The organism is Streptomyces sp. NPDC050422 (genome assembly GCF_044458665.1).
Taxonomy (GTDB): domain Bacteria; phylum Actinomycetota; class Actinomycetes; order Streptomycetales; family Streptomycetaceae; genus Streptomyces.
Map to the genome: position 1 here is coordinate 227,637 of NZ_JBITIE010000006.1, position 54,865 is coordinate 282,501.

Below are 54,865 nucleotides of genomic sequence, written 5' to 3' on the forward strand. Positions count from 1 at the left end.
CTGGTACGAGGCGCTGCGCGCCGAGCGGATCGCGGCCGCGACACAGCCCGCCTGATGAGGCGTAATTCGCTCAGCTGAGCGGAGTCCAGCAGGCGGACGCCCGGTTCGGTCCCGCCACCCTGCGCCGGTAGGGTGGCGGGGATCCAACCGGACGACGTGGTCCGGTCGTCGGCCCACGTTGCAAAGGTTCCCCGGGCAATGCGAATTGGTGTGCTCACCTCCGGCGGCGACTGCCCCGGCCTCAATGCCGTCATCCGTTCCGTCGTCCACCGCGCTGTGGTCGACCACGGCGACGAGGTCATCGGCTTCCACGACGGGTGGCGGGGCCTCCTCGAGTGCGACTACCGCAAGCTCGACCTCGACGCGGTCGGCGGCATCCTCGCCCGCGGCGGCACGATCCTCGGCTCCTCCCGGGTCCAGCCCGCGCATCTGCGCGGCGGCGTCGAGCAGGCCAGGGGCCACGTCGCGGACCTCGGCCTCGACGCGATCATCCCGATCGGCGGCGAGGGCACGCTGAAGGCGGCCAACCTGCTGTCCGAGGCGGGGCTGCCGATCGTCGGCGTACCGAAGACGATCGACAACGACATCGCGTCCACCGACGTGACCTTCGGTTTCGACACCGCTGTGGGTGTGGCCACCGAGGCCCTCGACCGGCTGAAGACCACCGCCGAGTCGCACCAGCGCGTCATGATCGTCGAGGTCATGGGACGCCACACCGGGTGGATCGCCCTGCACTCCGGCATGGCGGCCGGCGCGCACGCCATCGTCGTTCCGGAGCGCCCCTTCGACATCGACGAGCTGACCGAACTGGTCGGCCGGCGCTTCTCGGCCGGCAAGAAGTTCGCGATCGTCGTGGTCGCCGAGGGCGCGAAGCCGCGCGAGGGCTCCATGGAGTTCGCGTCGGGCGTCAAGGACGTCTACGGGCACGAGCGCTTCACCGGTGTGGCGACACAGCTGTCCATCGAGCTGGAGCAGCGCCTGGGCAAGGAGGCGCGCCCGGTGATCCTCGGCCACGTACAGCGCGGCGGCACGCCGACCGCGTACGACCGTGTCCTCGCGACCCGCTTCGGCTGGCATGCGGTGGAGGCGGCGCACCGCGGCGAGTTCGGCATGATGACGGCCCTGCGCGGCACGGACATCACGATGGTGCCCCTCGCGGACGCGGTGGAGACCCTGAAGACGGTCCCGGCCGAGCGGTACTCCGAAGCCGAGTGCGTGCTCTGAGACACACCACGACCCGAGACCGCCCCCGGCCGCAGCTGCGGCCGGGGGCGGTTCTACTCTGGTCGGGACAACCGGCACGAAACGGGGACGTCCCGGCGTTCCCATCGGGAGTGAACAGATGGATCACAGCGGGCACGGCATGAACATGGATCTGCCGCCGTTCACGCTGGGACGCGGGCTCCAGTTCTCCGCGGACCCGTTCTTCCTGATCGGCTGCGTCCTCGCAGTGGTCCTGTACGGATACGCGGTGCTGCGGCTGCGCAGACGCGGGGACAGCTGGCCGGTCGGCCGGATCGTCTTCTTCGTCGTCGGAGTGCTGACCATCGCGCTGGTCATGTGCACCGGGCTCAACGACTACGGCATGGTCATGTTCAGCGTGCACATGGTGCAGCACATGGTGATCAGCATGCTGTCGCCGATCCTGCTGCTGCTCGGTGCGCCGGTGACCCTCGCGCTGCGTGCCCTGCCGGTCGCGGCACGTGGCACCAAGGGGCCGCGCGAGCTGCTCCTGATGCTGCTGCACAGCCGCTACATGAAGATCGTCACGCATCCCGTGTTCACCATCCCGCTCTTCATCGCCAGCCTGTACGCCCTGTACTTCACTCCTCTCTTCGACTTCCTGATGGGTTCGACGGCCGGGCACCTCGCGATGATGGTGCACTTCCTGGCGGTGGGCCTGGTCTTCTTCTGGCCGATCATGGGCGTGGATCCAGGGCCGCACCGCCCTGGCTATGTGATGCGGATGCTGGAGCTGTTCGCCGGAATGCCGTTCCACGCCTTCTTCGGCATCGCGCTGATGATGGCGAGCCAGCCGATGGTGAAGGTCTACGAGAACCCTCCGGCCTCGCTCGGCATCGACGCCCTGTCCGACCAGAACGCGGCGGGCGGCATCGCCTGGGCGTTCAGTGAGATCCCGTCGGTGCTGGTCCTGGTGGCCCTGGTGTTCCAGTGGTACCGCTCGGAACAGCGGATCGCGAAGCGCTCGGACCGGGCCGCGGACCGGGACGGCGACCAGGAGCTCCTGGCGTACAACGCCTATCTCGCGTCCTTGCAGGCGCGCGGACAGTAGCGGTGGAGGGGCCTTCGGAGAGACGATGGCATCCACGGCCGCGCGGCCGATGAGGTCCTGTCCGGGGTTCCCCGTCGTCCGCGCGGAGCGCAGACGGGGAACCCCGGACAGGACCTCAAGGAGGGTGCGCGCATGTCCGGATCCACGAAGGCAATGGGAGTGCTCACCGTAGGTGCCCTGGTGGCAGTCACCGCGTACACGGTGGCGCTGGGGAGCAACGGCTGGCTCTGGTTCGGCTGGGTGGTGCTGGGGCTGGTCACGATGGGAATGGTCGCCACCCGCGAGACCTGAGCCGGACGGAGCAGGCCCGCACCGTCCCGTACGCCCGGACGGTGCGGGCCTGCGGCTCCCCCCGAGCGCCTACCCGGGGCCGGGCCGGTCCGCCTCTACTGTTCGGGCCACGGTGCCGCCGACACGGTGGCCGGACCCGAGGAGTTCGTGATGGGGAACCGCGCAGGAGCGGCCGCGGCCGCGACGGTGTGCCTGCTGGCCGCCGTACTCGGCGGATGTTCGGACGGCGGCGGGAGCAGCGGCTCGGCCTCGGCCACGCCGTCCGCGACCGGCACGTCGGCGTCCGGGACCGTTGCGTCCGCGTCGAGCCCCCTGGGCACGATCCTGGTCGACGGTGAGGGCCGGACCCTCTATCTCTGGGAGGCGGACACCACCTCCCGGCCGACCTGCGACGGTGACTGCGCGAAGTCCTGGCCACCCGTGACGATCACCGGCAAGCCGGTCGCGGGCACGGGCGCGAAGGCCGGCCTGCTGGGCACCACGACGCGCGACGACGGCCGCAAGGAGATCACCTACAACGGTCACCCGCTGTACCGCTATGCGGGCGACACGAACGCCGGCGACACCAACGGCCAGGGGGCGAACGCTTTCGGTGCGGCCTGGTACGTGCTCGACACCGCCGGGAACAAGATCACGAAGGCCGCACCCTCCCCCTCGGCCTCGGCCTCGAACAACGGGGGGTACTGACCCGTGCTCGCACTGCTCCCCGCCCGGGCACGCATCGCCGTGGTGGTCTCGATGGCCTGTGCCGCAGCCCTGACAGGCTGTTCCGGCGGCGGTGGCGGCTCCTCGTCCTCTGCCTCCCCCACCCCTTCCAAAGCCTCGCCGTCGGCGGGCGGCGCCCTGATCACGATCAAGGACTTCGCCTTCCATCCGGCCGACCCTGACCGTCGCCCCGGGTACGAAGGTCACCGTGACCAACAAGGACGCCGCAACCCACACGGTGACGGCCACCGGCAAGAATGCCTTCGACACCGGCGAGGTGAAGTCGGGGCAAACGGTCACCTTCGACGCTCCGGCGGGGCCGGGCTCGTATCCGTACATCTGCACCATCCATCCGACGATGAACGGCACGCTCATGGTGCGCTGAGGCGGGTCGGCGCGGCGTTCCGCAGACCGGTTCGCCCGGCCGGAACACCGCCCGGCCTACACCATCGCGTATGCCGGGCAGGGCGCCCCGGTGCCCCGTCCGCTCCGCGCGCGGCGGAGCTCGTTCGTCACTCTCCGCCCAAGATCTGTACACGGTTCCACTACCCGCGCCGCCGACCGGCGGCCGGCGGGAGCCCTTCCCGTCGGGCCGGGGCCTTCGACCCTCGCGTGAATGTGCAGCGGCTTTCCCGTCGACGCGCAGGCGGCGTCCGGCGTTGGCGACGCCCTGCGGGGAGGCGTCGCACTAGAACGCAGCCCTCCCGGCCCATCACGCACCGTGCCCGCCCACACGAGCACCCGCCGCGTCCTCCACAGCCGCTCGCACGCAATCGCGAACACGCCTCACCCGCCGCGCCCGCGCCGTCACCCCTGCGCCGGACGCAGTGTTCACGCACCGGCGGGAACACGTCCGCCGACGGGTGCGCGCGGCAGCCGGCGGGGCGGTCAACTCCTACGCCCCCGGCGCCCGTTCGACGTGTGGACGAGTTAACGCGCTCGTAAGGCAGTTGTGATTTAAGTCTTGACAGGTGCCTATCACCACGCCACCTTGGGAGCGCTCCCACAATCAAGACTTGCACACTCCACTCCCCTCCCTTCTCCCCCAACACCGGGCGTCGAAAAGGGCGTTGCGGGGCGCAGCCGCGCTCCCCGTAACGCTCCACGCTGCCCGGCCGAGGAAGGCGTTTGTCATGAGCTTGGTGAAGCGCTGTAGACACAGCCGCGCCGGAGGGCTCCCGACCCTCCTGGTCGGAGCCCTGGCCCTCGCCACCACCCTGACGGGTGGGCCGGCGACCGCGGCCCAGCAGGGCACATTGCATGAACTCGCCGCCGCCCAGGGCAAGTACTTCGGCTCCGCCACCGACAACCCCGAACTGCCCGATGCCGCCTACGCGGCCACCCTGGGCTCCGAGTTCGGGCAGATCACCCCCGGCAACTCCATGAAGTGGGACACCACCGAGCCGGTGCAGGGCCGGTTCGACTTCGCCAAGGGCGATGTGATCACCGACTTCGCGCAGCGGCACGACCAGACCGTACGCGGCCACACCCTCGTCTGGCACAGCCAACTGCCCGCCTGGGTCGGCGCACTCCCCTCGGACCGGGTCGAGGCAGCGATGACGAACCACGTCACCGAGGAAGCGACGCACTACCGCGGCACGGTCGCCGCCTGGGACGTGGTGAACGAGCCGTTCAACGAGGACGGGACCTTCCGCACCAGTCCCTTCTACACCGCCATGGGCAGCGACTACATCGCCACCGCCCTGCGCGCCGCGCATGCCGCGGACCCGGACGCCAAGCTGTACGTCAACGACTACAACATCGAGGGGCTCGGCGCGAAGAGCGACGCCATGTACGCCTTGGCGCGCGAGCTGCTGGACGAGGGCGTGCCGCTCGACGGCGTCGGCATGCAGGCGCACCTGGCCGTCCAGTACGGCTTCCCGTACGAGATGCGGGCGAACATGCAGCGGTTCGCCGACCTCGGTCTCGACGTGGCCGTCACCGAACTCGACGTACGGATGCAGCTGCCGGCCGACGCCGCCAAGACCGCCACGCAGGGCTCGTACTACCGGCAGGTGACCGAAGCCTGTCTGGCGGTCGAGCGCTGCGTCGGCATCACCGCCTGGGACTACACGGACAAGTACTCCTGGGTCCCGAGCACGTTCCCGGGCGAGGGCGCGGCCAATCTGTACGACGAGAACCTGCTGCCGAAGCCCGCGTACTCCGCCGTACGCACCGCACTGGGCGGCGACCCCGGAGGCGGCGAGGGCGGCGACCCCGGCGCGCTCAAGGCGCAGTACCGCAGCAGCGACTCCTCCACGGGCGACAACCAGATCAAGCCCGGTCTCCAACTCGTGAACACCGGTGGCACGTCGGTCAGCCTCTCGGACGTGACGGTCCGCTACTGGTTCACTTCCGACAACGGGGCCTCCACGTACAGCACTTGGTGCGACTGGTCCCCGATCGACTGCTCCACCGTGACCCACCGGGTCGCCGCGGTGAGCTCCCCGGAGGCAGACGCCGACCACTACCTGGAAGTGGGCTTCGGCAGCGGCAGTCTGGCGCCGGGCGCCACCACCGGAGAGATCCAGCTGCGCCTGAACAAGACGGACTGGTCGAACTTCGACGAGTCCGACGACTACAGCCACGGCGCCGGTGCCTCGTACGCGGACGCCGAGAGGATCGCCGTGTATGTCGACGGCGAGCTCGTCTGGGGAATCGAGCCCTGACCGCCGGCCACACCGGCCCGCACCGCCTTCCGCTCCCCCGCCGCACCTCCCCGCTCACTCCCCGCGCTTCCCCGCCGCACCTCCCCGCTTACTCCCCGCGCGTTCCCGTTCCCTCTCCGCTCCTTCTCCGCCGCATCTCCCGTCCCTCTTTTCGTCCCCTCCCTCCCCAACGACACCCGCCAATGGAGGATTTGTGTCGATATCACGGAGAACATTCAGCAGTGCCCTGGGCGGCAGCCTGCTGGCCATGGGCCTGGTACAGGGCACCGCCGTCGCCGAGCCCGCGTCCCCGGAGGCCGGCACGGGCTCCCGTGCGTCCGCAGCCGACGACCCGTACACCCAGGCCTTCCTCACCCAGTACGGCAAGATCAAGGCGGCCGCCAACGGCTACTTCAGCCCGGACGGCCTGCCGTACCACTCAGTCGAGACCCTGATGGTCGAGGCGCCCGACCACGGCCACCAGACCACGTCGGAGGCCGTCAGCTTCTGGATGTGGCTGGAGGCCGCGTACGGACGGGTGACCGGTGACTGGGCGCCCTTCAACGAGGCCTGGGCGGTGGCCGAGAAAACGATCATCCCCCAGCACGCCGACCAGTCGACCGCGGACTCCTACAACCCGTCGGCCCCCGCGACCTACGCCCCGGAGCACCCGCTGCCCAGCGGCTACCCCTCGGCCCTGGACGCCACGGTCAAGGTGGGCACGGACCCGCTCGCCACCGAACTCGCCTCGTCCTACGGGACGATGGACGTCTACGGCATGCACTGGCTGATGGACCTGGACAACGTCTACGGGTACGGCAACAAGCCGGGCACCGGCGGCGAGTCCGGTCCGGGCGCCGGGGCCTCCTACATCAACACCTACCAGCGCGGTGCGCAGGAGTCGGTGTGGGAGACCGTTCCGCAGCCCACCACCGACCTCTTCGAGTACGGCGGTCCCAACGGATATCTGGACCTCTTCGTCGGTGACGCGAGCTACGCCAAGCAGTGGAAGTACACCAACGCGCCGGACGCCGACGCCCGCGCGGTGCAGGCCGCCTACTGGGCGTTCCGCTGGGCCTCGGCCCAGGGCAAGGCGAGCGAGGTCACCGCCTCGGTCGCGAAGGCCGCAAAAATGGGCGACTACCTCCGCTACGCCATGTTCGACAAGTACTTCAAGCGAGTCGGCGACTGCACCGACCCCGCCTCCTGCCCGGCCGCGACGGGCCGGGACTCCCAGCACTACCTGCTGTCCTGGTACTACGCCTGGGGCGGTGCGGCGGCCGGCAGTGGCGGCGGCTGGGCCTGGCGCATCGGTGACGGCGCCTCCCACCAGGGCTACCAGAATCCGCTGGCGGCCTGGGCACTGTCCAACGTGCCGTCGCTGACCCCCAAGTCGGCGACAGCCAGGGGCGACTGGTCCAAGAGCCTGACCCGCCAGCTGGAGTTCCTGACCTGGCTGCAGTCGAGCGAGGGCGCCTTCGCGGGTGGCTGCACGAACAGCTGGGAGGGCAGTTACAGCGAGCCGCCGGCCGGCACACCCACCTTCTACGGCATGGCCTACGACTGGCAGCCGGTCTACCACGACCCGCCGAGCAACAACTGGTTCGGCTTCCAGGCCTGGGGCATGGAGCGTCTCGCCGCGTACTACCACGAGACGGGCAACGCGACCGCCGAGGCGGTGCTGTCCAAGTGGGTCGCCTGGGCCTCGTCCGAGACGACGGTGGGCGCCGACGGCAGCTTCCGTTTCCCCTCCACGCTCAACTGGACGGGGCAGCCCGACACCTGGAACGCGGCGTCCCCCGGGACCAACGCGGGTCTGCACGTGACGGTCGTGGACTATGCCAACGACGTCGGTGTGGGTGCTGCGTACGTCAAGACGCTCACGTACTACGCCGCCAAGTCGGGTGACGAGGAAGCCGCGGCACTGGCCAAGGCGCTGCTGGACGCGATGGCGCTGAACGCCACGGACAAGGGCATCTCGGTCCCGGAGACGAGGAAGGACTACAACCGCTTCAACGACGAGGTGTACATCCCGGCCGGGTGGTCGGGCACGATGCCCAACGGCGACACTATCGAGCCGGGTTCGACGTTCATCGACATCCGCAGCTGGTACAAGGACGACCCGGACTGGCCGAAGGTGCAGGCCTACCTCGACGGCGGCGCGGCCCCCACGTTCACGTACCACCGCTTCTGGGCGCAGGCGGCCCTCGCACTGGCCTTCGCGATCTACGCGGAGCTGCTGGTGGACGGTGGCGGCGAGCCCGGCGGGGACACCGAGCCGCCGACGGCTCCGGCCGGCCTCACCGTGACGGCGACGACCAGCAACAGCGTGTCGCTCTCCTGGTCGGCCTCCACCGACAACGTCGCCGTGACCGGCTACGACGTGTACCGCAACGGGGTGCTGGCGGGGACCGCCACCACCCGGACGTTCACCGACCCGGATCTCGCCGCGGCGACCGAGTACAGCTACGCGGTCGCGGCACGGGACGCGGGCGGCAACACCTCGGCGCTGTCGGCCGCGGTCACCGCCACCACGAAGACCGGGGGCTCGACCGGCACCGGCGCGGTGAGGGTCCAGTACAAGAACAGTGACTCGAACACCGGCGACAACCAGATCAGGCTGGGCCTGCAGGTGCTGAACACGGGCAGCGCCCCGATCGATCTGTCGACGGTGAAGCTGCGCTACTGGTTCACCGCAGACGGCGGCCCGAGCACCTTCGGCACGTACTGCGACTACGCCGCGCTCGGCTCGTCCACCATCACCCACTCGGTGGTCGCCGTCTCCAGCCCGAAGACGGGCGCCGACCGCTATCTGGAGGTCGGCTTCACCGGCGGTGCCGGCACGCTGGCCGCAGGTGCGTCGACGGGTGAGCTCCAGCTGCGGCTCAACAAGAGCGACTGGTCCAACTTCAACGAGAGCAACGACTACAGCAGGGCCACCAACACCGCGTACGCCGACTCCTCCAAGGTCGGCGCCTACGTCGCCGGCGCCCTCGCCTGGGGGGTCGAGCCGTGACCCGCCCGAAGTTCCCGGCACTGGCCGGGGTCGCTGCGGCGCTGGTGCTCGCCGCCGCGTCGATGCTCACCGGAGCTCCGGCCGCCTCGGCCGCGCCGGTCACCGACTGCACCCCGTGGGGCACCACCGAACTACAGGGCGGGGAGTACCTCTACCAGCAGAACGAGTGGAACTCCGAGACCGAACAGTGCGTCAGCGTCGACCCCGACACGGGCGCGTGGAGCGTCACCAGGTCCTCGTTCTCCCTCCCGACGAACGGTGCTCCGGCGACGTACCCCTCCAGTTACAAGGGATGTCACTGGGGGGCGTGCACGACGGACAGCGGGTTGCCACTGCGCGTCGACGAGCTGGGCAGCGTACGTACCGACTGGTCGACCACCCAGGTCGACTCCGGGGCGTACAACGTGTCGATGGACATCTGGTTCAACTCGGCGCCGGTCACCGACGACCAGCCGGACGGCACCGAGGTCATGATCTGGATGAACCACCGCGGCGGGGTCCAGCCGATCGGGTCCCGCACCGCGACGGTGCAGCTCGACGGCCGGAACTGGGACGTCTGGACCGGTTCCGGCGCCTCCGGCTGGAAGGTGATCTCGTACGTCCTGCAGGGCGGCGCCACCGAACTCGCCGACTTCGATGTACTGGAGCTGATCGACGACGGCGTCGGACGCGGATCGATCAACCCGGCGCACTACCTGATCGACGCCGAGGCGGGGTTCGAGATCTGGCAGGGCGGTCAGGGCCTCGGGATGAACGAGTTCGCTTTCGAGGCGAGAACGGAGTCCGGTGGCGGCGGGGACACCCAGGCGCCGACGGTGCCGGCCGGTGTGGCCGTGACCGGCACGACCGCCGGCTCGGTCTCCCTGTCCTGGACCCCGGCGACGGACGACACCGGTGTCAGCGGGTACGACGTCTACCGCGACGGGGTCAAGGCGGGTTCCAGCACGTCCCCCTCGTTCACCGACACCGGACTCGCCGCTTCGTCCTCGCACAGCTACACCGTGCGGGCCAGGGACGCGGCCGGGAACACCTCCGCGGCCTCCACTGCGGTCAGCGCGACCACCGCGGCAGGAGGTGGCGGGAGCACCGGTGCGCTCAAGGTGCAGTACAAGAACAACGACGCATCGCCCGGCGACAACCAGATCAGGCCCGGCCTCCAGCTGGTCAACACCGGCACCGCGGCGGTGGACCTGAGCAAGGTCACCCTGCGCTACTGGTTCAGCGGTGAGTCGGGCTCCGCCTCGTACGGCACCTCGTGCGACTACGCGGTGACCGGCTGCGGCGCGGTCACCCACCGCGTGGTGCCGGCCGGTTCCGCGGGCCCGGGCGCGGACCACTACCTGGAGGTCGGCTTCACCGGCGGCAGCCTGGCCCCCGGCGCCTCCACCGGGGAGATGCAGCTCCGGTTCAACAAGGCCGACTGGTCCGCCTTCAACGAGACCGACGACTACAGCAGGGCCGCCAACACGGCCTTCGCCGACGCCTCGAAGGTCGGGGTGTACGTCAACGGCGCCCTGGCCGCGGGCACCGCCCCGTGACCGGCCGCTGAACGGCCGGCCGCCCCACCGCTCCCGATGGCGGGCTGTCGAATCGCCCCGCTGTGCCCGCCATCGGGGAACCACCACCGTCCTCACCGACGCACCACGGGTCACCGTCTCCGCCGACGGTGTCCCGGAGCAACACCCCCACAACCCGTCTGCGGGGAGCTTCCGCAGGCGTACGAGAGGAGCACGGAGCCGCAATGAGTAGCAGAGGCACGATCATGCACGGGCTGCGCCGGAGGCTGGCCGCAGTCTCCGCCCTGGCCATGGGCACAGCGCTGATGGTGGCGATCCCCACCCCCGCGTCGGCAGCCGCGCGGGTCGACAACCCCTATGTGGGCGCCACGGCATACGTGAACCCGGACTGGTCCGCCAAGGCGGCGGCCGAACCGGGTGGCGCCGCCATCGCCGACACGCCGGCCTTCGTCTGGATGGACCGCATCGCGGCCATCGAGGGCTCGGCTTCCGCGAAGAGTCTGCGCGAGCACCTGGACACCGCGCTGGACCAGGGGGCGAACCTGTTCCAGGTCGTCATCTACGACCTGCCGGGGCGCGACTGCGCGGCGCTGGCATCGAACGGTGAGCTCGGCCCCACGGAGCTGGACCGGTACAAGAACGAGTACATCGACCCGATCTCCGACATCCTCGCCGACCCTGCTTACGCGAGCCTGCGGATCGTCACCATCATCGAGCCCGACTCGCTGCCCAACATCGTCACCAACGCGGGCGGCACCGCCGGTTCCACCGATGCCTGCGCGACGATGAAGGCGAACGGCAACTACGAGAAGGGTGTCGGCTACGCCCTGCACACCCTCGGCGCCATTCCCAACGTCTACAACTACATCGACGCCGCCCACCACGGCTGGCTGGGCTGGGACAGCAACATGGGCCCGGCCGCCACGGAGTTCAAGAAGGCCGCCACGTCCGAAGGCGCCACGGTCGACGACGTGGCCGGGTTCATCGTGAACACGGCCAACTACTCGGCCCTCAAGGAGCCGAACTTCAAGATCACCGACTCGGTGAACGGCACCACGGTGCGCCAGTCGAAGTGGGTCGACTGGAACTACTACACCGATGAACTGACGTTCGCCCAGGCACTGCGCACGCTGCTGGTGTCCGAGGGCTTCAACTCCAACATCGGCATGCTGATCGACACCGCCCGCAACGGCTGGGGCGGCTCCGCGCGCCCGACCTCCGCGGGCCCGACGACCAGTGTGGACGCTTACGTCAACGGCGGCCGGGTCGACCGGCGCATCCACGCCGGCAACTGGTGCAACCAGAGCGGCGCCGGAATCGGCGAGCGTCCCACGGCTGCCCCCGAGGCCGGCATCGACGCGTACGTGTGGGCCAAGCCCCCGGGCGAGTCGGACGGCAACAGCGCCCCCATCGACAACGATGAGGGCAAGGGCTTCGACCGGATGTGCGACCCGACGTACGAGGGCAACGGCCGCAACGGCAACAGCATGACCGGCGCCCTGGCGAACTCCCCGCTCGCGGGTCACTGGTTCTCCGCTCAGTTCCAGGAGCTCGTGAAGAACGCCTACCCGCCGATCGACGGCAGTGGCAACCCGGGTGGAGGCGACGACACCCAGGCGCCGACGGCGCCGGCCGGTGTGACCGTGACGGCGAAGACCAGTGGCAGCGTCTCGCTGTCCTGGACGGCGTCGACCGATGACACCGGCGTGACCGGCTACGACGTGTTCCGCGGCGGTGTGAAGGTGGGCTCCTCCACCACCACCTCGTACACGGACTCGGGTCTGGCGGCGTCGACCGCGTACAGCTACACGGTCAAGGCCAAGGACGCGGCCGGCAACGTCTCGGCCGCCTCCGCCGCACTGTCCGCCACCACGTCCGCCGGCGGCGGCACCGGAACGGGTGCGCTCAAGGTCCAGTACAAGAACACGGACTCCTCCGCGACCGACAACCAGATCCGGATGGGTCTGCAGCTGGTCAACACCGGCACCACCGCGGTGGACCTGTCCACGGTGAAGGTGCGCTACTGGTTCACCCCGGAGGCCGGGGCCTCCACCTTCGGCACGTCGTGCGACTGGGCGGTCATCGGCTGCGGAACCCTGACGCACGGTGTGAAGACCGCCGGTTCGGCGGCCGGTGCCAGCCACTACCTGGAGGTCGGCTTCGGCAGCGGCACCCTGGCGGCGGGCGCGTCCACGGGTGAGATGCAGCTGCGGCTGAACAAGAGCGACTGGTCCAACTTCAACGAGGCGGACGACTACAGCCGTTCGACCGTGACGAGTTACACGGACGCGGCGAAGATCGGTGTGTACGTCACCGGCGCGCTCGCCTGGGGCACCGCACCCTGATCCCGCTCTCCGGTCCCCGACCCCGTCCTGACATGGTGACGGGGGCCGGGCCCCGGGGCTCCCCACGGACCCGCCCCCTGCCGGAAAGCCGGCAGGGGGCGGTGTCATGTGCGGGGCTTTCAGAGCGCGGCGGGGATGGTGATGCCCGCCTCGGCTGCGGCCGCGGTCAGCTACTGCCAGACCTTGGGGGCCACCGCGATTCCGTTCTCACCGCGGAGGGCGGCCGTGGCGGCGCTGCGTTCGCCGGGGTAGTACACCCCGTCCGCGCCGTCCGCCGGGGGCAGTTGCTTGAGCGTGCCCAGGGTGGCGTCCACGGACGCCACGAAGGCCTCGGGGTCACCGAAGGCCGCCGGGTCGATCGCGACCAGGAGCGCGTTCTGCCGGTGCTTGCGGCCCTGGGCGTCGTCCGAGTGGAAGGCGGAGAAGATCGGCGCACCGACGAGCACGCTGGTGATCAGCTCGAAGGCCAGCGACATGCCGGAGCCCTTGGCGCCGCCGAGGGGCAGCGGCATGCCGGCCTCGGCCGGGTCGGTGGTCGGGCGGCCGTCGGCGGTGGCCGCGGCCCCTTCGGGCAGGGGCGTATTACTTGCCTTCGCCTGGCGGATCTTCCCGAGGGCGATGGTGGCGGTGGCCATGTCGAGGAACAGCGGGGCGCGGTCCGCGGCCGGTACGGCGATGGCGAGGGGGCTGGTGGCGACGGCGGCACCCTTGACCCCGGTGTAGCCCATGTTGGGCATCCCGGAGACGAAGCCGATGCCGACCAGGCCCTGTTCGGCGATCTTCGACACGTAGTAGCCGATGGCTCCGGTCCGCCGCGCTGCCGGGCACCGCCGAGGTCGTGGCCACCCGGCCCGGCATGTTCGACCCGGTGCGGGCCGGGGAGGTCGGGGCGGACATGATCCGGGAACACCCGGGCCTCGACTACGCCTTCGTCGCCAACGAGGCGATGGCCTTCGCCGTGCGCGGGTCCTTCGACGCGGCCGGGGCGAAGGGGGTGAGGATCGTGACGGTCAACGGCACCGACAAGAGCCTGGCCGCCATCAGGAGCGGCCGGCCGTCCGCCACGGTCACGAACTCCCCTCAGGTGAACGGGACCATGGCCGTCAGGAACGTGCTGGCCCTGCTCGCCGGGAAGAAGGCGGACCGGATCGACTCCGTCCCCCTGGTCCTCGTCACGAAGAACAACCTGGACCAGGCACCGCAGTACTGTCCCTGAGCCGCGACGGGTCCGGAGAGGGCGCGTCCGGCCCCGTAACATCCGGGATCCGGGCTCGCACCGATGCGTACGACATCACGCCGCCCCGCTCGCAGACGGGGACAGCCCTTAGGCTGTGCTCATTGAGGCATCCGCCGCCCTGGGAGAACGTAGCCCCGGAGCCGATCCGGCAGAGCTTGGAGCCGCCCGTGTTCTATTACGTGCTCAAGTACGTCGTCCTGGGGCCGCTGCTGCGGTTGTTCTTCCGTCCCGTCATCAAGGGGATGGAGCACATTCCGGCGGACGGCGCCGCGATCATCGCCGGCAACCATCTGTCCTTCTCCGACCACTTCCTGATGCCGGCGATCATCAAGCGGCGGATCACCTTCCTCGCGAAGGCCGAGTACTTCACCGGCCCGGGCGTGAAGGGCCGGCTGACCGCGGCGTTCTTCCACAGCATCGGCCAGATCCCGGTGGACAGGTCGGGCAAGGACGCGGGGCAGGCCGCGATCCGCGAGGGGCTCGGGGTGCTGGGCAGGGGTGAGCTGCTCGGCATCTACCCGGAGGGCACCCGTTCGCACGACGGCCGGCTCTACAAGGGCAAGGTCGGTGTGGCGGTGATGGCCATCCGGGGACAGGTCCCCGTGGTGCCGTGCGCCATGGTGGGCACGTTCGAGATCCAGCCGCCCGGCAAGGTCCTCCCGCGCATCAAGCAGGTCACCATCCGCTTCGGCGAACCGCTGGACTTCTCCCGCTACGCCGGCCTGGAGAACGAGAAGGCGGCGATCCGGGCGGTCACCGACGAGATCATGTACGCGATCCTCGGACTCTCCGGTCAGGAGTACGTCGACGAGTACGCGGCCAAGGTGAAGGCGGCCGAACAGGCCGACGGTGCGGGGAAGTTCCCGAAACGGCAACGCTGAGGGCGGATTCGCGATCGGTGAACCCGGCTGGTCAGCGCGGTGCGCAGGCCCTAGCGTCCGATGCATGAGCAAGGGACACGCATGGGTGCTGGGAGCGACGGGCCAGATCGGGCGGGCCGCGGTGGGCTCGCTCGTCGAGGACGGCTGGGAGGTCACCGCGGCCTCGCGCGGCGGCGGTGGTGACGGGAGCTGGGACGCCGGCGTCCGGACGGTGGCACTGGACCGCGACGAGGACGGCGCGCTCGCGGCAGCGCTCGGCGACGGCTGCGACGTGCTGGTGGACATGGTGGCGTACGGGGAGCAGCACGCCCGGCAGCTGACCGCGCTGGCGGACCGGATCGGCTCGGCGGTGGTGGTCTCCAGCGGCGCGGTGTACGAGGACGAGAGCGGCCGCAGTTTCGATACGCAGGGCGATCCGGACGGAGCCCCCCGCTACCCGGTGCCGATCCCGGAGTCGCAGGCCACGGTCGCCCCGGGCGGGGCCACGTACGCGACGCGGAAGATCCGGCTGGAACGTGACCTGCTGGCGGCGGGTGACGCGCTGCCGGTCACGCTGCTGCGGGCGGGCGCGGTCCACGGCCCGCACTGCCGCTCACCGCGGGAGCTCTACTTCGTGAAGCGCGCCCTGGACGGCCGCACGCGGCGGGTATTGGCGTACAGGGGGACCTCGCGCTTCCATCCGGTCCACAGCTCCAATGTGGCCGAGCTGATCCGCCTCTCCGCTCTGCGGCCGGGTTCGCGGGTGCTCAACGCCGCCGATCCGCAGGCACCGACCGTCGCGGAGATCGGCGAGGCGGTCGACGCGGTGCTGGGCCGGAGCGCGCGGACCGTACTGATGCCGGGGGCCGCCACACCGGAGGGCGTGGGCGACACGCCCTGGAGCACTCCGCATCCCGTCGTGTACGACATGAGCGCCGCGGAGCGGGAGCTCGGGTACCGGGCGGTGACGGGCTACGCCGATTCGCTGCCGGAGACGGTCGAGTGGATCGCCGGGCAGTTGACGGACCGCGACTGGACGGACGCCTATCCGGCGATGGTGCGCGCCTACGGCACCGGGCTCTTCGACTACGCGGCGGAGGACGCCTGGCTGGAGCGGTACGACCGGGAGGCGTGAGCCGGTCGTGGAGACGGAAGCGGGCCGCCGGTGTCGTACCGGCGGCCCGTTCCGTCACTCGGGGTGTTACGGCTTCGGCGTGGCGTGCGGGGTGCACGTCACGTCGCGCCGGTCGGTCTTCCCCGTGAGCAGGTAGGTGTCCACCCGCTCGTTGACGCAGGGGTTGACCAGGCCGGTGACGCCGTGCGAACCGGCGCCCTCCTCGGTGATGAGGCGCGAGCCCTCGAAGCGCTTGTGCAGCTCGACGGCGCCCTCGTACGGAGTGGCGGCGTCACGCGTGGACTGAACGATCAGCACCGGCGGCAGACCCTTGCCTGTGCGGACGTTCAGCGGGGTCTGCTGCTTGGCCTGCCAGGTCGCACACGGCAGGTTCATCCAGGCGTTGGCCCAGGTCATGAACGGGTAGTCCTTGTGCAGCCGGGTGTTGTCCCGGTCCCACGTCCGCCAGTTGGTGGGCCACTTGGCGTCCGCGCATTCGACCGCGGTGTATACGGCGTTGCTGTTCTCGGACCGGATGTTGCCCGCCGTGTCCGACAGGTCGGGCGCGGCCGCGTCGATCAGTGCCTGGGTGTCACCGGCCCGGTAGGCGCTCCAGGTCCTGGCGGTGGGTGCCCAGGCGGAGTCGTAGTACGGCGCGCTCTGGAAGAAGCCGATGAGCTCGGCGGGGCCCAGGACTCCACCGATCGGGCTCTTCTTCGCGGCTGCGCGCAGCTTCAGCCACTCCTGTTCGACCTTCTGCGGCGTGTCGCCGATGTGGAAGACGGCGTCGTTGGCGGCGACCCAGTCCTTCCAGTCGCCCCACCGCTTCTGGAAGGCGATGTCCTGATTGAGGTTCGCCCGGTACCAGATGTTGTCCTTGGCCGGGTTGACGACGCTGTCGACGACCATGCGGCGGACATGGGACGGGAAGAGGGTGCCGTAGACCGCGCCCAGGTAGGTGCCGTAGGAGACGCCCAGGTAGTTGAGCTTCTCCTCACCCAGCGCGGCCCGGATGACGTCCAGGTCGCGTGCTGTGTTGGGGGTGGTCATGTGCGGCAGCATCTCGCCGCTGCGTTCGGCGCAGCCGTCCGCGTACTCGGCTGCGAGCTTGCGCTGGGCGCGCTTGTCGGCCTCGGAGTCGGGCACCGGGTCGGCCTTGGGGGCCTTGACGAACTCCTGCGGGTCGATGCAGGAGATCGGCGCCGAGTGGCCGACGCCGCGGGGGTCGAAGCCGACGAAGTCGTAGGCCTTCGCCGTGTTCACCCAGAGCGGGCTCTTCGTGGCGATGCGTTTGGGGAACGCCATGCCCGAGCCGCCGGGACCACCGGGGTTGTAGATCAGGGCGCCCTGGCGTTCGCTGCTGGTTCCGGTGCTGACGTGCCGGTCGACGGCTATCTTGATCTGCTTGCCGTCGGGCCGTGCGTAGTCGAGCGGGACGGTGACCCATCCGCACTGGATCGGTGCGGCAATGGCCCAGTCGGCCGGACAGTCCGCCCAGTCGATGCCTGCCCTGGCCGCGCGTGCCGCGGCCTGTTGGACGCCGCGTGCCTCGGAGCCGTTGTGGTGGCGGCCGTCGGCGGTGGCAGCCGGTGCGGCTATCGCGCCCGCTATGAGCGTGCCCGCGATCAGAGCACCGGCCGAGCCGAACGCTGCTGTGCGTCTCAAGTGGAACCTCCCCCATGGTGAAGCGCCTTCGGGTGCGGCGCAGTTCAGTAGGAACCTCCCGCGGATCCTGTCTCCTGTGAGCCGCCTGAGAACAGATCGCACACGCACTTCTTTACCGAATCGATAACCGGACACCGGCGTCCTAAAGGCGGTGTTCAGCCCCGCTCGCGCGGGCCGCCAGTTCGTCCGCCGCCCGGTCCAGCACGGTGCGCAGCTCTCTCGCGTCGGCGGCGAGCACGGTCACCAGGGCAGCGGGGCCCGCGAGCCGGGTGAGCACGGCGGTGGCCCCCAGCAACCGGGGGTCCGGGCCCTTGTCGTCGAAGGCCGGGTCCACGAGGAGCAGTTGTCCGATGGCCCGGTGGCCGCCGAGCACGGCCGGGCCGTCCCAGCCGCCGGGCGCACCCGGTCCATACGCCGTCTGCTGATCGAGGAGGGGGCGTCCGGCACGGCGGACGGTGAGCCTGCTCAGCAGCGTTCCGGTGCTCTCGCCGTGCCGGCCCAGGATCTGTTCCTCGCGCAGCATCAGCCGTGCGGTGGGGGCGAGTTCGGCCACGGTGGTCATGTGGAGGTCGCTGCCGTGCGCCGAGATGAGCTGTTCCGGGAGCCAGTTGAGCTCGGCGTCCTCCTCCAGCTGAAGCGTGATGTCGTAGCGGGCCGGCGGCGCTTCGGGCCCGGCGCCGGGCAGGGCGACCGTGGCCGCCGCCGAGTCGACGGTGAGCAGGGCGCTCCGCCCGGCGCGCGCCTCGATGGCCAGCCGGTCGCCGCCGAGGGGGGCGCTCATCGCGCCCACGACGGTGACGCGCGCGGCCCCGGGAAGAGCGGCTCTCGTCCGGCGCAGGGCGAGCGGTCCGTCGCTCTCCAGGACGGGGAGCGTGGTGACGCCGCGCCCGTCGCGTACGGCGGTGATGCGGGCGGTGGCGCGGACGCTCACGCGGTCCAGGAGGCGAGCTGCCCCCGCACCCAGTCCGCGACCGGCCCGACGCCTTCGCCCGAGGTGAGGGAGGTGAAGGCGACGGGCAGTTCGCCGCGCTGCTGTGCGGCGTCGCGGGCCATCCGGCCGAGATCGGAGCCGACGTACGGCGCCAGGTCGGTCTTGTTGATCACCAGCAGGTCGGACGTGGTGACGCCCGGGCCGCCCTTGCGGGGGATGTCGTCGCCGCCCGCGACGTCGATGATGAAGATCTGGGCGTCCACGAGTCCCTTGGAGAAGGTGGCCGTGAGGTTGTCACCGCCGGATTCCACGAAGATGAGGTCGAGCGGTCCCACGGAGTCCTCCAGGTCCTCGACCGCTTCGAGGTTGGCGGATATGTCGTCGCGGATGGCGGTGTGCGGGCAGGCGCCGGTCTCGACGGCCTGGATCCGCTCGGGCGGCAGCACCGCGTTGCGCAGCAGGAAGGCCGCGTCCTCACGGGTGTAGATGTCATTGGTGACGACGGCCAGGGACAACTGATCGCGCAGGGCACGGCAGAGCGCGGCCACGGTCGCTGTCTTCCCGGACCCGACCGGTCCGCCTAGGCCGATGCGCAGGGCCCGCCGGGTGCCGTCCGGGCGTGCGGCGTCGGCGCCGAGGGCGGCCGGGCCGGAGTGGGAGTGGTCGAGGTGCATGCTGCGGCTCCTGTGCTGTTCGGGCGGCGCGCGGTTCGGCGCGCCGGGGTCATGAGGCGAAGAGCCGCACCGGTCGGGCGGCATGGGCCTCGGCGGCGATGTCGAGCAACGGGGCCGAACCGGCGGGCAGTTCATCGATGGGTCCACGAGCGGCAGCGGCGGCCTGTTCGGCAACGCGGTCGAGCTCGGGGGCGAGCCCGGCCAGGACCGCGGTGGCGTCGAAGGGGTTGAGGGAGAGCAGCCGCACGACGGCGGTGGCCGGTCCGCCGACCGTCTCGTACGCGGCGCAGTGTGCGGCGTCCTCGGGTCCGAGCCCCGCCGCGCGCGCGGTCAGGCCGAGCACGACCGGCTGGTGGCCGCCCCGCGGCCGGGCCAGGGCGAACGCGTCGAGCTCCTCGCTCGGCCAGGTCGCACGGGCGGCCCTCATCAGCTGCCGGCCGAGCTTGCGGGCGACCGCGCGCAGGGCGGGTGAAGGCGTACGGGCGTCGGCGGCCTCGTCCAGGGCCAGCGGGTCGTGCCCGTGGGCGGCCGCCGCGGCGAGCGCCGCGGCGGTGAGCCCGGTCGTGTGCAGACGGCCCCGGCAGAAGGCGGCGAGGTCGTCGGCGGTGCGGATGCGTCCGGCCACGACGGCGGCTTCGGCTCCCCCGGAGTGGGCGTGGCCGCCGGCGGGGAAACGGCCGTCGGCCAGGACGAGCAGGGCGGCACGGCTCATCCGTGGTCCGTTCTCAGAAGAGGAAATAACGCTGGGCCATGGGGAGTTCGGCGGCGGGGGCCGGTTCGACCGGTTCGCCGTCGATCGTCACGGCGAAGCTGTCGGGGTCGACATCGACCCTGGGCAGCGCGTCGTTCTCCCGCATGTCGGCCTTGGTGACGCCACGGGTACTGGCGATCGGCACGAACCGCTTGCCGAGCCCGAGCCGCTCCTGCAGCCCGTCCTCGATCGCCGCACCCGACACGAAGTTGAACGAGTTGGCGGCCGGGGCCCGGCCGACGGCACCGAACATCGGTCGCGGCAGGACGGGTTGCGGAGTGGGAATGGAGGCGTTGGCGTCGCCCATCTGCGCGTACGCGATCTGGCCGCCCTTGATGACGAGCTGGGGCTTGACCCCGAAGAAGGCGGGTTCCCACAGGACCAAGTCGGCGAGTTTTCCGGTTTCCACGGAGCCGATCTCCCGGTCGAGGCCCTGGGCCACCGCCGGGTTGATGGTGTATTTGGCGACATAGCGACGGACCCGGTGGTTGTCGGCTCGCCCGTCGCCGGGCAGCGCGCCCCGCCGCTTCTTCATCACATGGGCGGTCTGCCAGGTGCGCAGGACGACCTCGCCGATGCGTCCCATGGCCTGCGAGTCGGAGGAGATGATCGAGATGGCACCGAGGTCGTGCAGGATGTCCTCGGCCGCGATCGTCGAGGGCCGGATGCGTGACTCTGCGAACGCGAGATCCTCCGGCACGGCAGGGTTCAGGTGGTGGCAGACCATCAGCATGTCGAGGTGTTCCTCGATGGTGTTGACGGTGTGCGGCCGGGTCGGATTGGTGGAGCTGGGCAGGACGTACGGCTCCGACACGACGCCGATGATGTCGGGGGCGTGCCCGCCGCCCGCACCTTCGGTGTGGTACGCGTGGATCGTGCGCCCGGCGATGGCGGCCAGGGTGTCGGCGACGAATCCGGCCTCGTTGAGGGTGTCGGTGTGGATGGCGAGCTGGGCCCCGGTCTCCTCGCAGACGCCGAGGCAGGCGTCGATGACGGCGGGTGTCGCACCCCAGTCCTCGTGGATCTTGAACCCGAGTGCTCCTGCGCGCAGTTGGGAGTGGAGTGCGTCCCGGGACATCGTGTTGCCCTTGCCGAGCAGCCCGATGTTGACTGGGTACACCTCCAGCGCCTCGAACATCCGGGCCAGGTGCCAGGGGCCCGGGGTGATGGTGGTGGCCTTGGTCCCTTCCGCCGGGCCGGTCCCACCGCCCACCAGGGTGGTGATGCCGCTGGAGAGCGCCTGGTCGACGAGGGTCGGCGCGATGAAGTGCACGTGCGCGTCGATGGCGCCCGCGGTCAGGAACTTTCCGTTCCCCGCGATGATTTCGGTCTCGGGGCCGATCACCAGGTCCGGATGGACGCCGTCCATCGTGTCCGGGTTTCCGGCTTTGCCGATCCCGGTGATCCGGCCGTCACGGATGCCGATGTCCGCCTTGACGATGCCCCAGTGGTCGATGACGACGGCGCCGGTGATCACGGTGTCCGGAGCGCCTTCGGCGCGGGTGGTGCGCGCCTGACCCATGGACTCGCGGACCACCTTGCCGCCGCCGAACACCGCCTCGTCGCCCGCACGTCCGGGCCCGCCGCAGCGGTCCTCCTCGATCTCCACGAGCAGATCGGTGTCGGCGAGGCGGATCCGGTCGCCGGTGGTGGGGCCGAACAGGTCGGCGTACACGGCGCGGTGGAGCTCAGCCATCGAGGGGGCCTCCGGTCTCGCCGCGCAGGCCCGGGACGATCCGCCGTCCGGCCAGCGGGACGAGTTCGATGTCGACGGGGATGCCGGGCTCGAAGCGGACAGCGGTGCCGGCGGCGATGTTCAGCCGGAGTCCGCGGGCGGCCGCCCGGTCGAACGCGAGGCCGGGATTGGCCTCGGCGAAGTGGTAGTGCGACCCGACCTGGACCGGCCGGTCGGCCGCGTTGAGGACGGTGAGGCGGATGACGGGCCGGCCCACGTTGAGCGGCACGGGCCCGTCCGCGTACAGAATCTCTCCCGGAATCATCGGCGGCGCCCGTCAGACGATCGGTTCGTGGACGGTGACGAGCTTGGTGCCGTCGGGGAAGGTCGCCTCGACCTGCACGTCGTGGATCATCTCCGCTATGCCGTCCATGACGTCGTCGCGGGTGAGCACCTTGCGTCCGGACGCCATGAGTTCGGAGACCGTACGGCCGTCGCGAGCCCCCTCCAGCAGATGGGAGGTAATGAGGGCGACTGCCTCGGGGTGGTTGAGCCGTAGTCCTCTCGCGCGGCGCCTGTCGGCCACGTCCGCGGCTACATGGATGAGCAGGCGCTCCTGCTCGTGCGGGGTCAGTTGCACGCGTCCACCTCACAGTTGTCCGCCCAGTACCGGCCCTGGGCGCAGCGAGACACTAGCCGCCTTCAACAATTCGTTGAAGGCCGAACCGGTGCCGCACGGCGAGGTATTGCACGTTAGAGCCGAAGTTTTTCCGGCGCGTTAACTGACCTTTTGCAGATCCATGGACATCAGCCCGCGCAGGCCGTTCTCCAGAACCTCGGGCCCTACGTCGCCGAACATGGCGAGCTGGGTGATGAATCCCTGTGCGGTGGCGATCAGCGTGCGGACGATGTCCTCATCCGGCACCCCGGCGGCGAGCACACCGCTCGCGCGATACAGGCCGACCAGTTCCAGCCACGACACCCGCAGACCCGCGTACGCCTCATCGAGCGTGGCCGCCAGCCGCTCGCTGCGCAGCGTCTCGGACCACACCTGGACGATCAGCCCGGCATACGCCCGCCGGTCCAGCCCTCCCCTGCCGTCCGACTCGTCGCCGAACAGGGTGCGCACCACGCGGCCGATCAGCACATCGGGGGTCGGTGGCGGACCCAGCCGGGCGGCACACTCGAACGCCTGCCGGACCCCCCCGACCGCCTCGCCCGCGATGGCGGCGATCAGATCCTCCTTGCCGCTGAAGTAGCGGTAGACCGCCCCGGCCGAGAGCCCGACCTCCTTCAGCACGTCCTGCATCGAGGTGGCGTGGAAACCGTCACGGGCGAAGCACCGTGCCGCGCCGTCGAGGATCTGCCGGCGGCGGGCGTCGAGGTGTTCCTGGGATACACGGGCCATGGAGCCAATGTAAAACGAACATTCCTTCTTGACAACTGGCCCAGCCGGCAGGACAGTGACCTCGTCACGTAAAACGAACGATCATTCTCTTGGAAATCGAGGTGCCCGTCATGTCCGCTGCCCCGAACCGCCGTTTGGTGGCGGTCGTCCTGCTGGTCCCCATGGTCGTGGCGCTTGCCCTCTGGGCCTTCGCCTGGCCCGCCGCCCGCATGGCGCCCCGCGATCTGCCCATCGGTGTCGCCGGCTCCGCACCGGCGGCCGACCGGCTCCAGCAGCAGCTCGAACAGCGCGACGGCGCCTTCGAGATCCACCGTTACGACTCCGAGGCCGCCGCCCGCACCGCGATCGAGGGCCGGTCCGTATACGGCGCACTCGTCGTCACCCCGCATGGACCCGAACTGCTGACCGCGTCCGCGGCAGGCCCGGCGGTCGCCCAGCTGCTGCACGAAGCGGTGACCGCGTCGGCCCCCGCGGGCACCACGGTCCCGGTCACGGACGTGGTGGCGGCGCCGGCGGCGGATCCACGGGGGAGCGTGCTCGGCGCGAGCATCCTGCCCCTGGCGATCGCGGGCGTGGCCACCGGTTCGGCCGTGACGCTGCTGCGGCTGCGCGGTGGGCGCGCGGCCGCGGCACTGCTCGGCGTGGCCACCCTGGTCGGCGCCATCGCCGCCGCGCTCACCGACAGCTGGCTCGGGGTCATCACCGGAGACTGGTGGAGCGAGGCGGGGACACTCGGCCTCACGGTGCTCGCCATCGGCGGGACAGTGGCGGGGCTCGCCGCCCTGATCGGACCGGCGGGAGTCGGCCTGGGGGCGCTGCTCATGGTGCTGGTGGGCAATCCGTTCTCCGGCGTCACCAGCGCGCCCGAACTGCTCCCCCGGCCGGTCGGGGTGATCGGCCAGTGGCTGCCGCCGGGTGCGGGAGGTTCCCTGCTGCGCTCGGTCGCGTTCTTCGACGGGCACGCGGCGGGCGGCGCGGCCCTGACGCTGGCCCTGTGGGCGGTACTCGGCCTGGCCGCGGTGATCATCGGCGGCCGCCGACGGCCCCCGGCCCCGGCCGCACCCGAGGCCGCACCCTCGCGACAGCCCGCACTGGCGGGCTGACACCGGCCGAAGAGGTCGTGCACCCCCCGAAGCCGGGTGGGGTGCACGACCTCTTCGCGTTCGGTCAGTTGCCCGGGCCCTGCCGGCCCCGGTGTTCCGCGGCGATCCCGAAGCGGTGCCGTTCGCCCGGAGCGGACGCCGAGGAGCCGATCGAGGAGACCGAACTGATCACCTGCTCCTGCTCGGCCGCCTCATCGCTCTCGAGTCGCTCCAGGTCAGCAGCGGAAACGAGCGCCACGAGCGGCTTGCCGTGCCGGGTCACGACCACGCGCTCGCCGCCGTAGACGACTCGGTTGATCAGTTCGGCGAGCTCAGCTCGGGCTTGCGTCACCGGAATCTCGTAGGCCATGCTCCCATCATAACCTTCTGTACGTCCTGTACATTTTTTACAGAAGCGTGTGCGGGCGCCTTCCCGGCCCCGCACGCCCGGAGGAGAGGCCCGCCATGCACCGCCCCGCCGCCCGCCACGTACTGCCCGAGTTCACGGAGCGCACGTCCCAGGGGACCCGCACGCTCGACCCCTACTCCAAACTGCTGGCCGAACGGGTCGTGTTCCTCGGCACACCCGTCGACGACACGGCGGCCACGGATCTGATCGCCCAGTTCATGTACCTGGAACACGACGCTCCCGACCGGCCCGTCTCGCTCTACATCAACTCCCCCGGCGGCTCGTTCGGCGCCATGACCGCCGTGTACGACACCATGGCGTTCCTCACCTGCGAGGTGGAGACCTTCTGCCTCGGCCAGGCGGTGGCCGGTGCGGCCGTGCTGCTCGCGGCCGGAGCCCCGGGCAGACGCCACGCGCTGCCGGGTGCCCGGGTGATGGTGCAGCAGCCCGAACTGGCCGAGCCGGTACAGGGGCAGCCGTCCGACCTGGAGATCGAGGCGCGGGAACTGGCCCGCATGCGCGAGACCCTGACCGGCATGCTGGCCCGTCACACCGGCCGCCCCGCCGCGCAGATCACCGCCGACACCGAGCGCGATCTGATCCTCGACGCCGAGGGCGCCAAGGACTACGGGCTGGTCGACCACATCGTCCGGAACCGCGGCCCCCTGCCGCCGCACCCGGTGCGGTGAATTCATCATGCATTCACCCGAGTTCGCGCCCCTGCCCGCCCTGACCCGGGCGGAGGGCGAGTTCATCGACCGCTATCTGCAAGTCCTCGACCAGGTGGGCCGGATCAATCCGGCGCACGGAGGCGACACGTACGGCGCCCTGCGCGCCGCCCAGGCACTGGCCTCGTACTCGGTCGCACTGCGGGACGCGCTGGTGTTGATGCACGAGCGGGGCGAATCCCGGATCCACGCGGTCACGTTGACCCGGGCGCTGCGCGTACTGGACGGCGAACGGCGGGCCGGGCGGGTCACCGTCCCGCCCGGCCCGCCGAGTTGATCAGCTCCCCGGCCCGACACGCCCGACGCGTCGACCCAGTTTTCTCGCTCGTTCGGCGTAGGCGTTACTTCGCACGAGGGACAACTCGATTTGCACTTTCGAGGTGGACTATGGGTGAAATCCCCCGTTCCGCCGCTGGTACCGCACCACCCGGCGCGTGCCTACAGTTCTCCGAAAAGCCATCTACCCACCCGAACGGGGTAATCGTGACGAGCCTCACATATGGCTGTTTCGCCTCGGAAATCCGGCACTGGGTGAGTCAAGATCCCTGGGACGACAAGCCCCCGCCACCGCGGCGGGGCGGTCCGGGCGGACGCCGAGTCCTGCCGCCGTCCGGATGCCTGGTCGACAGGAGTGGATCGGCAGGAGTGGAGGACCCAAGCACACGGGCCGACCGGACTTCCGGTTGTCCCTCGGGGTGAAGCCGCATCTGCGGCCGGGCGACTTCGCCGGCCCGAACCCGACAGGTCATCCTTCACAGGCGGCTGACGAAGGGTTGCGCATGACTGCGCAGGTTCATGTCCCGTCTCTGCTTGCCCGGGCCACTACGGCCTCGCTGATGACTCTCGCCGCCGTCGGCGGCACGTTGTTCGTCCCCGGTGCCGTGACCGACGCCCAGGCCGCGACTCATTCGATGAAGGCCCTCAACATCGCCGCGTCGAAGAAGGGTGCGCCGTACAGGTGGGGCGCCACCGGACCCAGCCGCTTCGACTGTTCCGGGCTGACGCTCTACTCGTTCAAGAAGGCCGGGAAGAAGCTCCCGCGAACGGCCCAGCAGCAGTACAACAAGACCCGCCACATCTCGTCCTCCAAGCGGCAGCGCGGCGATCTGGTCTTCTTCCACTCCGGCCGCAGCATCTACCACGTGGGCATCTACGCGGGCAGCGGCAAGATCTGGCACTCGCCCAAGACCGGGGCCGTGGTCCGCCTGGAGAAGATCTGGACGAAGAGCGTCTACTACGGGCGGGTCCGTTGAGGCCGCTCCCCCGGTGCGCCAAGGGCAGGCCCACCGAAGCCCGCCGCCCCCGCCGATGCCTCCGCGTCAGCGCAGCAGCGGGCCCGTCACCAGGACCACCCCCAGCACGGTGAGTACCGCGCCGCTGCCGCCCTCGATCGCCCGGGCGGTACGCGGCCGGCGCAGCCACCGGCCGAGCCGGTCCACCAGCAGCGCCACGGCCGGGAACCAGATGAGCGCCATCAGCACAACGATGGCGGCCAGCAGCAGCGTCCTGGGCAGGGGCGCGGCCCCGGCCGGCACGAACTGCGGCAGGAGGCTGAGGAAGAGCACGGGCGCCTTGGGGTTCAGCGCGTTGGTCAGAAAGCCCTGACGCAGCGCGCGGGCGGTTCCCTGAGTGGCCCGCCCGCCGTCCCCGTCCCCGTCGCCCGCCCCGGCGTCCCGTGCGGACCCGGCGCGGAGCCGAGCCGCGTACAGGGCGCTGATGCCCAGGTAGAGCACGTACGCACCACCGAGGAGTTGGACCGTCCGGAACAGCACCGGCACCGCCACCAGCACAGCGGCGAGTCCGGCGACGGCGAGCGCCGTGTGGACGAGCAGGCCCCCGGCGACCCCCAGCGCGGTCGCCACCCCCGCCGTGCGCGAGACGAGGGCGTTGCGTACGACGACGGTGAAGTCCGCGCCGGGCAGTGCGACCATGACGGCGGCGACCCCGAGGAATGCAGTCATTTGAGCGTCCATGGCTCCACCCTGGCCCCGAACAGCCTTTAGCATGTACTTGCAATCTTCTGGGTCTGCCAAAAGGAACGCTTAATGTACGACCCCACACGGCTCGCGGCGCTGGTGGCGGTCGCCGAGGCCGGTTCGATCACCCGGGCCGCCGCCCGCCTGGGCTATACCGCCCCGGCGCTCTCCCAGCAGCTCGCCAAACTGGAGCGGGAGGCCGGGGCGGCGCTGCTGGTGCGCCACCACCGGGGCGCCCGGCTGACGGCGGCGGGCGAGCTGCTCGCCGGGCGCGCCCGGCGGGTCCTCGACGAGATGGAGCAGGCCCGCCACGAACTGGCCGGCCTGGCCGGGCTCTCCGGCGGTCGCCTGCGGGTCGGCACCTTCACCACGGCGGGCATCCATCTGCTGCCGCCGGTGCTCAGCTCGTTCCGCCGGGCACATCCGGACGTGGAACTGACCGTCACGGAGTACGAGCCCCCGGGCGGAGTGGCCGCGGTAGCGGCGGGCGAGGTGGATCTGGCGCTGACCCACGCCTATGAACCGGGCGCCGCGACAACGCCGCCGTCAGGTGTCCTGTCCGAGCCACTCCTGGTCGAGGAGCTGGTGCTGATCACGGCCGTCGGGCAGGTGCTGGCCGACGGCAGCGGGCGGCTGCCGGTGACGCGGCTCGCGGGACGGCCCCTGATCAGCAGCGCGCCCACACATCCGCCGCGCCGCGGTGTGGAGAGCGCGCTCGCCGAGGCGGGGGCGCTGCCTGCGGTGGTGTGCGAGTCGCCCGGCTATGCGCTGGTGTGCGCGCTGGTCAGTGCGGGCATCGGGATGGCGGTGGTACCCGAGATGGTGGCGGCGATGTCGCCGACTCCGCTGTCCGTACGGCGGTTGGAGCCGGCCGCGTTCCGCCGGACGATCTCGGTGGTGCACCGCGGCGACCGTACGAGCGCCGCGGCGGCAACGCTGCGGGCCCTGTTGCGCAGCGGATTCGGACGGGCCGCGGCGCCGCAGTGACCGGCGTGCACGGACGGGTCGGTCACAGCTGGGCGGGCAGGTGCCACGGCAGCGCGATCCAGACGGTCTTCCCGCCGTCCGCTGTCGGGGTGACGGTCAGCCGGCCCCCGTACTCCTTGGCCAGCGCACGGATGATCACCATGCCGCGGCCGTTGTCCTGCTGGACGGCCGCCGGAAGTCGCTGGGGCCAGCGGGGGTGACTGTCCGTCACCCCCAGGCGCAGCTGCTCCTCCCGCTCCAGCCGAAGGTCCACGGTGAAGGTGGGTGACTGTCCGAAGGTGTGCTGGACCGCGTTGGTCGCGAGCTCCGAGACGATGAGCCGGACCGTGTCACCCGTGTCCGTACCGTCGGGCAGTCCCCATTCGGCCAGTACCCGGGCGACATATCTCCGGGCCGATGAGACCGAGACCGGCTCGCTCGGCAGAGTGACACGTGCTTCTTGATGGTCTGCCATGGCGAGCCGTCCCTTTCCCACCCGGAAGCGACCCCGCGATCGGTGGTCCGGGTTGTGCTTCGCGCCAGATTGCCACTGATGCTGCCCTCTGTAACGGCGATCCACCAAGATATGCATATATCTGTCGCTCAAAGCGGTGAACTCTGCCCCGGATGCCCCGTCAGGGCGCCACACTGTCCGCTCGGCAGGGAGTGGGAGGGAGGCACCACATGCGGCACGGCCCTGCGGTGCGACGCCGCAAGCTCGGGGAGGAGCTGCGGAGTCTGCGCCATGCGTCGGGACTCACGAGCCGGGACGCGGCCCGTCTGCTCGGCTGGCACCAGTCGAAGGTCAGCCGGATCGAGACCGGCGTGAGCGGAGTGCAGCCCGGTGATGTGACCCGGCTGCTCGACGCGTACGGCACGGACGACCCGAAGTTGCGCGAGGTCCTGGAGGCGCTCGCGGGTTCGGCAGGCGGCGGGGGCGCGGGATGGTGGCACGCGTACCGCGGCCTGATCCCGCCGCAGTACCGCGACTTCATCAGTCTGGAGTCGCAGGCGCGCACCGCCCGCACCTTGGAGACTTCCGTGGTGCCGGGTCTGTTGCAGACCGCCGACTACGCCCGCGCGGTGACGCGGGCTTCGCTCGACGGGCTGCCCACCGGACAGCTCGACTCACTGGTGGAGGTGCGGCTCGCGCGGCAGGGGGTCCTGCGGAGTGATCCCCCGCTGAGGTTCAGCGCGGTGCTGGACGAGGCGGTGCTGCGACGGGAGGTCGGCGGCCGCCGGGTGATGCGGGAGCAACTGCGCCATCTCAGCCGAGTGGCCCAACTACCTCACGTGCGCCTTCAGTTGCTGCCCTTCTCGGTGGGCGGCTATGTAGGCCTCACCGGTCCTTTCGTTATCTTCTCTTTTCCGCACACTTCTGATCTGGATGTGGTCGTTCTCGACCATTTGATGAGTAGCCTCTACCTGGAGCGGAAAGAAGACCTCGAGGCGTACAGCTCGGCCTTCCGCACTCTGCAGGCACACGCGCTGTCGCCGGAGCACTCGCTGGACCTGATCGCCGCAATCGACCGCGACGGTCAGTGAACCCGGACTGCCCGAGGGGGGCGTCATGTCGGATTGCCTCGCACAGCACGCGTTACGGTGGCGGCGCAGCAGCCGCAGCACGGGAATGAACAACTGCGTGGAGGCCGCGCCGTTCGGCGGCCGGCGACTGGCCGTGCGCGACTCCAAGGACGTGTCCAGGCCGCCTCTGCAGTTCTCCGCCACGGCCTGGACGTCCTTCGTCACCGCCCTGAACGGCGGTTCCGTGCGCTGAGCCCGCGCCCGGGTGCTGCGGGGTGACGGTTTCCCGGCGTGTCAGCGGGCCGGAGCGGTCCGCCGTACGGCCGGCGTGTCAGCAGGCCGGAGCGGTCCGCCGGACGATCGCCACCGCGTGGGCGATCTGTTCGTCCGTCAGGTCGGCGCGCGCGGTCAGCCGCAGCCGGGAGACGCCGTCCGGCACGGACGGCGGCCGGAAGCACCCGACCGCCATGCCGGCCGTACGGCAGTCGGCCGCCCAGCGGACGGCCGCCTCGGCCGAGGGTGCGCGTACGGAGACCACGGCCGCGTCGGGACGGACCGCGGTCAGGCCGGCGGCGGTCAGCTGCTCGTACAGTGCGGTGGCGACCGTACGGGCCCTGTCCGCGCGTGCCGGTTCGCGGCGCAGCAGCCGCAGGCTGCCCAGTGCGGCGCCGACGGCGGCCGGTGCGAGCCCGGTGTCGAAGATGAACGTACGCGCGGTGTTGACCAGGTGGTCGATGACGCGGGCCGGGCCCAGGACCGCCCCGCCCTGGCTGCCCAGGGACTTGGAAAGGGTGAGCGTGGTAACGATGCCGTCGCCGCCCGCCAGACCGGCCGCGGCGAGCGCGCCGCGGCCTCCCTTACCTAGCACTCCCAGACCGTGCGCGTCGTCTACGAGGAGCGCGGCACCCTCCGCGCGGCAGGCGTCGGACAGTTCGTCCAGCGGTGCGGCGTCGCCGTCGACCGAGAAGACCGAGTCCGTGACCGCCAGCGACCTGCCCTGGTGCGCGTGCAGGGTCTTGCGCACCGCCTCGGGGTCGGCATGCGGCACGACGGCGGTCTCGGCCCGCGACAGCCGGCAGCCGTCGACGATCGAGGCGTGATTGCCCGCGTCCGACACGATCAGGGAGCCCCGGCCGGTCAGGGCGGTGAGCGCCGCGAGGTTGGCGGCATAGCCCGACGACAGCACGAGGGCCGCCTCGAAACCGCAGAAATCGGCCAGTTCGCGTTCGAGCTCGGCGTGCAGCTCGGTGGAACCCGTGACCAGCCGGGAACCGGTGGCGCCGCCGCCCCAGCGGCGCGCCGCGTCGGCCGCCGCGGCGGTCACGTCGGGATGCCGGGTCAGGCCGAGGTAGTCGTTGCTCGCGAGGTCCAGCAGTTCCGGTTCGGCGGCTCGCGGCCGGAGCGTCCGAACGAGTCCGGCGTCCGCGCGACGGCGAGCCTCCTCGTCGATCCAGTCGAACGGGGCGAAGGACATGGGCAGGTCCCTTTTGTAGGCAGCTCACAGACCCTAACCGCGCGCGCAGCCGGGCATGGTGTGGCAATGCACACACCCTCTGCGGGCTCTGTTGTCCGGTTCCTCCTTGGCTCGGAGCGGTGCCGTGCGTCAGGATCATCGCCATGGACCTCCTGAACACGCTGGTGGACAAGGGGCTGCGGCGCGAGCTGCCGACCCGTGAAGAAGCGCTCGCCGTACTGGCGACCCCGGACGACGAACTGCTCGACGTGGTGGCCGCGGCCGGAAAGGTGCGCCGTCAGTGGTTCGGACGGCGGGTGAAGCTGAACTATCTGGTCAACCTGAAGTCCGGGCTCTGCCCCGAGGACTGCTCGTACTGCTCCCAGCGGCTGGGATCCAAGGCCGAGATCCTGAAGTACACCTGGCTGAAGCCCGACGAGGCGTCGAAGGCGGCGGCCGCGGGAGTGGCCGGTGGCGCCAAGCGCGTGTGTCTGGTCGCCAGCGGCCGGGGACCGACCGACCGCGACGTGGACCGGGTCTCGCAGACCATCGAGGCGATCAAGGAACAGAACGAGGGCGTCGAGGTGTGCGCCTGCCTCGGACTGCTCTCCGACGGCCAGGCCGACCGGCTGCGGTCGGCGGGCGCCGACGCCTACAACCACAACCTCAACACGTCCGAGGGGACGTACGGGGACATCACGACCACCCACACCTACGCCGACCGGGTGGAGACGGTCCACCAGGCCCAGGCCGCCGGGCTCTCCGCCTGTTCCGGGCTGATCGCGGGCATGGGCGAGAGCGACTCCGACCTGGTCGACGTGGTCTTCGCCCTGCGTGAGCTCGACCCGGACTCGGTTCCCGTCAACTTCCTGATCCCCTTCGAGGGAACCCCGCTCGCCAAGGAGTGGAACCTGACGCCGCAGCGCTGTCTGCGCATCCTGGCGATGGTGCGGTTCGTCTGCCCCGACGTGGAGGTACGGCTGGCGGGCGGGCGCGAGGTGCATCTGCGTTCGATGCAGCCGCTCGCCCTGCACCTGGTCAACTCGATCTTCCTGGGCGACTATCTGACCAGTGAGGGCCAGGCGGGGCAGACCGACCTCGACATGATCGCTGACGCCGGCTTCGAGGTGGAGGGAGCGGGCACGACGACGCTCCCCGGCCACCGGGCCGACGCGGGAGGCGGCTGCGGTTCGCACTCCGGCGGATGCGCGCCCTGCGGCGACGGCCCGGAAGCGGAGGCCGCTCCCACTGAAGCCGCCGCGGACCGGACGGCACGCACCGACCTGGTAGCGGTCCGCCGTCGCGGGGCGGGTACGGATCTCGCACCCAATGCCTGAGCCGCTCTCCCCCGCCGGGCTGCGGGCCCTGGACCGGGCCCATGTCTGGCATCCGTACGGTCCCATGCCGGGCCGGCAGGAGCCGCTGGTTGTGGAGTCCGCGTCCGGCGTACGGCTCCGGCTGGCCGAACCGGCCCATGGGCAGCACGAGTTGGTCGACGGCATGTCGTCGTGGTGGTCAGCGGTGCACGGGTACAACCACCCGGTGCTGAACGAGGCGGCACGCGACCAGCTGGGCCGGATGAGCCATGTGATGTTCGGCGGCCTCACGCACGAGCCCGCCGTGCGCCTGGCGGCCAGGCTGGTCGAGATCACCCCGGAGCCCTTGCAGCACGTCTTCCTCGCCGACTCCGGCTCGGTGTCGGTCGAGGTGGCCGTGAAGATGTGCCTTCAGTACTGGCGTTCGGCGGGTCGGCCGGCCAAGCAGCGGCTGCTGACCTGGCGCGGCGGGTACCACGGGGACACCTGGCACCCGATGTCGGTGTGCGACCCCGAGGGCGGTATGCACGAGCTGTGGTCGGGGGCGCTGCCCCAGCAGGTCTTCGCGGACGAGCCGCCGGCCGGTTTCGACGCGGAGCCGGACGCCGCGTACGCCACGCATCTGCGTGAGCTGATCGCTCACCACGCCGACGAGCTGGCCGCGGTGATCGTGGAGCCTGTGGTGCAGGGAGCGGGCGGCATGCGCTTCCACTCACCCGCCTACCTGCGCGTCCTGCGCGAGGCCTGCGACGCGCACGACGTGCTGCTGGTGTTCGACGAGATCGCGACGGGCTTCGGGCGCACGGGCAAGCTGTTCGCAGCGGAGCACGCCGGGGTATCGCCCGATGTGATGTGTGTGGGCAAGGCGCTGACCGGCGGCTATCTGACAATGGCGGCGACGCTGTGTACGACCGCGGTGGCCGACGGCATCTCGCGCGGCGAGGTGCCGGTGCTCGCCCACGGCCCGACGTTCATGGGCAACCCGCTCGCCTCCGCGGTGGCCTGCGCCTCGATCGAGCTGCTGCTCGGCCAGGACTGGGAGCAGGAGGTGAAGCGGATCGGGTCAGGCCTCCGGGACGGCCTGGCCCCGGCCCGGGAGCTGGCCGGGGTCCGCGATGTGCGGGTTCTGGGTGCGATCGGCGTCGTCCAGCTCGATCGCGAGGTGGACATGGAGTCCGCGACCCGGGCCGCGGTGCGCGAGGGCGTGTGGCTGCGGCCGTTCCGCGACCTCGTCTACACCATGCCGCCGTACGTCACAGGTGACGACGATGTGGCGCGGATCTGCCGTGCCGTGTGCGCCGCGGCGCGGGAGGGCTGAGATGAGCGTTCTGGTGGTGACGGGGACGGGCACCGAGATCGGCAAGACGGTCGTGACGGCGGCCGTGGCGGCAGCCGCCGCGGGCCGTCGGGTGGCGGTACTCAAACCGGCCCAGACGGGTCTGGAGCCGGGAGAGCCGGGTGACGCCGCCGAGGTGGCGCGCCTGGCGGGCGCTCATGTGACCGCGGTCGAACTGGCGCGGTTCCCCGAACCGTTGGCGCCTGCCACCGCCGCGCGGCGGGCCGGGATGGCACCGGTCCGACCGTACGAGGTCGCCGAGGCCGCAGAGAAGCTGGCGGCCGAACACGATCTGGTATTGGTCGAGGGTGCGGGCGGACTGCTCGTACGCTTCGACGACGACGGCGCGACCCTGGCGGACGCCGCACGGCTGCTGGCGGCACCGGTCCTGGTGGTGGCGCCGGCCGGGCTCGGCACGCTCAACTCGACGGCGCTGACCTCCGAGGCGCTCCGTGCCCGCGGGCTCGACTGCCTCGGGGTGGTGGTCGGCAGCATGCCGGCCGAGCCGGACCTGGCGGAGCGCTGCAATCTGTCGGACCTTCCGGTGGCGGCAGGTGCCCCGCTGCTGGGCGTGGTTCCGGCGGGCGCGGGAGCTCTGGACCCTGCGGAGTTCCGCGCGCGTGCCGGAAGTTGGCTGGCGCGGCGGCTGGGCGGGAACAGGCCGCCGGACTGAGCGGTGCACGGCGCAGGACGGGGTGCGCCGAAGGGGGCAGAATCGAGGTAGCCGAACGATTCCGGCCGAGCGGGCCTGCGGGGCGCACACCCTCGCTCCGGCCCGCGCGGGCCGGCCCCCGTCGAGGAGGTCCGTCATGCGGTTGCGGAGCACGAAGATCCAGAAGGACGCGGTGCACCACCCCGTCTTCGCCCGTTTCTACGCCCGGCTGAGCGTAGCCGCGGAGAACGCCGCGGGGCTCGCCGGAGTGCGGGCCGAGCTGTTGTCGGGGCTGTCGGGGCGGGTCATCGAGATCGGGGCGGGCAACGGCCTGAACTTCTCCCACTACCCGCCGGCGGTGTCCGAGGTGGTGGCGATCGAACCCGAGCGCACGCTGCGGCAGTTGGCGGTACGGTCCGCGCTGCGCGCCGGAATCCCCGTGGACGTGGTGCCGGGCACGGCGGAGGCGCTGCCGGTGAAGAGCGAGGCGTTCGACGCGGCCGTCGCCTCGCTCGTGCTGTGCACCGTACGCGATGTGCGGCAGTCGCTCGCGGAGATCCGGCGGGTCCTGCGGCCCGGTGGTGAGCTGCGCTTCTTCGAACATGTGCGGGCCGACGGCCGGGCCATGGCGGCAACCCAGCGGGCACTGGACCGGACCTTCTGGCCGCTGGTCGCCGGGGGCTGTCACACCTCGCGCGACGCGCTGGCCGCCATCGAGGCGGCCGGATTCACGGTGGAGTCGTACCGGAAGGTCAACATGCCGGAGCGCGGCATCAGGCTTCCCACGTCCTCGTGCGTGCTGGGCATTGCGCGACGGTCGGCCGTGGTGGACCGGGGGCGGCAGGGGCTGCGCTGACCACGGTCACGGAGCCCCCGCCACAGGGCCCCGGCCTCACAGGCCCCACTGACGCAGCTCGTCCATGCTCACGCGAACCTGGTCACAGGCTCCACTGACGCAGCTCGTCGGCGATGGCCCGGACGTCCGCCTTGCCCTCCTTGACCAGCAGGGCCAGATCACGCACCTGTTCCGGCGAGGTGATGACCTTGAGCCCCGACGCCACGAGGTAGCCGTAGGCGACGGCCGACGCGAACATCGCATTGGACCGCTCCAACGCGGGCACGTGCAGCAGCAGTTGCAGCAGAGCGGCCGCTCTGGAGTGCGGGTCGCTGTAGACCGGGCTGCCGAAGATCTCCGCCTCGTGCCGTGCGACCGCGGCGACCAGCGCGCCCCAGTCCGTGACCTGGGGGTCACCGGGGGTCTTGTGCTCGGCGACCATGAGCAGCCAGGAAAGGTGGATCCGGAGGTTCAACGGGTGCCTTTGCGCTCCGGGCCGAACTCCTCGGCGAACACCGATTCGTACTGTTTCATGAAGTCGGCGGCGGCCTCGACGAAGGTATGGCCGACCTCGCCCGCGTCCTGTTTGACGAGTTCCTCTATGTAGCGGTTCACGCTCATCCCCCTCTGGAGCGCGCGCTGCCGCGCGGCCTCGGCGGTGGCCTCGTCCACTCGAACGTTCAGCTGCGTCTTGGGCACCCCCTCACGCTAGCGCGGGATCGCTAGCACCGGCAAGGGGAACGGACCCCCGGCCGGACCTCGGACGCCCTCCGCGGCCGGCCTCCCGACCGTCCGCGGGCGCCGGCCCACCCCTGCCACCTGGCATATCGCCGCAGTCGGCCGCCCCGGGCGCAACGGCGTCGGCACCCGTACCGTCGAAGGATGAGCGACGGATACCGCACCCGGTCGCCCCCTTCTCCGAACAAGTGGTCATAATTCCTGGTCAGGAAGCCGAAGTCAGCGCAGTCGGCCACGTCCTGGCGGCGAACACCTGCCAAACCGACCAGATCTCGCGACGACTCATGGAGTGCACATTGAGTACGACGTTCCGTTCCCGTATCACCGCCCGGCTCGGGCGCACGTACCTGGCCAGGATCCAGCGGCACGGAATCGGCTCCTCCACGATCAAGCTCCTGCCGGAGGAACTGCTCATGCTCCTGCGCCGCGACGGGCTCGATCCCGTGCGCCGAGTAGCCACGACCCGGGCGAGCGCCCCGATCTCCAGGGTCTCGCTGCCGTTCGGCATGGACGCCTGGGTGGTCACCGGGTACGAGGAGTCGAAGGCCGTGCTCGGCTCCGCCGAGGGGTTCAGCACGGACTTCGCCCACCTCGCGGGCAACGCCGGGATCGCCCCCGAGCAGAGCCCGGGAGGGCTCGGCTTCAGCGACCCGCCGGTGCACACGCGACTGCGCCGCATCCTGACCCCGGAGTTCACCATGCGCCGCCTGCGGCGTCTGGCACCCCGGATCGAAGCGATCGTCGAGGAACGTCTGGACGCGATGGAGACCGCCCGCGGCCCAGTCGACCTGGTGCACGAGTTCGCACTGCCCGTCCCCTCCCTCACCATCTGCGAACTGCTCGGCGTGCCGTACGAGGACCGGAACGACTTCCAGCAGCTCGCGATGGACCGCTTCGACCTCTTCGGCGGGACGACCGCACCCTTCGGAGCCATGTCCGCTTCGCTGGACTACTTCAGGGAGGTCGTCAGGGCGCAGCGCCACAAGCCCGGGGACGGACTGCTCGGCATGATCGTGAGGGAGCACGGGGACAGCGTCGACGACGAGGAGCTCGCGGGTCTCGCCGACGGAGTGCTCACCGGCGGCTTCGAGACGACGGCCAGCACGATCGCGCTCGGCTCGCTGGTCCTGCTGCAGAACGAGGACGTCCTCGACCAGCTGCGGACTGATGACACGATGACCGCGCCGTTCGTCGAGGAGGTGCTGCGGTACCTGTCCGCGGTCCAGATGGCCTTCCCCCGCTTCGCCCGGGAGGACATCGAGATAGCCGGGGTGGTCATTCCGCGCGGCGACATGGTCCTCTGCTCCCTGAGCGGCGCCAACCGTGATCCGTCGTACGTCATGGACGACGGGGGCTTCGACCCTCACCGCACCACCCCGGCGGGTCATCTGGCGTTCGGACACGGCATCCACCGCTGCATCGGTGCGGAACTGGCACGCATGGAGCTGCGCGTGGCGTACCCCGCGCTGGCCAGGCGGTTCCCCGGCATGCGGCTCGCCGTCCCGCCACAGGAGCTCGGCTTCCGGAAGCTGTCGATCGTCTACGGCATCGAGTCGCTCCCGGTACACCTGCGCTGAGACGGCCTGCGCCCGCGCGCGTTCCGAGCGCGTTCCGAGCGCGTTCCGAGCGCGTTCCGAGCGGACGCAAATCCGTTCGCCCATCGGGATGACACTCTGCTTGGCTCATCCCATGAGCGATCTTCACATCCGCTGCGCAGCCCTGGCCGACGTCGACGGCGTACTGACGTTCTGGCGCGAGGCCGCGGAGGGAACGAGCATCAGCGACGACCGCGACGGGGTGTCCCGGCTGGTCACCCGCGACCCGGGAGCCCTGCTCCTCGCGGAGCGGGGCGGCCTGCTCGTGGGCACCGTCATCGCCGGCTTCGACGGGTGGCGCTGCCACGTCTACCGGCTGGCCGTGCACCCGGGACTGCGCCGGCAGGGCATCGCCACAGCGTTGCTGGAAGCGGCGGACGCCCGTTTCACCGCGCTCGGCGGCCGCCGGGCCGACGCCATGGTCCTGGAGGCCAACGAACGCGCACACCACGCATGGGCCGCGGCCGGCTACCACCGGGAGGACCACTGGCGGCGCTGGGTGAAGCCCCTCTGACCAACAGGCCACCTCGCCACTTTGCTGATCCTTTACTATGGGTGCTCCCCGTCGATCCTTATGAAAGGTGTGAGCGTCCGCCCATGGGCGAGCCTCCCAGTAGCCGATATCGCCGAGATCGCGCGATCCTCCTGTCCCTGCCCGATCATGGGACGGAGGTGAACCGATGACCGAAGTGCTTCTGCTGCTCGTGGCGGTACTGCTCTCCCTTGCCTGCGGCGCCTTCGTCGCGGCGGAGTTCTCCCTGACCACGGTCGAACGCGGCCAGCTCGAACGCGCTGTGGAGCGGGAGGAGCGCGGCGCCGCGAGCGCGATGAAGGCGGTACGCAGCCTCACCTTCCAGCTCTCCGGGGCGCAGCTGGGCATCACCGTCACCAACCTGGTCGTCGGCATGCTCTCCGAGTCATCCATCGCGAAGCTGATCCGCGGCCCGGTCGAGGCGGTCGGACTGTCGCCCGGCGTGTCGTCGTCCGTGGCCCTGGTCATCGGCACGGCCCTGTCCACCGTGTTCCTCATGGTGGTCGGCGAGCTGGTCCCCAAGAACTGGGCCATCTCCTCGCCGCTCGCCGTGGCGAAGACCGTGGCCACCCCACAGCGCGCCTTCACCGCACTCTTCCGGCCCTTCATCAGCCACCTCAACAACACGGCCAACCACATCGTGCGCCGCTTCGGGCTCGAACCGGCCGAGGAACTGGCAACCGCCCGCAGCCCGCAGGAGCTGGTGGCACTGGCCCGGCACTCGGCCAAGGCCGGCGCCCTGGAGGCCGACACGGCGGAGCTCTTCGTGCGCACCCTCAATCTGGCGGAGCTGACTGCGGAGAACGTGATGACTCCCCGGGTGCAGGTCACCGCGCTGGACGTGAAGGCGACCGCCGAGGACGTCGCCAACGCCACCCGGGCCACAGGACTGTCACGGTTCCCCGTGTACCGGGGCAGCCTCGACACCGTCGTCGGTGTCGCCCACATCAAGGACGTGCTGGCGATCCCCGCCGAGCAGCGCCCGCGCAAGCGGATCTCGGACATGCTGCGCGAGCCGCTGCTCGTGCCCGAGACCCTGACCGTGGACCGGCTGCTGGACCGGCTCTCCGGCAAACTCGCGATGGCGGTCGTCATCGACGAGTACGGCGGCACGGCCGGCGTCGTGACGCTGGAAGACATCGTCGAGGAGGTGGTCGGCGAGGTGCGGGACGAGCACGACCCGCACGAGACACCAGACCTCGCACCGGCGGGCGAGGACGCCGACGGACGCACACTGTGGTCGGCCGACGGCGCGGCCCGCACCGACCAGCTGGAGACGATCGGACTGAGAGTGCCGGACGGACCGTACGAGACCCTCGCCGGACTGATCGCCACGGAGGTGGGCCGCATCCCCGCCGTGGGTGACTCCATCGAGCTGGCCGGCTGGCGCCTCGACGTCGTGGACGCCTCGGGACGGCGCGCCGCCCGGGCGCTGCTGCACGCACCGCTGCCAGGTTCCGACGATGCGCCGGAGGACGAGCGATGACCGCCGTACAGCTCTTCATCGGCCTGCTGACCCTGGTGGTGAACGCCTTCTTCGTCGGTGCGGAGTTCGCTCTCATCTCCGTACGGCGCAGCCAGATCGAACCGCAGGCCGAGGACGGGAACCGGCGGGCGCGCAGCGTCATCTGGGGTCTCGAACACGTCTCGGCGCTGCTCGCGGCGGCGCAGCTGGGCATCACGCTGTGCACCCTGGTCCTGGGTATCGTCGCCGAACCCGCCATCGCGCATCTGCTGGAGCCCGTCTTCGACACCGTGGGAGTGCCGCACGGACTGGTCCATCCGATCTCGTTCGTCATCGCACTGTCGGTGGCGACCTACCTCCACATGCTGCTCGGCGAAATGGTGCCGAAGAACATCGCACTGGCCGAGCCGGTGAAGACCGCACTGCTGCTCGGGCCGCCGCTGGTGGCCCTGGCCCGGGCGCTGCGTCCGGTGATCTTCGCGATCAACGCCTTCGCCAACGCGCTGCTGAAGCTGTTGCGGGTGGAGACGAAGGACGAGGTGTCGGCCACGTTCTCGGACGACGAGCTGGCCCGGCTCGTCAAGGACGCGGGCGACGCCGGACTGGTCGACGACCGTGCCGCCGAGCGACTGCACCATGCGCTGGAGCTGGGTCGCAGACCGGTACGCGATGTGGTGCTGCCGGTGGACCAGGTGATGTACACGAGGGTCGGGACGACGCCCGAGGAGCTGGAGCGGCTCTCGTCCGAGACCGGGTTCTCGCGTTTTCCGGTGATGGACAGTGAGCAGCGGATCCTGGGCTACCTCCACGTGAAGGACGCCCTCGACGTCACACCACGCGACATGCCGTTCCCGGTGACCGCGATGCGGCCGATCGCCCGGGTTCGGGCGGAGACACCGCTCGACGACGTGCTGACCGCTCTCCGGCGCAGCCGCACGCATCTGGCGGCGGTCCTCGACGAGGACGACCGGCTGGCCGGGATGGTCACGATGGAGGACGTCCTGCGCGAGCTGGTGGGCCGGCCCCAGTCGCGCTGACCCGTCCTCCGGGGCCCACGGTCCCGCGCCCCTTCCGGGGTGCGGGACCGCGCTCGCTCCGACGCGGGGAGGGCATGCCGCCGCCTCCAAAAGGGGCCCGCCTGGCCCGCCCGCGCCGCGATACGATCGCAGGGCCATGGAAATCAATGCTGAATACACCAGTCTCGTCGCGGTAGGCGATTCGTTCACCGAGGGCATGTCGGATCTGCTGCCCGATGGTTCGTACCGGGGCTGGGCCGACGTTCTCGCCACCCGGCTGGCCACCCGCACCCCCGGATTCCGGTACGCCAATCTCGCCGTGCGCGGAAAGCTCATCGGCCAGATCGTGGACGAGCAGGTGGACGTGGCGGCAGCCATGCAGGCGGACGTGGTGACGCTGGTGGGCGGCCTCAACGACACGCTGCGCCCCAAGTGCGACATGGGCATGGTTCGCGGCCGGCTGGAGGAGGCCGTGGAACGTCTCGCGCCCTCGTGCAAGAAGCTGGTCCTGATGCGCAGCCCCGGTCGCAACGGACCGGTGATGGAACGCTTCCGGCCACGGATGGAAGAGCTGTTCTCCCTGGTCGACGACCTGGCCGCCAGGCACGGTGCTGAGGTCGCAGACCTGTACGGAGCACCGGTACTGGGCGACCCCAGGATGTGGGACGTCGATCGGCTGCACCTGACCGACGAGGGTCATCGCAGGGTTGCGGAGGCTGTCTGGCAGACGCTGGGACTTCCGCCGGAGAGCGACTGGCAGACCCTGTTGTCCACCGCCGCGCCACCGCGCTGGTCCACGCGGCGCGTCGACGACGTGCGCTTTGCCCGCCGGCACCTGTTTCCCTGGATAGGACGGCGACTGACCGGGCGCTCCTCGGGCGACGGCCGTGCGGGAGCGCAGTTCAGCTCCGAACTGGGGCAGGGCTTCTGGGTCACACCCGTGGACGCCGCGGCCCCGGGCCCCGTCGCCACGTGGCGACGGGTGGACGCGGCCGAGTAGCCGGCCCCCAGGACACCGCTGCACGCCCGCCCGAGCCGCCGCCGTCTCCGGCTCCGGCTCCGGCTCCGGCTCGGTCCCAGCGCTCGGGCCCGGGCTCGGGCTCGCAGTCGCAGTCGCAGTCGCAGTCGCACTCAGGCTCGGGCTCGGGCTCGGGCTCGGGCTCGCAGTCGCAGTCGCAGTCGCAGTCGCAGTCGCACTCAGGCTCGGGCTCGGGCTCGGGCTCGGCCTGGCGCACTCACTGGCCCTCGTAGCAACGCACAAACCGGGGGCGGCGCCGACCTGCATAAACCGCCAGTAGAATCTGGACACGTGACTGCTGTGTCTGCGAAGCCTCGCATCCCCAATGTCCTGGCCGGCCGCTACGCCTCTACGGAGCTGGCTGTCCTCTGGTCCCCCGAGCAGAAGGTGAAACTGGAACGTCAGCTGTGGCTGGCGGTGCTGCGCGCCCAGAAGGACCTCGGGATCGAGGTACCCGACGCGGCCATCGCCGATTACGAGCGCGTCCTCGACCAGGTCGACCTGGCCTCGATCGCCGAGCGCGAGAAGGTGACGCGGCACGACGTCAAGGCCCGCATCGAGGAGTTCAACGCCCTCGCCGGCCACGAGCAGGTCCACAAGGGAATGACCTCCCGGGACCTGACCGAGAACGTCGAACAGCTCCAGATCCGGCTGTCGCTGGAACTGATGCGCGACCGCACGGTGGCGGTCCTGGCCCGGCTCGGCAGGCTCGCCGCTGAGTACCGCGAACTGGTCATCGCCGGCCGGTCCCACAATGTCGCCGCGCAGGCCACGACGCTGGGCAAGCGCTTCGCCACCGCGGCGGACGAGCTGCTGGTGGCCTACGGGCGGCTCGAGGACCTGCTGGGCCGCTACCCGCTCCGCGGAATCAAGGGCCCCGTCGGCACCGCCCAGGACATGCTCGACCTGCTGGGCGGAGATGCCGGGAAGCTCGCCGAGCTGGAGCAGCGCATCGCTGGACACCTCGGCTTCGCGCAGGCCTTCACGTCGGTCGGCCAGGTCTACCCGCGCTCGCTCGACTACGACGTGGTGACCGCCCTGGTGCAGCTCGCCGCAGCCCCTTCCTCCGTAGCGAAGACCATCCGGCTGATGGCCGGCCACGAGCTGGTGACCGAGGGCTTCAAGCCGGGCCAGGTCGGCTCGTCCGCCATGCCGCACAAGATGAACACCCGCTCCTGCGAGCGCGTCAACGGCCTGATGGTGATTCTCCGAGGTTACGCGTCGATGACCGGCGAGCTGGCGGGCGACCAGTGGAACGAGGGCGACGTGTCCTGCTCCGTGGTCCGCCGGGTGGCGCTGCCGGACGCCTTCTTCGCATTCGACGGTCTGGTGGAGACCTTCCTGACGGTGCTCGACGAGTTCGGTGCGTTCCCCGCCGTCGTCGCCCGCGAGCTCGACCGCTACCTGCCCTTCCTCGCCACGACCAAGGTGCTGATGGGCGCGGTTCGCGCCGGTGTCGGCCGTGAGGTCGCGCACGAGGCCATCAAGGAGAACGCGGTCGCGTCCGCTCTCGCCATGCGTGAGCAGGGCACGGAGCGCAACGAGCTGCTGGACAAGCTGGCGGCTGACGACCGCATCCCGCTGGACCGCGCGCAGTTGGACGAACTCATGGCCGACAAGCTTTCCTTCACGGGAGCGGCGGGTGACCAGGTCACCGCACTGGTCACCCGGATCGAGGAGATCACCAAGCAGCACCCGGAGGCAGCCGGTTACACGCCGGGCTCGATCCTCTGATGCGCCGGGCCACCGGGCGATGACACCCGAAGAGCTCCTGGCCGCCCGTGACCGCATTGTTCCCGATGTGGTCGCGGGCGGCCTGCGCGTGCTGTTCTGCGGAATCAACCCGAGCTTGATGACAGGTGCCACGGGTCATCACTTCGCCTTTCCCGGTAATCGTTTCTGGCCGGTGCTCCACCGGTCGGGATTCACCCCGCGGCAGCTGAAGCCGTGTGAGCAGTCCGAACTGCTACGCCACGGCCTGGGCATCACCAATGTGGTCGCCAGGGCCACTGCCCGGGCCGATGAACTGTCCGCCGAGGAATTCCGTGCCGGGGGCCGGCTTCTCGCCTCGAAGGTCGAGGAACTGCGGCCGCAGTGGCTGGCCGTCGTCGGAATCACGGCGTACCGAACGGCTTTCGGTGAGCGTCAGGCCCGCGTCGGGCCCCAGGACCGGCGGATCGGCGGGGCCCGCGTCTGGGCGCTGCCGAACCCCAGCGGCCTGAACGCCCACTGGACCGTGAGTTCCATGGCGGACGAGTACGGACGTCTGCGGGCAGCCGTCGACTCGGACACCACGGTCCCCGCCGCTGAGGCCTGACGACAGCACTGGCCCGTCCGACAGCACGCCGGACCGCCAGGCCGTCACGGCTCCGGTCTCAACCCCTGGTCCTGGGACCGGCGAACGCGTCGGCCTCCTCGTTCACGGAGGGTCGATCTCGGTCACCACCACATTGAGCTCACAGCCGAGGCCCTCCTCCTCCAGGTACAGCGCCAGGGCGATCCACCGATTCTCTATGTGCCAGAGCCGGAGATACTCGCACCCCGCAACGGTCTCGGCCCATGGGTCGGGTATCTCCTCACCCGACATCATTCGCTCCTGGGCGCTCCACAGGCTGATCAGCTGCGGGTCGCCCCAGCGAGCGCCGAGCACTGTAACGAGAGCGTCGTGCTCGGCGAGACACTGCGCACGGTACTCAAGCCGCTCCGCCTCGTCGTCGTCCCCGTACTCGTCTTCGGCGCGCAGGGACGCCGTGTGGTAGCCGGGACCGCTGACTCCCGAACCCGATCGGATGCGATCCGCGGGGAACTCTCGGGTGCGCATCCCGTCGATGAAGCGGAGGTGATGTGCGGTGGTCATGCCGTCAGTAAACCGTCCGGCACTGACAACCGGGCCCTCGCCCAGCGCTTTGAGGGGGTTTCAGCCACCCTCCGCCACCGGTTCCGCCACCGGCCCGGCTCCATTGCCGGGTCCGAGCCGGGCCCGTTCCCGCTTCTGCTTCCGCTTCTGTCTCTGCCTCTGCCTCTGCCTCTGCCTCTGCCTCTGCCTCTGCCTCTGCCTACGGCTGGAAGTACTCCGACATCAGGTCGCTGACCCATTCCGGCTGCTTGATGTTCTCCGCGCGGAACTCCACCATCGTCGACTTCACGTCGATGACCGGCTTGCCAGAGACCGCGTCAAGACCCACCACCGTCAGTTCGCGGCCGTGGACGGACTCGATGGTGCAGCACGTGACTCCGATGCGGTTCGGTCCCGGTGCGTGTCCTAGGCATCCCTGCGTCGCAGTTCCCACCATCCGGCCAGCAACGACGCCCCTGCCCATGCCGCGGTGACCGCCAGCCCTGTCCAGGGGTCGATGCCGCCTTCCGGATGCTGGTGCAGCACCAACTGTCCGGCCCGGTCAGGAAGATAGTCGGCCGCGCCGCCTGCGACGTCGCCGACGACGAACGAGACGATCAGAATGAAGGGGATGAGCAGGCTGAGTACGGCGACCGCGCTGCGGAACAGGAAGGTCAGCCCGGCAGCGAGGAGGGTCATGAGAGCGAGATATATGCCGCTGCCGACAGCGGCCCTCAGCGCACCCGGTTCTCCCAGCCCGACGGCGTACTCCCCCATGAACAGCTGCCCGACCAGAAACGAGCTGAAGCTGGTGACAAGCCCTATGGCAAGGGCGGTTGCCCCGATGAGCGCCATCTTGACTGTGTAGAAGAGGTTGCGGCGCGGGACGGCGGCCAGCGACATGCGCAGCGCACCGTTGACGTACTCGGACGAGATCGCTGTGGCTCCGAAGCTTATGGCCGCGATCTGTCCGAAGTTCAGCGCGTAGAAGGCACCGAAGACGAGATCCGCATCCGTGTTGTCCGCCTCGGCCTGGCCGACGGTCGCGAAGCTGAGCACAGTGACGGCCATGGTGGCGACGAATACGGCCGTCAGGGACCCGACGACGGACCGCACCGATCTGATCTTGATCCACTCGGAACGCAGGACTGCGATGGTGGACATGGTCAGGCCTCCTGTCGGGTGGGGGCGAGAGTGGGGGCGGAGGCAGCGGACTCGAACTCCGCCGCTCCGGCGGTGAGATCCAGGTAGGCCTGTTCAAGCGTGGTCTGCTCGTCCATGAGCTGAAGGACCGGAAGGCCTTCGGCGGCGGCAAGTGCCCCGATCTCGTCCGCTCTCGCCCCTTCGACTGTCCAGCCCCCGTCCTCGCCCTGCTCGGCCCGGTACCCCTTGCGTGTCAGGGCCTCACCGAGCCGGGGTGATTCAGGCGTATGGACTCGCACTCGCACCCGGGGCCGGCTACGGGAGTCGAGGAACTCCCGCATCGGGAGGTCGACAAGCAGTCGGCCCCGCCCGAGGACGATCAGATGGTCGGCGAACGACGATGTCTCGTTCATCAGATGGCTCGATACCAGTACGGTGCGGCCCTCCCGTGCCAGCCGTTTCATCAGCTCCCGGATCCAGATGATGCCTTCCGGATCCAGCCCGTTCGACGGCTCGTCGAGCATGACCACCGCCGGGTCACCGAGCAGTGCCGCCGCTATGCCGAGTCGCTGGCGCATACCGAGGGAGAACGTCTTGATCCGGCGCCCCCCGACGTGAGCGAGTCCGGCCTCCTCAAGCACTTCCTCGACTCTTGTCCCGCTCATACCGTTACTCGTGGCCAGCGCGAGCAGGTGGTTGCGCGCCGTCCGCGAGCCGTGGGCGGCCTGCGCATCGAGCAGCACCCCGACGCGGCGAAGCGGATCATGCAGAGCCGCGTAGGCCTGCCCGCCGATGGTGGCGGTTCCGCCGGTGGGCCGGTCCAGGCCGAGGACCAGGCGCATGGTGGTGGACTTGCCCGCCCCGTTCGGCCCGAGGAAGCCGGTGACCCGGCCGGGCCGCACGCTGAACGTGAGACGGTCCACGGCCCGGGTCGAGCCATAGTCCTTCGTGAGCTCGTTGACGTCGATACTGGTCATGTCCTCAGCCTGGCCGCCGGGCCGGCCGGCGGTCCTCCCCCGCCGGTGTGGATCATCTCCCTCGCTCGGGGGAGCCGCCGCGCCGATCTCGCTGGCACGATGGCAGCATGTTCAGCTTTCTCCGCCCGTTGGCCATGCCGGTCACCTACACCCGGTGGCTGCATCTGCTGCTGCCCGGCGCCGTCGTGAGTGTCTGGCTGTTCATCTCGACGGACACACCTTGGGTGCCCGTCGTCCTCGCGGCCCTGGTGGGACTGATTCCCGGTATGCGCCTTGCCGAGGGGGTCCAGGCGCAACTGCTCCTCACACCCGAGGAGCGGGGAGCCCGCGAGGCAACTATTTCGGCGTCCCCCTCCACATCGTGGTCCGAGCGGTGGCGGACCTCGCTCTGGCTGGAGGTGCGGCTGGTCTGCGCCGGGCTGGCCGGCATGGCGACGGTGTGGCTGTCGGCCACGACGGTCGACCTCATCCGCTCCGCGGCGGGTTCGCAGCCGAGCGCCGAATGGTTCGCCGCCGGGCTGGGCACGCATTGGTGGGCCGCCCTGCTCGCCCCGGTTCCGCTGGCGATGCTGCTCGCCGTCGTCGTGGGGTGCGGGGAGCTGATCACAGCTGCTGCCCGGTGGCTGCTCGGACCGACCCCGAAGCAGCGGATGACCGCCTTGGAGGAGCGTACCGAGCAGTTGCTCGAGCGCAACCGGATCGCGCGCGAACTGCACGACTCGATCGGACATGCCCTGACGGTCGCCGTCGTTCAGGCGGGTGCGGCCCGGGCGGCACACGACCCGGAGTTCACCGAGCGGGCGTTGGTGGCGATCGAGGAGACGGGCCGCGATGCGCTGGACGACCTGGAGCGGGTGCTGAGAGTGCTGCGCGAATCGGGCACGCCGTCCGGGCAGCGGCCGTCGCTGAGCGAGGCGAACCGTCTGCTGGACTCCGCGCGCGGCTCCGGGGCCCAAGTGGACGCGGATGTGTCCGGTCCGCTGGAACAGGTACCGGCGTCGGTGTCCCGCGAGGGCTACCGCATCCTCCAGGAGGCCCTCACCAACGTCCTGCGTCATTCCGAATCGATTGCGGTCCGGGTCCGCATCACCATCGCCGACGGCCGGCTCGAGCTGAAGGTGACAAATCCGCTCACGGGTTCGACCGATACCACTGGGGGCGGAAGCGGGCTGAGAGGCATCAGGGAAAGAGCCGCGCTGCTGGGCGGCAGCGCCAGGACGGGACCGTACGAGGGGGAATGGATGGTGCACGCGAGCCTTCCGCTGGAGCACATACGCTGACCGGATGCCGGTTACCGTTCTTCTCGTCGACGACGAACCCCTGGTCCGCGCCGGACTGCGCGCGGTCCTGGAAGCCCAGCCCGACATCGAGGTGGTGGGTGAGGCGGGTGACGGCGCCGCGGTGATCCCGTTGGTGCGTCAGCTGCGCCCTGATGTGGTGGCGATGGACGTCCGAATGCCACTGATGGACGGCATCGAGGCGACTCGGGTGGTGCTGCGCACGGTGCCGGATCCACCGAAGATCCTGGTGGTGACGACCTTCGAGAACGACGAGTACGTCTACGAGGCGTTGCGGGCCGGCGCGGACGGCTTTCTCCTCAAGCGGGCCCGGCCGGCCGAGATCGTGCACGCGGTGCGGCTGGTGGCGGAGGGCGAGTCCCTCCTGTTTCCGGCCGCGGTCCGGAAGCTCGCCGCCGAGTACGGTACGAGCAAGGCGCGGGAGGCCATGGAGCGGGCTTCCCTCACCGAGCGCGAGTCGGCCGTGCTACGTCTGATGGCCCGGGGTCTGTCCAATGCCGAGATCGCGGCCCGGCTCGTGGTGGGCATCGAGACGGTGAAGTCGCATGTCAGCGCCGTGCTGGCGAAGTTGGGCGCCCGGGACCGCACCCAGGCGGTCATCGCCGCGTACGAGTCCGGATTCGTCGCTCCGAGCTGATACCGGGTGTTCCCGGACGGCCTTGCCGCCCACGGTCGCTCAGCCCCTGAGCAGCGAGTACGATCCGCCTGACATGCGCACGAGCTGGGAGGACACACCGTGGGCCGGCTAACCGGTGGGGACCCGTCGTTGCTGCGTCGGATCAATTCCGCGGTGGTGCTGCACGCCCTCCGAGGTGCGGAATCCCCGACCCTCACGGACCTGACCCGGATCACGGGTCTGTCCCGGCCCACGGTCGAGGGCGTCGTGGAGGGGCTGTTCGAGGCCGGGCTGGTCGTCGAGTCGGCTCCGGACGGTGCCGAGGCGCGGCGTCAGGGGCGTCCGGCCCGCCGGTTCCGGTTCCGGGCAGAGGCGGGGCACCTCCTGGGCATCGAGATCGGCCCGCACCGGGTCTCGGCGTTGTTGTCGGGGCTGGACGGCCGGATCATCGGAGCGGGCTCGCGCGAGGTGTCGGAGACCGCCTGCGCGGACGACCGCCTCGACAAGGTGCGGACCGTGGTCGCCGACGTCCTCCGGCGGACGGGCGTGGCCCGCAGCAGTCTGCGGGCGGTCGGTGTGGGCAGCCCCGGCATCGTGGAGGCCGACGGCACCGTCCGGCTGGGAACCGCTCTTCCGGACTGGACGGGGCTGGCGCTCGGTGAGCGTCTGAGGCGCTCGTTCCGCTGCCCCGTTCTCGTGGAGAACGACGCGAACGCGGCGGCCGTCGCGGAGCACTGGAAGGGTGCGGCCACGGAGTCCGACGACATCGTGTTCGTACTGGCGGGCCTGAGCCCGGGGGCGGGTTCGCTGATCGGTGGGCGGCTGCACCGCGGTTTCGGCGGGGCGGCCGGCGAGATCGGCGCGCTGCATCTCCTGGGCCGCGATGTCACGCCGGAGAGGCTGTTGTCCACGACGGACACGCCCCTGGACCCGCTCGACGAACATGCGGTCGCCGCGGTCTTCGCCAAGGCGCGGCACGGCGACAAGCAAGCGCAGGCGGCTGTCGAACGGTTCATTCAGCGCCTGGTCCATGACGTGGCGGCGCTGGTGCTGGCGCTCGATCCGGAGCTGGTGGTCATCGGCGGCTGGGCAGCCGGACTGGACGGGGTGCTGGATCCGCTCCGCGGTGAACTGGCCCGGTACTGCCTGCGGCCCCCTCGGGTGACCCTTTCCCTGCTCGGCGAGGCCGCCGTGGCCACAGGTGCACTGAGGTTGGCGCTCGACCACGTCGAGGAGCAGCTCTTCGCCGTGGAGGGAACGGTGACGGCCCGCCGCTGAGAGCGACGGGCCGTGCGCTGCGCGCCGGGCGCACGGTCACCCGGTCACCCGGTCACCCGGTCACCCGGTCAGGATGCCTGGCGGGGCTGCTCCTGGTCCTGGTGGCTGATCTCCAGGTCGCCCGAGTCGCCGAAGGTGAGGCGGCAGGTGTCGGCCCGGTACGTGGCTACGGAGACGGCCGCTGTGCCGCCGACCGCGAGGTAACGGGTCGTCACGACGAGAACGGGGGCGCCGGGGAGCCGGTCGAGCTCCTTGGCATCGTCCGCGCGCGCCGAACCCAGCTCCACGGAACGGTCCTGCCCGTCGAGGCCGAGCCGGTGCAGTTCACGCACGACGCTGCGGGCCCTGGCGGGACCCGACGGGGCCTCTATCGCCGAGAGGTCCGGAACGGAGGCCGCCGGCACGTACAGCAGCTCCGCCGCAACGGCCTGCCCGTGGGTGAGGCGGATCCTGCGCACGATGTGGACGGGCTCGTCACCGGCCATGTCGAGCATGCCGGCCACGGCGGCGGGTGCGGCTGCCGTCCGGCAGTCCACCGACTGCCAGGCCTCGCCCGCACCGCCACCGGTCCAGTCGTGCTGCGCAGTGGAGACGGCTACTCCCACGCGCGGCGGGGCGACGGTAGTGCCCACTCCGCGGCGGCGCTGCAGCCTGCCTTCGAGTTCGAGCTGTTCCAGGGCCTGCCGGAGCGTGGCCCGGGCGACACCGAACCGGGCGGCGAGCTCACGCTCGTTGGGAAGGATCTCCCCCACCGCAAAGTCCGAGTCGAGTGCCTCACTGAGCACGGTCTTGAGGTGCCAGTACTTCGGCTCCTGCACCGATTCCAGCTGCGTGGTCCCCACCCTGTCCTCCGCAATCGCCCAGCGGCTTTTCCGCGACGTTATTTATTAAAGGTTCCTGTCTTAACGTTGAGACCATAGGACGGCACACCCCCTTGGTCAAGACCAATCCTCGGGCCACAGGGCCGCGAACAGGCGATCCGCCGCGCAGCGTTCACAGGACGTTCGCGGAAGGCGGGCCGAGGACAGTAGAAAAACCCACGTCCGGGCGGGGTACGCGGGGCTTCGGCAGATGGCTCGGCGAGAGCCGGCCGCGGCGGCCGGCCACAGTGTCCGGGCAAGTCGACTGATCGAGTCGGTCGATCGACTCCGGCCGATCGACTCCGGCCGATTATTCGCCGGTCAACATGGTGAGTTTGTCAGGATTGCGAATGATATATACGCATTGAATGACTCCGTCGCGCACATCCACCTGGAACACGGAGTCCGTCTTGCCGCCGGAAAGCATCAGCACCGCCGGGCCGCCGTTCAGCTCCAGGAAGCGGATCTCCAGGTCGGGAACCTGACCGTGCGCGACGGCGAAGAGGAACCGGCCGACCTTGTCCGCGCTCTCCAGGATCCGCAGCGGCGCCTTCGACTTCCCGCCGCTGTCGCCGACGAGCCGCACGTCGGGGGCGAGCAGGGCGAGCAGCGCGTCGATGTCACCGCCGGCGGCTGCGGCGAGGAAGCGCTCCGTGAGGTCGCGCCGCTGGGCGGGATCGACGTCGTAACGGGGCTTGCGTTCCTCTACATGACGGCGGGCGCGCCCGGCGAGCTGACGTACGGCCGCCTCGGTCCTGTCGAGCGTCGTGGCGATCTCCGTATAGGGGAAGCCGAAGGCCTCACGCAGGACGAAGACAGCGCGCTCCAGCGGGGAGAGGGATTCCAGGACGACGAGTACGGCGACGGAGACGGTGTCGGCGAGTACGGCCTGCTCCGCCGTGTCGGGCACGGTCGGCCCGAAGTCGGTGACCAGGGGCTCCGGCAGCCATGGTCCGACGTACGCCTCACGCCGGGTCCCGAGCTGTCGCAGCCGGTCGATGGCGAGGCGGGTGACGATCCTGACGAGGAAGGCGCGGGGTTCACGCACATCCTCGCGCGACGCGGCCGACCAGCGGAGCCAGCCCTCCTGGACCACGTCCTCGGCGTCGGCGATCCGGCCGAGCATGCGGTAGGCGACCCCGATCAGTACGGGCCGGTGCTCCTCGAAGACGTCGGTCACGGTTTCGGTTGTCACGCGTCCCATCCCAGCCGACCTGTCGCAGGGTGTCCAGTTCACCTTCCCCACCCTCTTGAACTACAAGCTACCTGGCGGTAATTGTTGTTGACGGAATGTCTAAGCCGCTTGCGTACACGGACCCCTCGTGTCGCATCACCCGGGAGCCCCTCCATGGCCACCACGGTCTCGTTCACCGTCGAGTCACCCCGAGGACGACCGCGGACCGTGTCCGTGGCCTACGAGCGGTCGGGTTCCGGCGAGCCGCTGCTGCTGCTCCACGGCATCGGCCACCACCGGCAGGCCTGGGATCCGGTCGTATCGATCCTGGCCGCGGAACGGGACGTCATCGCCATCGACCTGCCCGGTTTCGGCGTCTCCCCCGGGCTGCCCGACGACCTCGCGTACGACCTGACGACCGTGGCACCGCTGCTCGGGACCTTCTGCGAGACGATCGGGGTGGACCGCCCCCACGTCGCGGGGAACTCGCTCGGCGGGCTGCTGGCGCTGGAGCTGGGCCGCGAGCAGCTCGCGCGCTCGGTGACCGCGCTCTCACCGGCCGGCTTCTGGACGGATCCCGAGCGCCGGTACGCGTTCGGGACGCTCCGCGCGATGCGGCTCGCGGCGAAGTCGATGCCGCTGCCCCTCATCGAGCGGCTGTCCCGCACCGCTGCCGGTCGCACCGTTCTGACCAGCACCATCTACGCCAGGCCCGGGCGGCGCTCACCGGAGGCCGCCGTATCCGAGACCCTTGCCCTGCGCCGGGCGACCGGCTTCCACCGGACGCTGGCCGCCGGACGGAACGTCCGGTTCACCGACGACGTGCCGGGGCTACCGGTGACCATTGCCTGGGGCGGCCACGACCGGCTCCTCCTGCGACGCCAGGGCATCCGGGCCAAGCACACCGTCCCCGGCGCCCGGCTGGTCCGGCTTCCCGGCTGCGGCCACGTCCCGATGAACGACGACCCGGCTCTGGTGGCGCGGGTGATCCTCGACACCAGTCGCTGAATCCGCCGCCCGCTGGCGGCCCCGCCGGCTCAGGACACCCGAGCCGATCGCCACCCCTGCCCCGACCAGGCAGCTGCCCGCCGCCTGCGCGAGGCCGTACGAGCCGGAGCCGACGAGCGGGGCGGTGAGCGCGGCGGCGACGGGAATCAGCCCGAGAAACAGCGTGGCGCGCTCCGCTCCGATGCGCTGCATCCCGCGGTACCAGCAGACGAAGCCGATGACGGTGACCACTGCGGCCTGCCAGAGCAGCGCGGCCGCCTCGCCGGGCGTGGGCACACGGACGAATCCGGCGCCGTCGACCAGCAGGCCGAGGGCCGTCGACTCCGTCGCGGCGATCGCGCACACCGTGGCGGACAGCAGCTTGGGCCCCAGCGGGCGCAGCACCGGCACCGCGATCACCGCGAAGCCCACCTCACCGGCCAGCGCGCCGACGGAGAAGACGATGCCCGCCGTGTCCGTCTGTCCCCAGCCCTGCACGGTGAACGCGCCGACGGCGACCAGCCCCGCGGCGCCGAGAACGGCACGTGTCGGCCTGCGTCCGGCCGCCAGCGGCACGAGAACGGCCACGAGGATCGGGGCGCACCCGACGAACACGCCCGGAACAGCCGGCTCCGCGGACCGTTCGGCTGCCAGGACGGCGAGGTTGAAGCCGACCATGCCCACGGCGGCGAGCAGGGCGAGCCTGCCCCACTGCCTGGGCCGGAGCCCACGGAGCGCGTCAGCCGGCCGGGGCTCACCGGCCCGGTTCAGCAGGGGCAGGAGCAGCAGGGCGGCGAGGCCGTAGCGCAGCGCCTGCCCACCGGCGTACGGATAGTCGCCGAGGACACTGTTGGCGGTGAAGGAGGCACCTACGAGGACGGAGGCGAAGGCGGCGAGAGACGCGCCACGCAGATAGGTCACATTCATGGCTTCGACGCTAGGCGGCCGGGCGGTCCGGTTTAAGGTCCACATTTATGACGTCTTCGGGGACCACTTTCACTCCCGGTACGGATGGCGGTGCGCGGGAATCCGTCTCGGCCGCCTGGGAGCTGCTCCTCCCGGCCGCTTCGGCTCCGGCCCGTGGGCGCGGGCGGGCGCTGCAGTCCGCGCTGCGCGAAGCTGTCCGTTCCGGCCGCCTGGCCCCGGGGACACGGCTCCCGTCCAGCCGTGCTCTCGCCGTCGATCTCGGCGTCTCGCGCGGGCTGGTCACCGAGGCCTACGAACAGCTGACCGCGGAGAGCTACCTACGCAGCGGGCACGGCGCGGGCACCTGGGTGAGCGGATCGGTCCGGGCGGCCAAGGGCGGTGCCCGCGATCTCGCTCCCCGCGCCCCCGGAACACGCATCGACTTCCGGCCGGGCACGCCGGACCTCTCGCTCTTCCCGCGCAGTGCCTGGGCCGCCACCCACCGTTCGGTGCTCGGCCGGCTGCCGCACAGCGCACTGGGCTATCCGGACCCGCGCGGACTGCCGGAACTGCGTGACGCGCTGGCCGCGCTGCTCACACGGCGCCGGGGGGTGGTGGCCGACCCGGAGCGTCTGCTGGTCTGCTCCGGCGTCGCCCAGGCAAGCACCCTGCTCGGCTTCGTCCTGCACGGACGCGGGCTGACCACGGTCGGTGTCGAGGATCCCGGGAGCCCCGAGCACGCCGCGCTCTTCTCGTCGGCGGGACTTGCGACGGCCCGGCTCCCGCTCGATGACGAAGGGCTGTCGGTCGGGCCCCTCGTGCGCTCCGGTGTGCGCGCCGTCGTGACGACGCCGGCCCATCAGTTCCCGACCGGAATCGCGTACTCCGCCGCCCGTCGCAGCCGGCTCCTGGACTGGGCGAGGGAGACGGACGGCCTCATCGTGGAGGACGACTACGACGGCGACTTCCGCTACGACCGCGCACCGGTCGGCGCCCTCCAGGGCCTGGACCCCGAGCAT

General features: G+C 70.6%; 56 protein-coding genes, 3 pseudogenes and 1 riboswitch (2 of these 60 only partly in view). Of the genes and pseudogenes, 37 read left to right on the forward strand and 22 right to left on the reverse strand.

The features are described 5' to 3' along the window. The 11 genes and pseudogenes from ACIBJG_RS10895 to ACIBJG_RS10945 all read left to right on the forward strand — a co-directional run. Positions 1–55 carry the 3' portion of a type 1 glutamine amidotransferase gene (locus tag ACIBJG_RS10895; protein WP_399306784.1) on the forward strand. 674 nt of this gene lie to the left of the window's left edge, so only the last 55 of its 729 coding nucleotides appear in the window; its start codon lies beyond the left edge, outside the window; it ends in the stop codon at positions 53–55. A gap of 143 nt (positions 56–198) precedes the next feature. Next, positions 199–1,224, forward strand: a complete 1,026-nt coding sequence (locus ACIBJG_RS10900) for a 6-phosphofructokinase (protein ID WP_399306787.1) — start codon at positions 199–201, stop codon at positions 1,222–1,224. Between the two features lie 118 nt (positions 1,225–1,342). Further along, positions 1,343–2,293, forward strand: a complete 951-nt coding sequence (locus ACIBJG_RS10905) for a cytochrome c oxidase assembly protein (RefSeq protein ID WP_399306790.1) — start codon at positions 1,343–1,345, stop codon at positions 2,291–2,293. Positions 2,294–2,425: 132 nt separating this feature from the next. Further along, positions 2,426–2,584 (forward strand): hypothetical protein, encoded by a 159-nt coding sequence (locus ACIBJG_RS10910; RefSeq protein ID WP_399306793.1) that lies wholly within the window; start codon positions 2,426–2,428, stop codon positions 2,582–2,584. Positions 2,585–2,734: 150 nt separating this feature from the next. Beyond that, positions 2,735–3,271 carry a hypothetical protein gene (locus tag ACIBJG_RS10915; protein ID WP_399306796.1) on the forward strand — a complete coding sequence of 179 codons (537 nt, stop codon included), beginning with the start codon at positions 2,735–2,737 and terminating at the stop codon, positions 3,269–3,271. 196 nt (positions 3,272–3,467) lie between these two features. Further along, complete coding sequence (locus tag ACIBJG_RS10920) at positions 3,468–3,674, forward strand: cupredoxin domain-containing protein (RefSeq protein WP_399307217.1); 207 nt, start codon at positions 3,468–3,470, stop codon at positions 3,672–3,674. Positions 3,675–4,422: 748 nt separating this feature from the next. Beyond that, the gene (locus tag ACIBJG_RS10925; RefSeq protein WP_399306799.1) at positions 4,423–5,958 is read left to right on the forward strand and encodes an endo-1,4-beta-xylanase; all 1,536 of its coding nucleotides are present in this window, start codon (positions 4,423–4,425) and stop codon (positions 5,956–5,958) included. A gap of 238 nt (positions 5,959–6,196) precedes the next feature. Then, a complete protein-coding gene (locus ACIBJG_RS10930) occupies positions 6,197–8,953 on the forward strand; it encodes a glycoside hydrolase family 48 protein (RefSeq protein ID WP_399307219.1) in 2,757 nt (918 codons plus the stop codon). 62 nt (positions 8,954–9,015) lie between these two features. Further along, positions 9,016–9,705, forward strand: a pseudogene (locus ACIBJG_RS10935) (hypothetical protein); the annotation flags it as partial. Between the two features lie 30 nt (positions 9,706–9,735). After that, a pseudogene (locus ACIBJG_RS10940) lies at positions 9,736–10,491 on the forward strand (cellulose binding domain-containing protein); the annotation flags it as partial. A gap of 203 nt (positions 10,492–10,694) precedes the next feature. Then, a complete protein-coding gene (locus ACIBJG_RS10945; RefSeq protein ID WP_399306801.1) occupies positions 10,695–12,815 on the forward strand; it encodes a glycoside hydrolase family 6 protein in 2,121 nt (706 codons plus the stop codon). A 170-nt stretch (positions 12,816–12,985) separates the two neighbouring features. Here the strand turns inward: ACIBJG_RS10945 and ACIBJG_RS10950 are convergent, their stop codons facing one another. Further along, positions 12,986–13,603, reverse strand: coding sequence for an Ldh family oxidoreductase (locus ACIBJG_RS10950; protein WP_399306805.1), 618 nt, complete (start codon positions 13,601–13,603; stop codon positions 12,986–12,988). Between the two features lie 50 nt (positions 13,604–13,653). On the opposite strand from ACIBJG_RS10950, the gene ACIBJG_RS10955 reads away from it, so the two are divergent. The 3 genes from ACIBJG_RS10955 (at position 13,654) to ACIBJG_RS10965 (ending at position 16,047) form a co-directional block, all read left to right on the forward strand. Next, positions 13,654–14,031, forward strand: a complete 378-nt coding sequence (locus ACIBJG_RS10955) for a substrate-binding domain-containing protein (RefSeq protein ID WP_399306807.1) — start codon at positions 13,654–13,656, stop codon at positions 14,029–14,031. A 188-nt stretch (positions 14,032–14,219) separates the two neighbouring features. Then, positions 14,220–14,933 carry a lysophospholipid acyltransferase family protein gene (locus tag ACIBJG_RS10960; protein ID WP_399306810.1) on the forward strand — a complete coding sequence of 238 codons (714 nt, stop codon included), beginning with the start codon at positions 14,220–14,222 and terminating at the stop codon, positions 14,931–14,933. Positions 14,934–14,997: 64 nt separating this feature from the next. Further along, the gene (locus tag ACIBJG_RS10965; RefSeq protein ID WP_399306813.1) at positions 14,998–16,047 is read left to right on the forward strand and encodes an NAD-dependent epimerase/dehydratase family protein; all 1,050 of its coding nucleotides are present in this window, start codon (positions 14,998–15,000) and stop codon (positions 16,045–16,047) included. Positions 16,048–16,113: 66 nt separating this feature from the next. Here the strand turns inward: ACIBJG_RS10965 and ACIBJG_RS10970 are convergent, their stop codons facing one another. From ACIBJG_RS10970 to ACIBJG_RS11005, 8 genes are all read right to left on the reverse strand, one after another. Next, the gene (locus ACIBJG_RS10970; RefSeq protein ID WP_399306815.1) at positions 16,114–17,691 is read right to left on the reverse strand and encodes an alpha/beta hydrolase; all 1,578 of its coding nucleotides are present in this window, start codon (positions 17,689–17,691) and stop codon (positions 16,114–16,116) included. 142 nt (positions 17,692–17,833) lie between these two features. After that, positions 17,834–18,622 (reverse strand): urease accessory protein UreD, encoded by a 789-nt coding sequence (locus tag ACIBJG_RS10975; RefSeq protein ID WP_399306818.1) that lies wholly within the window; start codon positions 18,620–18,622, stop codon positions 17,834–17,836. Continuing rightward, entirely contained in the window at positions 18,619–19,296 is a 678-nt protein-coding gene (gene ureG, locus ACIBJG_RS10980; RefSeq protein WP_399306821.1) for an urease accessory protein UreG, read from the reverse strand. The genes ACIBJG_RS10975 and ureG overlap by 4 nt, the downstream gene beginning before the upstream one ends. A gap of 49 nt (positions 19,297–19,345) precedes the next feature. Beyond that, a complete protein-coding gene (locus tag ACIBJG_RS10985; protein WP_399306824.1) occupies positions 19,346–20,008 on the reverse strand; it encodes an urease accessory protein UreF in 663 nt (220 codons plus the stop codon). A 13-nt stretch (positions 20,009–20,021) separates the two neighbouring features. Further along, positions 20,022–21,743, reverse strand: coding sequence for an urease subunit alpha (locus tag ACIBJG_RS10990; RefSeq protein ID WP_399306827.1), 1,722 nt, complete (start codon positions 21,741–21,743; stop codon positions 20,022–20,024). Further along, a complete protein-coding gene (locus tag ACIBJG_RS10995) occupies positions 21,736–22,047 on the reverse strand; it encodes an urease subunit beta (protein ID WP_399306831.1) in 312 nt (103 codons plus the stop codon). Before ACIBJG_RS10995 ends, ACIBJG_RS10990 begins: the two co-directional genes overlap by 8 nt. Before the next feature lie 12 nt (positions 22,048–22,059). Then, on the reverse strand, positions 22,060–22,362 hold the full coding sequence (locus ACIBJG_RS11000; RefSeq protein ID WP_399306834.1) for an urease subunit gamma: 303 nt from the start codon (positions 22,360–22,362) through the stop codon (positions 22,060–22,062). Positions 22,363–22,500: 138 nt separating this feature from the next. Then, positions 22,501–23,130, reverse strand: coding sequence for a TetR/AcrR family transcriptional regulator (locus ACIBJG_RS11005; protein WP_399306837.1), 630 nt, complete (start codon positions 23,128–23,130; stop codon positions 22,501–22,503). Positions 23,131–23,240: 110 nt separating this feature from the next. Between ACIBJG_RS11005 and ACIBJG_RS11010 the strand changes: the two genes are divergently transcribed. After that, positions 23,241–24,233: an ABC transporter permease gene (locus ACIBJG_RS11010; protein ID WP_399306840.1), complete on the forward strand. Its 993-nt coding sequence runs from the start codon at positions 23,241–23,243 to the stop codon at positions 24,231–24,233. A gap of 64 nt (positions 24,234–24,297) precedes the next feature. Here ACIBJG_RS11010 and ACIBJG_RS11015 read toward each other — a convergent pair whose 3' ends face one another. Next, positions 24,298–24,582 carry a type II toxin-antitoxin system Phd/YefM family antitoxin gene (locus ACIBJG_RS11015; RefSeq protein WP_399306843.1) on the reverse strand — a complete coding sequence of 95 codons (285 nt, stop codon included), beginning with the start codon at positions 24,580–24,582 and terminating at the stop codon, positions 24,298–24,300. A 95-nt stretch (positions 24,583–24,677) separates the two neighbouring features. Here ACIBJG_RS11015 and ACIBJG_RS11020 point away from each other — a divergent pair, with 95 nt between their 5' ends. The 3 genes from ACIBJG_RS11020 (at position 24,678) to ACIBJG_RS11030 (ending at position 26,602) form a co-directional block, all read left to right on the forward strand. Next, complete coding sequence (locus ACIBJG_RS11020; protein WP_399306846.1) at positions 24,678–25,310, forward strand: ATP-dependent Clp protease proteolytic subunit; 633 nt, start codon at positions 24,678–24,680, stop codon at positions 25,308–25,310. Between the two features lie 7 nt (positions 25,311–25,317). Beyond that, positions 25,318–25,626: a hypothetical protein gene (locus ACIBJG_RS11025; RefSeq protein WP_399306849.1), complete on the forward strand. Its 309-nt coding sequence runs from the start codon at positions 25,318–25,320 to the stop codon at positions 25,624–25,626. A 304-nt stretch (positions 25,627–25,930) separates the two neighbouring features. Continuing rightward, positions 25,931–26,125, forward strand: a riboswitch (cyclic di-AMP (ydaO/yuaA leader). Between the two features lie 3 nt (positions 26,126–26,128). Then, positions 26,129–26,602 (forward strand): C40 family peptidase, encoded by a 474-nt coding sequence (locus ACIBJG_RS11030; RefSeq protein ID WP_399306851.1) that lies wholly within the window; start codon positions 26,129–26,131, stop codon positions 26,600–26,602. A gap of 66 nt (positions 26,603–26,668) precedes the next feature. On the opposite strand, the gene ACIBJG_RS11035 is transcribed toward ACIBJG_RS11030, so the two are convergent. Beyond that, on the reverse strand, positions 26,669–27,322 hold the full coding sequence (locus tag ACIBJG_RS11035; protein ID WP_399306854.1) for a LysE family translocator: 654 nt from the start codon (positions 27,320–27,322) through the stop codon (positions 26,669–26,671). 72 nt (positions 27,323–27,394) lie between these two features. Between ACIBJG_RS11035 and ACIBJG_RS11040 the strand changes: the two genes are divergently transcribed. Then, on the forward strand, positions 27,395–28,312 hold the full coding sequence (locus ACIBJG_RS11040; RefSeq protein WP_399306857.1) for a LysR family transcriptional regulator: 918 nt from the start codon (positions 27,395–27,397) through the stop codon (positions 28,310–28,312). 22 nt (positions 28,313–28,334) lie between these two features. Here the strand turns inward: ACIBJG_RS11040 and ACIBJG_RS11045 are convergent, their stop codons facing one another. Next, positions 28,335–28,766 carry an ATP-binding protein gene (locus ACIBJG_RS11045; protein ID WP_399306860.1) on the reverse strand — a complete coding sequence of 144 codons (432 nt, stop codon included), beginning with the start codon at positions 28,764–28,766 and terminating at the stop codon, positions 28,335–28,337. A gap of 209 nt (positions 28,767–28,975) precedes the next feature. Here ACIBJG_RS11045 and ACIBJG_RS11050 point away from each other — a divergent pair, with 209 nt between their 5' ends. Both ACIBJG_RS11050 and ACIBJG_RS11055 read left to right on the forward strand, forming a co-directional pair. Beyond that, entirely contained in the window at positions 28,976–29,836 is an 861-nt protein-coding gene (locus ACIBJG_RS11050; RefSeq protein WP_399306863.1) for a helix-turn-helix domain-containing protein, read from the forward strand. A 25-nt stretch (positions 29,837–29,861) separates the two neighbouring features. After that, complete coding sequence (locus ACIBJG_RS11055) at positions 29,862–30,068, forward strand: DUF397 domain-containing protein (protein WP_399306867.1); 207 nt, start codon at positions 29,862–29,864, stop codon at positions 30,066–30,068. 78 nt (positions 30,069–30,146) lie between these two features. Here the strand turns inward: ACIBJG_RS11055 and ACIBJG_RS11060 are convergent, their stop codons facing one another. Next, on the reverse strand, positions 30,147–31,289 hold the full coding sequence (locus ACIBJG_RS11060) for an 8-amino-7-oxononanoate synthase (protein WP_399306869.1): 1,143 nt from the start codon (positions 31,287–31,289) through the stop codon (positions 30,147–30,149). A 143-nt stretch (positions 31,290–31,432) separates the two neighbouring features. On the opposite strand from ACIBJG_RS11060, the gene bioB reads away from it, so the two are divergent. From bioB to ACIBJG_RS11080, 4 genes are all read left to right on the forward strand, one after another. Further along, positions 31,433–32,605, forward strand: coding sequence for a biotin synthase BioB (bioB, locus tag ACIBJG_RS11065; protein ID WP_399306871.1), 1,173 nt, complete (start codon positions 31,433–31,435; stop codon positions 32,603–32,605). Continuing rightward, a complete protein-coding gene (locus ACIBJG_RS11070; protein ID WP_399306874.1) occupies positions 32,598–33,902 on the forward strand; it encodes an adenosylmethionine--8-amino-7-oxononanoate transaminase in 1,305 nt (434 codons plus the stop codon). The genes bioB and ACIBJG_RS11070 overlap by 8 nt, the downstream gene beginning before the upstream one ends. Position 33,903: 1 nt before the next feature. Beyond that, entirely contained in the window at positions 33,904–34,593 is a 690-nt protein-coding gene (gene bioD / locus ACIBJG_RS11075) for a dethiobiotin synthase (protein WP_399306877.1), read from the forward strand. Positions 34,594–34,729: 136 nt separating this feature from the next. Further along, complete coding sequence (locus ACIBJG_RS11080) at positions 34,730–35,428, forward strand: class I SAM-dependent methyltransferase (RefSeq protein WP_399306880.1); 699 nt, start codon at positions 34,730–34,732, stop codon at positions 35,426–35,428. An 82-nt stretch (positions 35,429–35,510) separates the two neighbouring features. On the opposite strand, the gene ACIBJG_RS11085 is transcribed toward ACIBJG_RS11080, so the two are convergent. Further along, a complete protein-coding gene (locus ACIBJG_RS11085; RefSeq protein WP_145767569.1) occupies positions 35,511–35,882 on the reverse strand; it encodes a fic family toxin-antitoxin system, toxin component in 372 nt (123 codons plus the stop codon). Continuing rightward, complete coding sequence (locus ACIBJG_RS11090; RefSeq protein WP_030921856.1) at positions 35,879–36,106, reverse strand: hypothetical protein; 228 nt, start codon at positions 36,104–36,106, stop codon at positions 35,879–35,881. Before ACIBJG_RS11090 ends, ACIBJG_RS11085 begins: the two co-directional genes overlap by 4 nt. Positions 36,107–36,441: 335 nt before the next feature. Between ACIBJG_RS11090 and ACIBJG_RS11095 the strand changes: the two genes are divergently transcribed. The 7 genes from ACIBJG_RS11095 to mug all read left to right on the forward strand — a co-directional run bounded on the left by ACIBJG_RS11095 (position 36,442) and on the right by mug (position 44,088). Further along, the gene (locus ACIBJG_RS11095) at positions 36,442–37,722 is read left to right on the forward strand and encodes a cytochrome P450 (RefSeq protein ID WP_399306883.1); all 1,281 of its coding nucleotides are present in this window, start codon (positions 36,442–36,444) and stop codon (positions 37,720–37,722) included. A 112-nt stretch (positions 37,723–37,834) separates the two neighbouring features. After that, on the forward strand, positions 37,835–38,254 hold the full coding sequence (locus tag ACIBJG_RS11100; protein ID WP_399306885.1) for a GNAT family N-acetyltransferase: 420 nt from the start codon (positions 37,835–37,837) through the stop codon (positions 38,252–38,254). Between the two features lie 166 nt (positions 38,255–38,420). Further along, positions 38,421–39,758: a hemolysin family protein gene (locus ACIBJG_RS11105; protein ID WP_399306889.1), complete on the forward strand. Its 1,338-nt coding sequence runs from the start codon at positions 38,421–38,423 to the stop codon at positions 39,756–39,758. Then, positions 39,755–40,774: a hemolysin family protein gene (locus tag ACIBJG_RS11110; protein WP_399306893.1), complete on the forward strand. Its 1,020-nt coding sequence runs from the start codon at positions 39,755–39,757 to the stop codon at positions 40,772–40,774. Before ACIBJG_RS11105 ends, ACIBJG_RS11110 begins: the two co-directional genes overlap by 4 nt. A 136-nt stretch (positions 40,775–40,910) precedes the next feature. Then, entirely contained in the window at positions 40,911–41,753 is an 843-nt protein-coding gene (locus ACIBJG_RS11115; protein WP_399306896.1) for an SGNH/GDSL hydrolase family protein, read from the forward strand. A gap of 309 nt (positions 41,754–42,062) precedes the next feature. Further along, positions 42,063–43,505, forward strand: coding sequence for an adenylosuccinate lyase (gene purB / locus ACIBJG_RS11120; protein ID WP_399306899.1), 1,443 nt, complete (start codon positions 42,063–42,065; stop codon positions 43,503–43,505). 19 nt (positions 43,506–43,524) lie between these two features. Beyond that, on the forward strand, positions 43,525–44,088 hold the full coding sequence (mug, locus tag ACIBJG_RS11125; protein WP_399306901.1) for a G/U mismatch-specific DNA glycosylase: 564 nt from the start codon (positions 43,525–43,527) through the stop codon (positions 44,086–44,088). A 102-nt stretch (positions 44,089–44,190) separates the two neighbouring features. Here mug and ACIBJG_RS11130 read toward each other — a convergent pair whose 3' ends face one another. From ACIBJG_RS11130 to ACIBJG_RS11145, 4 genes are all read right to left on the reverse strand, one after another. Next, positions 44,191–44,628 carry a hypothetical protein gene (locus ACIBJG_RS11130; protein ID WP_399306904.1) on the reverse strand — a complete coding sequence of 146 codons (438 nt, stop codon included), beginning with the start codon at positions 44,626–44,628 and terminating at the stop codon, positions 44,191–44,193. A 199-nt stretch (positions 44,629–44,827) separates the two neighbouring features. Further along, on the reverse strand, positions 44,828–45,091 hold the full coding sequence (locus ACIBJG_RS11135; protein ID WP_399306907.1) for a TrmO family methyltransferase: 264 nt from the start codon (positions 45,089–45,091) through the stop codon (positions 44,828–44,830). Next, positions 45,034–45,771, reverse strand: coding sequence for an ABC transporter permease (locus ACIBJG_RS11140; protein ID WP_399306909.1), 738 nt, complete (start codon positions 45,769–45,771; stop codon positions 45,034–45,036). The genes ACIBJG_RS11135 and ACIBJG_RS11140 overlap by 58 nt, the downstream gene beginning before the upstream one ends. A 2-nt stretch (positions 45,772–45,773) precedes the next feature. Then, positions 45,774–46,727 carry an ABC transporter ATP-binding protein gene (locus ACIBJG_RS11145; RefSeq protein WP_399306912.1) on the reverse strand — a complete coding sequence of 318 codons (954 nt, stop codon included), beginning with the start codon at positions 46,725–46,727 and terminating at the stop codon, positions 45,774–45,776. A gap of 107 nt (positions 46,728–46,834) precedes the next feature. Here ACIBJG_RS11145 and ACIBJG_RS11150 point away from each other — a divergent pair, with 107 nt between their 5' ends. The 3 genes from ACIBJG_RS11150 to ACIBJG_RS11160 all read left to right on the forward strand — a co-directional run bounded on the left by ACIBJG_RS11150 (position 46,835) and on the right by ACIBJG_RS11160 (position 49,919). Next, entirely contained in the window at positions 46,835–48,007 is a 1,173-nt protein-coding gene (locus ACIBJG_RS11150; protein ID WP_399306915.1) for a sensor histidine kinase, read from the forward strand. 4 nt (positions 48,008–48,011) lie between these two features. Further along, on the forward strand, positions 48,012–48,662 hold the full coding sequence (locus ACIBJG_RS11155; RefSeq protein WP_399306918.1) for a response regulator: 651 nt from the start codon (positions 48,012–48,014) through the stop codon (positions 48,660–48,662). Between the two features lie 99 nt (positions 48,663–48,761). After that, complete coding sequence (locus ACIBJG_RS11160; protein WP_399306921.1) at positions 48,762–49,919, forward strand: ROK family transcriptional regulator; 1,158 nt, start codon at positions 48,762–48,764, stop codon at positions 49,917–49,919. Between the two features lie 68 nt (positions 49,920–49,987). On the opposite strand, the gene ACIBJG_RS11165 is transcribed toward ACIBJG_RS11160, so the two are convergent. Together ACIBJG_RS11165 and ACIBJG_RS11170 are read right to left on the reverse strand one after the other, a co-directional pair. Then, positions 49,988–50,761 carry a GntR family transcriptional regulator gene (locus ACIBJG_RS11165; protein ID WP_399306923.1) on the reverse strand — a complete coding sequence of 258 codons (774 nt, stop codon included), beginning with the start codon at positions 50,759–50,761 and terminating at the stop codon, positions 49,988–49,990. Between the two features lie 328 nt (positions 50,762–51,089). Continuing rightward, positions 51,090–51,974 carry an RNA polymerase sigma-70 factor gene (locus ACIBJG_RS11170; RefSeq protein ID WP_399306926.1) on the reverse strand — a complete coding sequence of 295 codons (885 nt, stop codon included), beginning with the start codon at positions 51,972–51,974 and terminating at the stop codon, positions 51,090–51,092. Positions 51,975–52,127: 153 nt separating this feature from the next. On the opposite strand from ACIBJG_RS11170, the gene ACIBJG_RS11175 reads away from it, so the two are divergent. After that, a complete protein-coding gene (locus ACIBJG_RS11175) occupies positions 52,128–52,961 on the forward strand; it encodes an alpha/beta fold hydrolase (protein ID WP_399306929.1) in 834 nt (277 codons plus the stop codon). Positions 52,962–53,018: 57 nt separating this feature from the next. On the opposite strand, the pseudogene ACIBJG_RS11180 reads toward ACIBJG_RS11175, so the two are convergent. Beyond that, positions 53,019–53,912: pseudogene (locus ACIBJG_RS11180) on the reverse strand (DMT family transporter); the annotation flags it as partial. A gap of 2 nt (positions 53,913–53,914) precedes the next feature. On the opposite strand from ACIBJG_RS11180, the gene ACIBJG_RS11185 reads away from it, so the two are divergent. Next, positions 53,915–54,865, forward strand: partial view of a PLP-dependent aminotransferase family protein gene (locus tag ACIBJG_RS11185; RefSeq protein ID WP_399306931.1) — the 5' portion only. Its footprint extends 507 nt past the window's final position; only the first 951 of its 1,458 coding nucleotides appear in the window; the start codon lies at positions 53,915–53,917; its stop codon lies off the right edge, out of view.

What these genes read in the sequence shown, in the direction of transcription:
- ACIBJG_RS11135 (WP_399306907.1), bottom strand. Translation starts at nt 45,091, where the DNA reads ATGGGCAGGGGCGTCGTTGCTGGCCGGATGGTGGGAACTGCGACGCAG.
- ACIBJG_RS11070 (WP_399306874.1), top strand. Translation starts at nt 32,598, where the DNA reads ATGCCTGAGCCGCTCTCCCCCGCCGGGCTGCGGGCCCTGGACCGGGCC.
- ACIBJG_RS10925 (WP_399306799.1), top strand. Translation starts at nt 4,423, where the DNA reads ATGAGCTTGGTGAAGCGCTGTAGACACAGCCGCGCCGGAGGGCTCCCG.
- ACIBJG_RS11020 (WP_399306846.1), top strand. Translation starts at nt 24,678, where the DNA reads ATGCACCGCCCCGCCGCCCGCCACGTACTGCCCGAGTTCACGGAGCGC.
- bioD (WP_399306877.1), top strand. Translation starts at nt 33,904, where the DNA reads ATGAGCGTTCTGGTGGTGACGGGGACGGGCACCGAGATCGGCAAGACG.
- ACIBJG_RS11175 (WP_399306929.1), top strand. Translation starts at nt 52,128, where the DNA reads ATGGCCACCACGGTCTCGTTCACCGTCGAGTCACCCCGAGGACGACCG.
- ACIBJG_RS11140 (WP_399306909.1), bottom strand. Translation starts at nt 45,771, where the DNA reads ATGTCCACCATCGCAGTCCTGCGTTCCGAGTGGATCAAGATCAGATCG.
- ACIBJG_RS11015 (WP_399306843.1), bottom strand. Translation starts at nt 24,582, where the DNA reads ATGGCCTACGAGATTCCGGTGACGCAAGCCCGAGCTGAGCTCGCCGAA.
- ACIBJG_RS10990 (WP_399306827.1), bottom strand. Translation starts at nt 21,743, where the DNA reads ATGGCTGAGCTCCACCGCGCCGTGTACGCCGACCTGTTCGGCCCCACC.
- ACIBJG_RS11145 (WP_399306912.1), bottom strand. Translation starts at nt 46,727, where the DNA reads ATGACCAGTATCGACGTCAACGAGCTCACGAAGGACTATGGCTCGACC.
- ACIBJG_RS10995 (WP_399306831.1), bottom strand. Translation starts at nt 22,047, where the DNA reads ATGATTCCGGGAGAGATTCTGTACGCGGACGGGCCCGTGCCGCTCAAC.
- ACIBJG_RS11055 (WP_399306867.1), top strand. Translation starts at nt 29,862, where the DNA reads ATGTCGGATTGCCTCGCACAGCACGCGTTACGGTGGCGGCGCAGCAGC.
- ACIBJG_RS10965 (WP_399306813.1), top strand. Translation starts at nt 14,998, where the DNA reads ATGAGCAAGGGACACGCATGGGTGCTGGGAGCGACGGGCCAGATCGGG.
- ACIBJG_RS11025 (WP_399306849.1), top strand. Translation starts at nt 25,318, where the DNA reads ATGCATTCACCCGAGTTCGCGCCCCTGCCCGCCCTGACCCGGGCGGAG.
- ACIBJG_RS10900 (WP_399306787.1), top strand. Translation starts at nt 199, where the DNA reads ATGCGAATTGGTGTGCTCACCTCCGGCGGCGACTGCCCCGGCCTCAAT.
- ACIBJG_RS11005 (WP_399306837.1), bottom strand. Translation starts at nt 23,130, where the DNA reads ATGGCCCGTGTATCCCAGGAACACCTCGACGCCCGCCGCCGGCAGATC.
- ACIBJG_RS11060 (WP_399306869.1), bottom strand. Translation starts at nt 31,289, where the DNA reads ATGTCCTTCGCCCCGTTCGACTGGATCGACGAGGAGGCTCGCCGTCGC.
- ACIBJG_RS11080 (WP_399306880.1), top strand. Translation starts at nt 34,730, where the DNA reads ATGCGGTTGCGGAGCACGAAGATCCAGAAGGACGCGGTGCACCACCCC.
- ACIBJG_RS10905 (WP_399306790.1), top strand. Translation starts at nt 1,343, where the DNA reads ATGGATCACAGCGGGCACGGCATGAACATGGATCTGCCGCCGTTCACG.
- ACIBJG_RS10910 (WP_399306793.1), top strand. Translation starts at nt 2,426, where the DNA reads ATGTCCGGATCCACGAAGGCAATGGGAGTGCTCACCGTAGGTGCCCTG.
- mug (WP_399306901.1), top strand. Translation starts at nt 43,525, where the DNA reads ATGACACCCGAAGAGCTCCTGGCCGCCCGTGACCGCATTGTTCCCGAT.
- ACIBJG_RS11150 (WP_399306915.1), top strand. Translation starts at nt 46,835, where the DNA reads ATGTTCAGCTTTCTCCGCCCGTTGGCCATGCCGGTCACCTACACCCGG.
- ACIBJG_RS10985 (WP_399306824.1), bottom strand. Translation starts at nt 20,008, where the DNA reads ATGAGCCGTGCCGCCCTGCTCGTCCTGGCCGACGGCCGTTTCCCCGCC.
- ACIBJG_RS10915 (WP_399306796.1), top strand. Translation starts at nt 2,735, where the DNA reads ATGGGGAACCGCGCAGGAGCGGCCGCGGCCGCGACGGTGTGCCTGCTG.
- ACIBJG_RS11050 (WP_399306863.1), top strand. Translation starts at nt 28,976, where the DNA reads ATGCGGCACGGCCCTGCGGTGCGACGCCGCAAGCTCGGGGAGGAGCTG.
- ACIBJG_RS11045 (WP_399306860.1), bottom strand. Translation starts at nt 28,766, where the DNA reads ATGGCAGACCATCAAGAAGCACGTGTCACTCTGCCGAGCGAGCCGGTC.
- ACIBJG_RS11040 (WP_399306857.1), top strand. Translation starts at nt 27,395, where the DNA reads ATGTACGACCCCACACGGCTCGCGGCGCTGGTGGCGGTCGCCGAGGCC.
- ACIBJG_RS11010 (WP_399306840.1), top strand. Translation starts at nt 23,241, where the DNA reads ATGTCCGCTGCCCCGAACCGCCGTTTGGTGGCGGTCGTCCTGCTGGTC.
- ACIBJG_RS10945 (WP_399306801.1), top strand. Translation starts at nt 10,695, where the DNA reads ATGAGTAGCAGAGGCACGATCATGCACGGGCTGCGCCGGAGGCTGGCC.
- ACIBJG_RS11035 (WP_399306854.1), bottom strand. Translation starts at nt 27,322, where the DNA reads ATGGACGCTCAAATGACTGCATTCCTCGGGGTCGCCGCCGTCATGGTC.
- ACIBJG_RS11110 (WP_399306893.1), top strand. Translation starts at nt 39,755, where the DNA reads ATGACCGCCGTACAGCTCTTCATCGGCCTGCTGACCCTGGTGGTGAAC.
- bioB (WP_399306871.1), top strand. Translation starts at nt 31,433, where the DNA reads ATGGACCTCCTGAACACGCTGGTGGACAAGGGGCTGCGGCGCGAGCTG.
- ACIBJG_RS11115 (WP_399306896.1), top strand. Translation starts at nt 40,911, where the DNA reads ATGGAAATCAATGCTGAATACACCAGTCTCGTCGCGGTAGGCGATTCG.
- ACIBJG_RS11130 (WP_399306904.1), bottom strand. Translation starts at nt 44,628, where the DNA reads ATGACCACCGCACATCACCTCCGCTTCATCGACGGGATGCGCACCCGA.
- ACIBJG_RS11105 (WP_399306889.1), top strand. Translation starts at nt 38,421, where the DNA reads ATGACCGAAGTGCTTCTGCTGCTCGTGGCGGTACTGCTCTCCCTTGCC.
- ACIBJG_RS11155 (WP_399306918.1), top strand. Translation starts at nt 48,012, where the DNA reads ATGCCGGTTACCGTTCTTCTCGTCGACGACGAACCCCTGGTCCGCGCC.
- ACIBJG_RS11100 (WP_399306885.1), top strand. Translation starts at nt 37,835, where the DNA reads ATGAGCGATCTTCACATCCGCTGCGCAGCCCTGGCCGACGTCGACGGC.
- ACIBJG_RS11030 (WP_399306851.1), top strand. Translation starts at nt 26,129, where the DNA reads ATGACTGCGCAGGTTCATGTCCCGTCTCTGCTTGCCCGGGCCACTACG.
- ureG (WP_399306821.1), bottom strand. Translation starts at nt 19,296, where the DNA reads ATGCACCTCGACCACTCCCACTCCGGCCCGGCCGCCCTCGGCGCCGAC.